Here is a 42,998-nt window from a genome sequence, read left to right as displayed (position 1 = left end):
ACATCATGCCCAAGCTGGTCAGGGCGGTCGGGTTCATCGCGTCGGCGTTGTTCGCGCTCGTGGCAATGGAAATCTTTGCCGGACGCCAACTCACGCCCTTGTCGGCACCGTTGCCGTTCTTCGCCTATCCATTCCTGGTCGCCACGCTGTTCGGCTGGGCGTGGTCACATCTCAAAGAGAGAACATGATTCCCGACGCACCGCCTCGCACCAATGCGTGCGGCTGAATCTTGCGTCCGGCACCTTGCGGGCCACTTCCAGTCATTCGCGACGGTCCGCTTTCAAGCACCTGAACTCCAACCCCCTTAAGCATCTATTGATTCGGGGGGCAAGGCACCGATCGCACCGGCTTTGGCGCTGATGCACACCAGCGCCGCCCAAGGTGCGGAGCGTTCAAATCGCCTCAGCGAACTCGCGCACTCCGGAGCGACGACGGTTGTCATCCGCGGCGGATACACATGACAATGGTCGCCGTCACCAGTTCGCCACTTTGCACACCACCGATGAAACAAGCCGGCCGGTCTTTTCTCCGCGACGGGATCACGGCGTTCTGTCGGATGGTGCGTTCCCTTGCGTCCAGCGGTGACCTATGACGCAACTCCCCTCGGGCACGGTCACCTTCCTGTTCACTGACATCGAGGGCAGTACCAGGCTATGGCAGCTCTTCCCCGATGCGATGGGGGCCGCCCTTTCGCGGCACCATGCGCTGCTGACGGCCAGCATCGAGCGGCATGGCGGCTATCTGTTTCAGGTGATCGGTGACGGTTGTTGCGCGGCGTTCGCGGTCGCATCGGACGGCTTGGCTGCTGCGCTGGAAGCCCAGCGCACGCTTCGCACGGAACGCTGGGATGGGGTCGACTGCCTGAGCGTTCGCATGGCCCTGCACACCGGTGCTGCCAAGGTACGAGAGGGTGAGTTCAAGTCGGGAGAATACGTCTCTGGGATCACGCTGAGCCGCGTTTCGCGCATCCTGTCGGCTGGCCACGGCGGCCAGGTGTTGCTGTCGTTGACGACGGTCGAGCTCGTGCGCGACAAGTTGCCCCGGGAGGTGTCTTTGCGTGACCTGGGCCAGCATCTGCTGAGGGATCTGGCACAACCGCAAAGAATCTTCCAGCTCGCGGCGCCCGGGCTGCGCAGCGAGTTTCCTGCCCTGAAGGCACTGCATGCGCCGCCACACAATCTTCCCATCCCGCTCAACAGCTTCATCGGCCGCGAAGTCGAACTTGCGACGATCCGCGACCAGCTGCGGTTGACCAGGCTGCTTACCCTGTCCGGCCCGGGAGGGTCTGGCAAGACCCGGCTGTCGATCCAGGCCGCTTCATCGGTGTTCGGCGAGTTCGCCGACGGTGCATGGCTCGTGGAACTCGCGCCGGTGGCCGACCCGACCTTTCTGCCCACCGCCGTAGCCTATACCTTCGGCCTGCGTGAGGAGGGCTTGCGCAAGCCCGAGGACGTGCTGATCGATTTCCTGAAGGACAAGCAGGTGCTGCTGGTCATCGACAACTGCGAACACATGGTCGAGGCGGTGGCGCGCCTCGCACAGCGGCTGCTGGCTTGTTGTCCTGCAATCACGATTCTCGCCACGACCCGCGAGGCGCTGGGCATTCCCGGCGAGCTCGTCTTTCCGGTACGACCCCTCACGATGCCCGAAGCTGGCGTCGGCCCACTCGCCGAGGCCGAAGGTCTGTCGCAATATGAGTCGGTGCGATTGTTTATCGATCGGGCGGTTGCGGCCCAGCCGTCCTTTGCGGTGGATCGACAGAACGCATCAGCGGTTGCGGAGATTTGCGTCCGGCTGGACGGCATACCGCTGGCGATCGAGTTGGCGGCAGCCCGCGCCAAGATGCTCAGCGCGCAACAGATTCAAGCGCGCTTGAACGATCGGTTCCGCTTGCTCACCGGAGGCAGCCGAACGGCAATGCCGCGCCAGCAGACGCTGCGTGCCGCGATCGACTGGAGCTTTGACCTTCTTTCAACTCCCGAACGTGCACTGTTGAGGCGGCTCTCCGTGTTCGCGGGCGGCTGTACGCTGGCCGCCGCGGAGGCGGTTGCGTCGGGTGGGGAGATCGACCTTGCCGACGTGCTGGAACTGCTGAGCCATCTGGTCAACAAGTCGCTGGTCGGCGCACGGGAAGGAAAGGAGACGGTGCGCTATCAGCTGCTCGAATCGGTGCGCCAGTACGCCGCGGAGAAGCTGGTCGAGGCAGGCGAACTCGATGTCCTTCGCGATCGCCATCTCGACCATTTCCTTGGACTCGTCGAAGGTGCCGAACCGCACTTGTGTGGCGCGGGACAACTCGCTGCACTGCAGGCCATCGAGACGGAGAATAACAACGTGCGTGCGGCGATGGAATGGGCGGCCAGCGCGCACAGAACGCACCCTGGGCTGCGATTGGCGTCCCGCCTGGGACGCTACTGGTCCATACGCAGTGAATACAGCGAGGGTGTCCTCTGGCTGCGCCGCATGATGGCAGCGCCGAATGCCGTCGCGTACCCTGTCGAACATGCATGGGCCCTCTATTTCGTGGGCTACATGGCCTGGTTTCAAGGAGACAGGTCCGCCATGCACCGGGCGTTGAATCAGAGCTTTGAGATGGCCAGAGCCTGCGGCGACTGCCGCTGCGAGGCGTACGCGCTGGACTTCCTCGGCTTTTTTGCACTCGCGGAGGGAGACTTCGCGCTGGCCGACCAGCGCTTCGCGGACAGTCAGCTCGTCATGCGCGAGATCGATGACCGCTGGGGCGTGGCGTTCACGCTGTGGCACATGGGGATAAGCCGCAACGAACGACGCGAACACGAACACGCGCTGCGCCTGTGGGACCAAGCGCTCGCGATCTTTCGAACTGCGGGCGACAGTCTTCGGGCGGGCGTTCTGCTGCGCGTCATCGGGCTGGAACGCATGCGCAGCGGCGATGCCGATGGAGGTCTGGACTTGTTGCGGCAGTCACTGCGGATTGCCGTCGAGCGGCGAGCGAAATTCGAGATCGCGAACGCTCTTTGGGCCTTCGGTGAAGCTGCCGAGCACGACACGCAGTTGCACCCTACGCAACCGTTGCTGTTAGCCGCTCTGGGCGTCTATGACGCGATCGGCTCCCTTCGGTCGACGGGCGTCAATCTGCTTGAACTCGGCCGGGCAAGGCTCTGGTTCGATCGCCATAAGGAACAAGTCGACGCTGCCTTCGCGGCGGGGCAGATACCGGACATCGACGAGGCCATCGAACTGGCCATGGCATTCCGGCCGAAGCTCACGCAGCCGGCGGCGCCGGCTTGATATTGACGTTGAGGCGGAAGACGTTCCCCGGGTCGTATTCGGCCTTGATGCCCGCAAGGCGCTGGTACTTGGCCTCGCCGTAGGAAGCGCGCACGCGGTCCTCATCGGCTTCCACCATGAAGTTCACGTAGCCGCCCGACCCGGTTGCATGCGGGCGCATCGCTTCCCAGAAGTTGCGCACCCAGCTTCGATCGGCTTCGTACATCTCGCGATCGAGGGCGGCGGCTCCGATGTTGAACACGAAGTTTGCAGCTCGGCTTCCGCCGAAGGCCGTGTCGGCGTCGCCAGGGGTGCGGTAGGCACCGGACAGGACAAAGGTCGGGCAGAACGATAGCGGCGAGCTTTTCTTCGGTACGTGTTCGCCGATGACCGCAATCGCCGCGTCCGACAACTCGTCGAGGTAGAGCGCCTTCTCGTAGCCGAGCGTTCCCCAGGTCGCGCTGTCGTTGAACATCTGCTGGAGCGCAACGTAGGGAATCGGTGTGACCAACTCGAAGAGAGGCGTCACAGCCTCGCGAATCGGGGCGACGACGGCCTGGTGTTCCTCGGCCGATCCGAAGCCTGCGACCAGCAGCGCATGCCCGGGCAGGAACCGGTACTGCTCAGGAACAAACGGCGCAGGCGGCGCGCTCAAGCCGATCGCGAGGAAGGCCGTCGTGTTGGCGGGCAAGGTGTTGACGTACTCGCGGGCGAACTGCAGGGCCTTGGAGCCGTTGTCGAGGCCGAAGAAGAACAGCCCGAGGTTGACCAGAGGGCCCACGGGGTGAAGCGCAAACTCGAATGACGTGACGACACCGAAGTTGCCACCGCCGCCGCGCAGCGCCCAGAACAGGTCGGGGTTCTCTTCCGCTGACGCGCGGACCACGCGCGAGTCGGCGGTCACCACTTCGGCGGCGACGAGGTTGTCGCACGAGAGTCCGGCGGTCTTGGTGAGCCAGCCGATTCCTCCTCCGAGGGTGAGTCCTGCAATCCCGGTGTGGCTGATGAAGCCACCAGGGGTCGCCAGCCCGTGCGCCTGCGTCGCCGCATCGATGTCCGCCCAGGTCGCGCCGCCGCCGCACACGGCCCGCCGGGCCGAAGGATCGACGACGACGCCATTCATTGCGCCGAGATGGATCATCAAGCCACCATCGCACACCGAATTCCCGGCGTAGCTGTGACCGCCCCCGCGGACCGCGAGTTGGAACTCATGCTCGCGCGCGAAGCGGATGGCGTCTGCGACCTGATTGGCCGTGGTGCAGCACGCAATCAACGCAGGCTTGCGGTCGATGGCGCCATTCCAGATTGCGCGCGATTTGTCGTATTCAGGATCGCCGGGCGTCAACGTCTGCCCGCTGAAGGCCGTACGGAATGCTTCGATGCTGTCATTCATCTGATGCGTCATGGGGCCTCCTGAAGTCCTGCGAGCGGTGCACTCTACTCCGGCGTCGACGGCGACACAATTCGCTGGGGAGAAGAACTTCACGACGGTCTGCTAGTCGCCGTTCGCTCGACCTCGCTTCACCCTCTCATCTGCGGACGCTCCCGCCGTGCGCAGTCTTGTTGCTCAGATGGAGAGTCCAAGGCATTGAGCGGCTGCTTTCAAGCGCTGAATTCCTGCGTTCGTAGTTCCGCTTCGGCCTGGCATCCACGTAGCGCGGCGTCACCGTGTAGGTGTAGGTCCATCCCCCGCCTTGATGACGATGCGCAGGGCGGGGCAACGGGCGCTGGCCGCGCCGTGGAGCCGTGGCGGAATTCGATCCGGCTACAAGATGCCGGAAATCATCATCCCCAGCCCCGCGATGCTCACCACCCAGATCGCCGTGCGCAGATAGGTGATGCCGGCGCAGTAGACCGGGACGTACAGCACCCGGGCCCAGAAGAAGATCTGCGCGCCCGTGGCGATCTTCGGGCTGGTCGCGCCCGCTGCATGCGCCACCAGCGCGATCGCGGCGAACAGCACGAAGTTCTCGAGCGTGTTGCGGGCGGCGCGCTCGGCGCGCCCTGCGAAGAGCGTGGCCTCGGGCAGCTTGTCGCGGTTGCTCAGCGCCATCATGGTGCCGGACGGCGTCCAGCCCTTGACCCGGATGAGGCTCGCGACGAGCACGGTGAGCCAGGTCAGGATGGCCATGTAGATCACGAGCGTGAGGGTGCTGGTCATGTCGAGGTCCTTGAGGCTCTGGGCGTATCGGCTCAGCGGTTGAGGAAGTGGATGTCCGGCTTGTCGACCACCCCGACGGCCTGCATCGTCTCGCGCAGATCCGCGGATTCGGCGAACGCCTTGGCCCGGGCGATGTCCTGCGCCTCGAACAGCATCACGACCTCGTTGGCGTCATCGACGCCGCGCAGCAGGTATTGCTCGGTGAGTCCGGCCTCGTCGCGCTTGGGCGCGTGGGCGTCATAGCCCGCCTTCCAGACGGTGAAGTCCTTGACCTTGTGCCTGACCAGCATGAAACCGTTCATGACGATGCTCCTCGATCGGGTGGCGTCAGCGGGAATGAACCGGTCGCGGCAGCGCTGACCCGGCCGCGTTCGGTCGCTGTGGTACAGCGGCCATCCTCTCGCCCTTGGCAGATTCGGCGTGGGAGAACGATAGGCGCCCTGAGCGTTGGCGTCTTGCCTGGGTTTGTACCTAGCACCTGGCGGTTGGCATGAAGCCTTGCGCTGGCCGCCCAGGCGTCTATGTGGCGCCCTGTTGACCTCGTCCTGCTTGCCTCAGGCCGATGGCCGATGCAAACAGCAGCATGACGGACAACCCGGCTGCAGCCACGAACGACGACGCCCGCGTCTGGCTCGTGGTGAGCCAGGCCCCAATGCTGGGCCCGGCGACGACGGCAAGCATCTGGAGGCTGCGGGTGGAACTGCTGACTCGACCCAGGAGATCCCTTGGACAAAGGTTCTGCATGCTCACGCCCAGGCCGATGAGAAACAGCTCATACCCCATGCCGTTCACAGCCCAAAGGGCGACGTAGACCGAAACTCCCTGGCCCTTGGACGAAATCGCGGCAACGGCAATTCCCGTAGTCGAGATGGCGAACACCACGATTCCACTGCGAATGAGTTGCGCAGGAGTCCATCGAGTCAGCCCGAGTCGAACCAGCAGTGCACCCATCACCGCACCACCCGCCGTTCCCGCCACGACCAACGAAAAAGCCTGCGCGTCGAAGCCCGAATGCTTGAGGAAGCTCGCCACGTGAGGGTCATAGAGGGCCAGGGTCAGCGACATTCCAACTGCCAAGGCAATGGTGGCGATCAAGCGCCGATCGAGAGCGGCCATGGCACGAAATCCGGAGAGCAATTCACTTCTGATTTCGCGAACAATCCTGCGCGGACGCCGCTCGATGTCGAGATTCGAAAAAAGGCCGGGAAGAAGGCTGGAGCCGACGAACGTCAACGCGGCCGACGCCAGGAATGTGAGCTGTGATCCGGCGATGAGTCCTAGAACGCCCGCCACGAGCGGCGTTGCGATCTTCGAGACCTGATCGCAAACGCTGAGGCTGCTGAAGTACCGCGTCCTTTCGTCTTCGCCGACCACGTGATTCGTGAGGATGAAGGTGGAAGGCCAGTAGCACTGGTTCGCGAGCCCTTTCAGGAAGACCAAGGCGCAGAAGGCGCCATACCCTGGTGCAAACGCGATCAGGGCGGAAAGGATCGAGCGCGCATGGATGCCGAGCGCCATCGCCTTCCGAGGATCGGAGTGGTCGAGGAATGCGCCGATAAAGGGGCCAAGCACCAGGCTGGGTACGCCGAAGCACGCGGCAAGGAAGGCGATCTCCGAAGGGCTCGACCTCCAAAGAAATGCGGGGACCGAGAAGATGAGGAAGATATCGATCCATTGCGCCAGCCCCGCCAGGGCCTGCAAGCACAGAAGCCTGGATGTCGCGCATCTTTGGGCCTGGATGTGTGCGTCGCGCATGGTGCTTCTGAACATCCGTGTTTCGATCGAACGTTCAATGTATCGAGCCTCTTTCCGCCGATGCTGCACTCAACGCGCTGAAAGATCTGATCCCGGTCGGGAACCTTCCGGAACTCCCGCTCTGCGCCTCCCTACACTCACCCCCATGGCCAAGGAAAAAACCCTCTACGTCTGCAGCGAATGCGGCGGCACCAGCCCCAAGTGGCTCGGCAAATGTCCGAGCTGCGGCGCCTGGAACACTTTGATCGAGCAGGTTGCCGGCCCCGCGGGCGGCGCTGCCAACAATCGCTTCGGCACCCAGTTCTCGTCGCTGGCCGGCTCGGCCGAGCTCGCGACGCTGTCGGAAATCGAAGCCACCGACATCGCGCGCGCGCCGACCGGCATCGACGAGCTCGACCGCGTGCTGGGCGGCGGCATCGTCGACGGCGGCGTGACCTTGATCGGCGGCGACCCGGGCATCGGCAAGTCGACCTTGCTGCTGCAGGCGGTCGATGCGCTGCAGCACGCCGGCCGCAACGCGCTCTACGTCACGGGCGAAGAGAGCGGCGCCCAGGTGGCCTTGCGCTCGCGCCGGCTCGGCCTGGACCATTCGCAGGTGCAGGTGCTGGCCGAGATCCAGCTGGAGAAGATCATCGCCACGCTGGACGCGCACCGCCCGGCGATCGCGGTCATCGACTCGATCCAGACCGTGTACTCCGACCAGCTCACCTCGGCCCCGGGCTCGGTGGCCCAGGTGCGCGAGTGCGCCGCGCACCTGACGCGCTTCGCCAAGGCCAGCGGCACCGCCATCGTGCTGGTCGGCCACGTCACCAAGGAGGGCGCGCTGGCCGGACCGCGCGTGCTGGAGCACATGGTCGACACGGTGCTGTACTTCGAGGGCGACACGCATTCGAGCTTCCGCCTGGTGCGGGCCATCAAGAACCGCTTCGGCGCGGTCAACGAGATCGGCGTCTTCGCCATGACCGAGCGCGGCCTGAAGGGCGTGACCAACCCGAGCGCCATCTTCCTGAGCCAGCACGCCGAGCCGGTGCCCGGCAGCGTGGTGCTGGTCACGCTCGAAGGCACGCGGCCGATGCTGGTCGAGATCCAGGCGCTGGTCGACAACGGCGGGCCCAGCCCGCGGCGGCTGTCGGTGGGCCTGGACCGCGACCGCCTGGCGATGCTGCTGGCGGTGCTGCACCGGCATGCGGGCGTGGCCTGCATGGACCAGGACGTGTTCGTCAACGCGGTGGGCGGGGTGCGCATCAGCGAGCCCGCGGCCGACCTGGCGGTGATGCTCGCGATCACGTCGAGCCTGCGCGGCAAGCCGCTGCCCAAGGGCTTCATCGCCTTCGGCGAAGTGGGGCTGGCCGGCGAGGTGCGGCCGGCGCCGCGCGGGCAGGAGCGGCTGCGCGAGGCGGCCAAGCTGGGCTTCAGCGTGGCGGTGGTGCCCAAGGCCAACGCGCCGCGCAAGGGCACGAAGGAGATCGAGGGGCTGACGATCCACGCGGTGGAGCGGATCGAGGAGGCGCTCGATATCGTGCGGCAGATGCACTAGGCCCCCGGGCTTTCCCTGTCCTCGTTCGGCCTGATCGCGATGCTTATGCAACGGCCGCGTCGCCGTCGGGTGGTCTGCGACGCCACTTCGAAACGCTACAGCCGAAGCGGCTCCCGAACCATCGGGAGAACGCGCTCGAGGACGAGAAACCCAGCAGCGTCGCGACTTCGGACAGCGGGCGATCGCGGCTTTCCACATAGCGCGTCACGAGCTCCGAGCGCACCGCATCGAGGATCGACGAATAGCTCTCTCCGCCTTGCGCGAGATGGCGTTGCACGGTCCTGGGCTCCACGCCCAGGTGTTGCGCCACCCGCTCCACCGAGCACGCGCCTGATGGAAGCAGCGCCAGGATCAGTTCACTGACCTTTTCGGACATGCTGGCATTGGACTGTGCCAGCATCGCATCGAGGTACTGGCGCGTCTGATGCGCCATGACCGGGTCATAGGACGGCATCGCGGTGTCCAGGTCCGAGGCCAGGCACACGATACCGTCGAAGTCCTGGTTGAATGCAATCGCCGGGCCGAAGACCCGCGTGTGGACTGCAAGGCTGGCCGGCGCGTTGTGCGTGAAGCAGATCCTGCGCGGCCTCCAGGCTGCGCCGGCAATGATCCTCAGCATCCGGTGCAGAACGCCGAGCATGAGTTGCGTCGCCTGGCGCACCGAGCCGGGAAAGCCACCCAGCATGTCTTCGCGAATGATGGCCAGGCCCTCCGTCTCCTCGACCCTCAGGAAGACCGCCTCGTTCTGCAGCCGAAGGTAGTGCGCGATCGATTCGAGCGTCTTGCGCAGCGTCGGTTCTTCTCGCGCCACGAAGCCGAGCGGCCCCAGGTTGGAGAGTTCGCGGGTCTCGGCCATGCGCAGGCCGAAATCATCGATGCCCGCCGCCTGCGCCGAAGCTTCCAGCAGACGCCCCACCGCCTCGGCCGGAATCTTGATGTCCGGATCCAGCAGCACCGCCCGGTTGATGCCGGCGGCACTCAACTGTCGGTAGGGGTCGAGGCCGACCGATCGCGCCACTTCGACGTAATTGGTCAGGCTCGCGCTGCGAAGCAAGTAGGCCATCCGAGCTCCTGCGGTGTCGCGATATGCAAAACCATTGTCGCGTTTTGTCAAACCGAAATGTATGGAATCTCGATACTTCCCTGGCCCGCACAGCAACCATGCGCCGAGCAGATTCATTCTGAACCGACAACCCCCGAGGACGACAAACCATGCATTTCCTAGACGACTCCCTGCTGCCTGAAAACCAGGAAAAACTCGTGATCCAGGTCGCGCCCTACGGCCCGCAATGGGCGCCGGGCGACTCGGACGATATTCCGGTCACGATGGACCAGCAGGTCCAGAAGGCCGTCGATTGCTACAACGCCGGCGCCACCGTGCTCCATGTCCATGTGCGCGAAGACGACGGCAAGGGAAGCAAGCGCCTGTCCAAGTTCAACGAGATGCTCGCCCGCCTGCGCGAAGCGGTGCCGAAGATGGTGCTGCAGGTCGGCGGCTCGATCTCCTTCGCGCCGGAGAGCGAGGGCGCAGCCGCCAAGTGGATGAACGATGACACGCGCCACATGCTGGCCGAACTGAATCCGCGGCCCGACCAGGTCACTGTCGCGATCAACACCAGCCAGATGAACATCATGGAGCTGACGACCGAAGCCGACATGGCCGGCACCTCGCTCGCACATCCGGCAGTGCAGGCTGCCTACCGCGACATGATCGTGCCGTCCAATCCGTCCTGGCACGTCGAACACCTCCGGCGCCTGGTCGCCAACGGCATCCAGCCGCATTTCATGCTGGGCAACCTCACCCAACTGGAAACGGTCGAACGCCTGATCCGGCGCGGCGCCTACACCGGCCCGCTGATCCTCAACTACGTGGCCATCGGCGGCGGCGCGGCCGGGCTGAATCCGGCCGACATGATCGAGTTCGCCCGCCGCACGCCCGACGGTGCCGTGCTCACGCTGGAAACCCTGAATCGCAACGTGGTGCCGATGAACACCATGGCCATCGCGCTGGGCCTGCATGTGCGCGTCGGTATCGAGGACACGCTCTTCGGACCCGACGGTGAACGCGCGACCTCGGTGCAGCAGATCGAGAAGATGGTGCGCATTGCCCGCGAACTCAACCGGGACATCGCGACGGGCGAAGACGCGCACCGCATCTACCAGATCGGCACTCGGTGGGCATCCGCCGACGAGACCCTCGAGCGTCTGGGCATGCCGCCCAACCGGGCGCCGGCACAGCGCAGCACGCAGCTGCGCAGGGTCGCCTGAGTCAACACGCAGGAGTCGCCGCGGCAGCGTATCGCGGCCGTCCCTGCGGCAGTCGGAATCCACCGCCAAGGAGACACATGATGTTCTGGAAGAAAAGCCCCAACGCGGTACTTGCATCGCTGCTGGTCATTCACGTGCTCGCCCACATCGACCGCAACATGCTGTTGGGCTTTTCGCCGCAGGTCATCAAGGATCTGGCACTCAACAATGCGCAGTACGGATTTCTGGTCGGCTCGGTCTGGGTGCTCAGCTTCGGTTTCATGGCCATGTTCATGGGCACGCTGGCCGATCGTTTCAGCCGGACGCGGGTCATCGCGGCCGGCGTGCTGATCTGGAGCGCCTGCACCTGGGCTTCCGGACATGCCCAGAGCTTCGAACAGATGGCCGTTGCGCGCTTCTTCGTCGCCAGCGGCGAAGCGGCCCTCGTTCCAGCCGCGGTGGCCCTGCTGGCCGAACTGTTCTCCGAGAAACGGCGGGGCACGGCGATGGGCGTCTTCTTCGTGGGCATTCCCCTGGGCATCGGATTGAGCTTCCTGCTGGCCGGCACGGTGGGGGCGAGCCTCGGCTGGCGTTCGACCTTCACGGTGCTCGGCATCGTCGGGGCGGCGATCGCCGTTCCGTTGGCCTTCCTGCGCGAGGAGCGTGGACAAGGGCGTGAAAGGAATTCCGTCCCGCAACGGGGCCAGCCCTTTGTTGCCCAGGTACGCGCAGTGCTTGGCGTGGTCGGGCACAACCGCGCCTTGCAATTCGCCATCGTCGGCTTCGTGCTGGTGCACATGGTGTTCGCGGGTTTCTCATTCGCCCAACTGTGGATGGTGCGCGAGCGCGGCTTCGATGCGGCCGGCATCGCGAAGACCATCGGCGCGTTGCAGATCGTGTTCGGCGTCCTCGGTGCGGTGGTCGGCGGTGTGCTGAGCGACCGCTTCGCCAAGCGCCTCCCGGGCGGCCATGCAAGCTTCATGGCGCTGCTGATCGTGCTGTGCGCACCGTTGATGATCGCCTACCGCTTCGCGCCGGCCGGCTCGGCGCTGTTCTATGCGGGCATGTGCGCAGGCTTCTTCCTGCCGCTGGCGCTCTACGGGCCGGCCAACACCATGATCCAGGGCTTGACGCCGGCGCGGATGCGCTCGACCGTCGCGGGCGTCACGATGCTGCTGATCAATGTGTTCGCCCTCGCGATCGGGACGGTGGCGGTCGGCATGGTGAGCGACCACCTGGTCGAGGCCGGCAGCGCCCATGCATTGACCTCGGTGCTGCTCGGGACCGACATCCTGGCCATCGGCGCCGGGCTGTTCTTCTGGCTCGCCGCGCGCCAGGTGCGCCTGGGCCGTGCGCAGCTCGACCTGTCGGCGCGCCCGACGCTGGCGCACTGAATGCGCCGCCCCCACTGAACGATTCGACGATTCGACAACATGAAGGAAACGAAGAAATGAGCAACGAGACAAACCGCAGCACCACACCGATCTGCGACCAATTGCGTGCGAGCGGGAACTGGAATCCGGCCTGGGATGCCTTCGCGGAACTCGACCCGGCATGGGCCGAGAAATTCATGGCAATGGGCATGCACACGATCATTTCGGGCGTGCTCGAGCCGAAGGTGCTGGAGTTCATCGCCATCGCCGTCGACGCGTCGTGCACCCACATGTACGCGCCGGGCACACGCCGTCACATCCGCAAGGCGCTCGAACTGGGCGCCACCCCGCAAGAGATCAATGCCGTGCTGCAGGCGGTGAGCGTGCTCGGCATCCATACCAGCAGCCTGGGCGCACCGATCCTCCTGGAGGAACTGGCAGCCATCGAACAGGCCAGGGCAAGCAGCGCTCAGGCAACCCATGCGCGGTAGTCGCCGTGCCCGTCGCACGAGAAAATTTCCGCCATGAGCGATGGCTTCGCATGGGTTGCTTTCGCGGGTTCCACGTACGTGGAGATACGTGGCGCCCGGGATATGCCGGCCATGCTGTCGGATCAAGAATAAGGGGTGCTCGCGTGCTGGTAGGTCGAATGACCGATGCGAACTCGCGCAGGTGCTGGTCTTGACTCAACACTGCCCACTATCGGTGCGGCGGATCTGGAGGTGGAGAATGAAGCGTAGCCATTTTGCGTCCCTTGCCGCGACTGCAGTTGCTCTAACGATGCTCGCGTCATGCGGGAGTCAGCAGGAAGCGAAATTGGCCCAGACGGCCGATAAAGGCGCGAGTGCGCTGGAAGCGCCGTTCAAGGAGAGGGAAGCGCGGGAGACGGCGATCGACGCCTACATGTACGCCTATCCGCTGGTCACGATGGAACTGACGCGGCGCGTGAGCACCAACGTCACCAAGGACGAAGGACATCGCGGTGCGCCGATGGGGCAGTTCGCGAGGTTGCGCACGTATCCCGATCCGTCGTTCACGTCGGTCACGGCGCCCAATGCCGACACCCTCTACACGGTTGCGTGGTTGGATGTTTCCAGGGAGCCGTGGATCGTGAGCGTCCCGGACATGAAGGGCCGCTATTTCCTGTTCCCGATGCTCGATGGCTGGACCAATGTCTTTCAGGATCCCGGCAAGCGCACGACGGGAACGGGGCCGCAGAAGTACGCGATCACCGGCCCCGGCTGGAAGGGCACGCTTCCGCCCGGCGTGACCGAGTACAAGTCGTCCACAGGCTTGGTCTGGATCCTCGGCCGCATCTACTGCACCGGCACGCCGGAGGACTACAGGCTGGTCCACGCGGCGCAGGACAAGGTCTCGGCTGTGCCGTTGAGCTCGTACGGCAAGCCGTACACGCCGACTGCGGGTGTCGTCGATCCGAGCATCGACACCAAGACGCCCGTGCGCGAGCAGGTCAATGCCATGGACGCGATGGCCTTCTTCAAGCTCTTCGCGCAACTCCTGAAGACCAACCCTCCCACAGCCGAGGACGCGCCCATGGTCGCGAAGCTCGCCACCATCGGCATCGTCCCCGGCCAGGATTTCGATCCTTCCAAGCTCGATCCGGCTGTCGTCAAGGGCATGGCGGCCTCGCCCAAGCCGGCGCAGGACAAGATCATTGCCTGGCAGAAGGAGGGGCTGCTTGCCGGCGATGCCAAGCTCGAGGATGGCTGGTTCTTTTCGACCAAGACGGGCTTGTATGGCACCCAGTACAGGCAACGGGCGCTGGTCACCTGGATCGGCCTGGGCGCAAACCGTCCGCAGGATGCGATCTATCCGTTCTCCGAAGGCCCGGACATCCTGAAGAAATTCAGCGGCGACAAGAAGTACGTCATGCGCTTCAACAAGGGAGAGTTGCCCCCCGTCAAAGGCTTCTGGTCGCTGACGATGTACAACGAGAACTACTTTTTCGTCGTGAATCCGCTCAATCGGTACACAGTGAGCCAGCGCAGCAAGTTCAAGACCAACCCCGATGGGTCCATCGATCTCTACATCCAGAACGAATCCCCGGGAAAGGACAAAGAATCGAACTGGCTGCCCGCACCCAAGGACAAGTTCATCCTGATGATGCGCATGTACTGGCCGAACGAGCAGCGGCCGTCCATCATTGACGGCAGTTGGAAGGTTCCGAGGGTGGCAGAGGTGTCGTAGCGCCAAGAATCAAAGTAGGCGAGCATCTCCGCGCACCCTCTTGCCGGTCATCTCGATGCCCGCGCTGGGCCCACCGCTCTTGCTCAAGAGAGACCCCCCGGGCCTGCGATCCACGCGATCCGGAGGCCCGCGAAGTTTCAAATTTCTCGGCTGAATTGCTGCAGGGGGAAAGCAGCAGATTGCAACATCTGCTTGCCGCGCGCCCTCTCCCTGGCACCTTTGAGTGAATAATTGTTCACCAGAATCCCGGGAAGCACTAAGATCGCCCCGTGAAACCCAAGGACGAAGAAAAGCTCCGCGCCATCGCCGAGGCCACCTTCACGCTGGTCGAGCAGACCGGCCTGAGCGGCCTGACCATGGCGGCCATCGCGCGCGAGGCGGGGCTGGCCACGGGCACGCTGTACGTCTACTTCAAGTCGAAGGAAGAACTCATGGTCGCGCTCTACGAGCAGGCCAAGACGGCGACCACCGCCAGCCTCCTGCAGGGCGACGACCCGAAGGCGCCGTTTCGCAGCCGCTTCCAGCACATGTGGATGAACTGGCTCGAGCACCGCCTCACGCACTATGCGCAGGTCGTGTTCATCGAGCAGTACTACAACTCCCCCTGGTTCAGTGAAGAGAGCCGCAACCTCTCGGCCCGGCTCATCAAGGGCTGGATCGACCTGATCGAGAGCGCCAAGGCGCAGCAGATATTGAAGGACGTGCCGACCGTGCTGCTGATCAACAGCTTCGGCGGCTCGGTGCGCGAGACCGCCAACCTGCTGCGCTCCGGCGCCCTGAAGCGCACCGACGCCAACCTGGTGATGGCCTTCGGGCTTTGCTGGGACGGCATCAAAGCCTGAGCAACTTGACCTGCGCGGTGCACAGGTCTATTGTTTAGCCGAACTATTATTCATCGAAGAGAGAGCCCCACCATGACCACCACCCTCCACATCAACGGCAAGGACCGGCAGGTCGACGCCGACCCCTCCACCCCCATCCTCTGGGCCCTGCGCGACACGCTCGGCATGACGGGCACCAAGTTCGGCTGCGGCGCGGCGCTGTGCGGCGCCTGCACGGTGCATCTCAACGGCCAGCCGATCCGCTCGTGCGTGACGCCGATCTCGGCCGCGGCGGGCCAGAAGATCACCACCATCGAAGCCGTCACCGACGGCGGCGACAAGGTCGGCAAGGCGGTGAGCGAGGCCTGGGTCAAGCACGACGTGGCGCAGTGCGGCTACTGCCAGAGCGGCCAGATCATGTCGGCCACCGCCTTCCTGAAGTCGATGCCGGCCGGCAAGCAGCCCAGCGCTGCCGACATCGATTCGGCCATGGCCGGCAACATCTGCCGCTGCGGCACCTACGCGCGCATCCGTGCCGCGGTCGCCGACGCCGCCAAGACGCTGGCTTGAAGAAAAGGGAGACCACCATGAACTTCGACTCAACCACCTTCGAGCTGCCCGCCAACCTTCGCGCGCTGATGGCGCGCGACGACGTCGCCAACACCGAACCCCAAGGCCTCCCGCGCCGCAGCTTCCTCAAGCTCACGGCGGCGGGCGGCTTCGCGCTCGGCGTGTTCCCGGCGCCCGTGCTGGCGCAGGACAAGAGCGCAGGGGCTGCACAAGGCGCACCCGCCAAGCCCGCAGGCCTGAAGCCGCTGCAGCAGCCGTCGGCCTTCGTGCGCATCGACCGCGACGGCACCACCACCATCACCATCAACCGGCTCGATTTCGGGCAGGGCGTGCAGACCGGGCTGCCGATGATCCTGGCCGAAGAACTGGACGCCGACTGGTCCAAGGTCAAGAGCGTTCACGGCAGCAACGACCCGGCCTACGTCGACCCCGCCTTCGGCATGCACATCACGGGCGGCTCGGGCTCGATCAAGAACTCGTACACGCAGTACCGCGAACTCGGCGCCCGCACGCGCGCCATGCTGGTCGGCGCGGCGGCGGCCAAGTGGAAGGTCGATGCCGCCACGCTGCAAACGCGCGACGGCGTCGTCATCGGCCCCGGCGGCAAGAAGCTGGCCTACGGCGAACTGGCCGAAGCGGCGATGAAGCTGCCGGTGCCCGACGCGGTCAAGCTCAAGGACCCGAAGGACTTTCGCCTCATCGGCAAGCCCACCGGCCGGCTCGACGCGCAGGCCAAGTCCAGCGGCCACCAGAGCTACGGCATCGACATGGCGCTGCCCGGCATGCTGACCGCCGTGGTGTCGCATCCGCCGGTGTTCGGCGCCAAGATCAAGTCGGTGGACGACAGCGCCGCCAAGGCGATCAAGGGCGTGAAGGCCGTGCTGCGCGTGCCGCTCGATCGCGGCGCCGAGGGCGTGGCCGTGATCGCCACCGGCTACTGGCCCGCCAAGCAGGGCCGCGATGCGCTCAAGATCGAATGGGACAGCAGCGCCGTCGAGAAGGTCGACAGCGACAAGCAGTTGGTGCAATACCGCGAGCTCGCGACCAAGCCCGGTGCGCGCAAGTACGACGCCGACGTCTCGAAGATCGCCGCCGCGCCGCACAAGATCGATGCCGAGTTCGTCTTCCCCTACCTCGCGCACGCGCCGATGGAGCCGCTCAACTGCACCGTGAGCCTGGCCGGCGGCAAGGCCGAGGTGTGGACCGGCACGCAGATGCCGGGCATCGACGGCATGGCGGCCGCGAAGATGCTGGGCGTGCCGCCCGAAAACGTCAAGGTCAATGTGCAGATGGCGGGCGGCGGCTTCGGCCGTCGCGGCTTGCTGACCAGCGATTTCGTGGTCGAGGCCTGCAGCGTCGTCAAGGCCGCGCAGGCGGCGGGCATCAAGGCGCCGATCCGCACGCTGTGGAGCCGCGAGGACGACATCAAGGGCGGCTACTACCGTCCAATGCATCTGCACACCGCGAAGATCGGCTTCGATGCGCAAGGCAAGGTCACGGGCTGGGACCACGTGATCGTCGGCCAGTCGCTGCTGATGGGCAGCATGTTCGAGCCGATGATGGTCAAGGACGGCATCGACGGCACCGCCGTCGAGGGCATGAAGGAGCCGTACGAGCTGCCGATGCGGCTCACGGTGCATCACCCCAAGCTCAACGTGCCGGTGCTGTGGTGGCGCAGCGTGGGCTCGACCCACACAGCCTTCGTCATGGAAACGCTGCTCGACGAGATCGCCCGCACCACCAAGCAAGACCCGGTGGCCTACCGCATGAAGCTCATCGGCGACAAGCACCCGCGCCACAAGGCGGCGTTGCAACTGGCGGTGGACAAGTCCGGCTACGGCAAGAAGAAGCTCGAAGCGGGCCGCGCCTGGGGCGTGGCGGTGCACGAATCCTTCGACTCGGTGGTGGCCTATGTGGTCGAAGCCTCGGTGAAGGACGGCACGCCCACATTGCACCAGGTGACCGCGGGCGTGCACTGCAACCTGGTGGTCAACCCGAAGAGCGTGGAAGCGCAGGTGCAGGGTGCGGCGGTGATGGGCTTGTCGATGTGCCTGCCGGGTGCGGCGATCACGCTGAAGGACGGGGTGGTGCAGCAGAGCAACTTCGGGGACTTCGTGGTGCCGCGGATCACGGACATGCCGCAGATCGCGGTGTTCACGGTGCCCAGCGCCGACGCGCCGACCGGCATGGGCGAGCCGGGGCTGCCGCCGCTGGCGCCGGCGTTTGCGAATGCGGTGGCGGCGATCACGGGCAAGCCGGTGCGGGAGCTGCCTTTCAAGCTGGCTTGAGGGGATGGCGGGGGGCGGCGCGATCAAAGAACCTATGATCCACGCCCCCCAACCCGATACGAACAAGAGCTTCTGCCGTGAGTACCCTAGCGCCCTGTCCCCAATGCAATTCTGAATACACCTACGAGGACGGCCTGAACCTGGTCTGCCCCGAATGCGGCCACGAATGGCCCGCGGCGGCCGCTGCCGCCGAGGGCACGGCCGATGAGAGCAAAAAGGTGATCAAGGACTCGGTCGGCAATGTGCTGAACGACGGCGACACCATCACCGTCATCAAGGACCTCAAGGTCAAGGGCTCGTCGCTGGTGGTGAAGGTCGGCACCAAGGTGAAGAACATCCGCCTGATCGATGGCGACCACGACATCGATTGCAAGATCGACGGGATTGGCGCGATGAAGCTGAAGTCGGAGTTCGTGCGCAAGGCGTGAGGGCCTGCTCGGCGATATCGCCAAGCCACCCAAGGACGCAGCGTCAATCAGCGGAAATGCAATCTCAGGGCGAGGAGGAGGAAGACAAGGCCGAGCACGGCGATCAACGCGATCCGCCCCCATGGCATCTCGGGTGGTAGCGGTGGCGTGCGGGGGCGCCGGCGTTCAAGAGGAGTGAGCGTGCTGCTGATGCTGGGACGCTCGCTCATCTGCCAATCATGGAAGTCGTCTCGATCGGTTTTCATGTAGGCCATTCTGATTACATTCCGATACAGGCGCCTGGGGGAGCCGACGTCACGACTTCGGGTTTCGTGAAATTGTTAACGAAAGTCGTCTATCTAAGCCCTCACCCTCACCAGACGGCGGCGCTGGCCAGGCGCACCTTCAGGACCCGGTCGAGTCGAGGCGAAAGGCCTGCGTGTCGATGGAGCCGATGTAATGACGTTGACATTACATTTTGGTATGCTGCTCAGAACTGCAGGAAGCAAGCACATGCCCATATCGTCCAAAGCGCCCACCAAGCGAGAAACACTCAACGTCCGCATCAAGCCCGAGGAGCGTGATCTGATCGACCGGGCGGCCAGGGCACGCGGCAAGAATCGCACCGACTTCATGCTGGACGCCGCCCGTGCAGCGGCGGAGGAAACCTTGCTCGACCAGGTTCTCGTCGCGGCCAGTCCGCAAGCCTATGCCGCGTTCCTGTCGCGGTTGGACATGCCGCCCCAGTCGAATGAGCGGCTGCGCAAGACGATGCGAACGAAGGCGCCCTGGGACCCGACATGACGGTTGGCGCACCCGAGCGATTGGATGCCAGCCACGACACTGATTCGTTCGCCTCGGGGGTGGAGGGTCTGGACCATTGGCTGAAGCGCCGCGCCCTGAAGAACCAGGCAACCGGCGCGTCCCGCACATTTGTCGCCTGCGAAGATCGCCGAGTGCTGGCGTACTACGCTCTGGCGTCGAGTGCGGTCGCCGTCGTGTCGGCGCCAGGCCGATTTCGTCGAAACATGCCGGACCCGATCCCCGTGGTCGTGCTCGCGCGGCTTGCCGTGGACCGGTCCCGGCAAGGCGGCGGATGGGGCCGGGCGCTCGTGCGTGACGCAGGCCTGCGTGTGATCCAGGCCGCAGATGCCATCGGCATTCGAGGCATGATCGTCCATGCGCTCACGTTGGAGGCAAGGGCCTTCTACGAGCGGATCGGATTCGAGCCGTCGCCGATCGATCCGATGCTGCTCATGGTCACTTTGACCGACCTCGAAGCCAGCCTTTAGGGAGTAGCAGTGAACGGGCCCATGCGGAGATCCCTGGCGACCCTCTGCGCGGTGGCGCTGGCCACGCTGTGCGCCATCGCCATGCCGGCCGGCGCGCCACGCGCCGAGCCGGCCCGCGTCGACCCCGTCGCCGCGGGCTGGAACGCCGCCGTGCTGGACGAACTGACCCGCTATGTCGCGAGCCAGAAGTCGACCGGCCTGGTCATCCTCCAGGGCGACAAGCTCATTGCCGAGACAACCTGGCCGCTGCCCGCCGACGCCAGGGCCTTCCGCGCCGCCTTCGTTCACGGCACGGCCCCGGACGGCGCGCTGCTCGAAGACGTCGCCTCGCAGCAGAAGAGCTTCGTCGCAATCCTCGCCGGCATCGCGGTCGACAAGGGCCTGCTGGAGCTCTCGCAACCCGTGTCGTCCTACATCGGCCCGGCCTGGTCCAAGGCCACGCCGCAGCAGGAGGCGGCGATCACCGTGCGCCACCTGATGGAGATGAACTCGGGCCTGAAGGAAGACCTGAGCTTCGACGCGGCACCGGACACGAAATTCTTCTACAACACGCCGGCCTACGCGGTGATGAAGGCGGTCCTCCAAGCTTCTGCGAAGCAGCCGCTCGCCGAGATCACCCAGGCCTGGCTGGCGCGCCCCGCCGCCATGCACGACACGGCCTGGCTCGACCGCCCAGCATTGATGGCGAGCGCCGGCAACCCGACCGGCCTGGTCACGACCCCGCGCGACATTGCCCGCCTGGGGCAGTTCGTGCTGAACGGCGGCGTCACCGACACGGGGGTGCGCGTCATCTCCAAGGCGCAGCTCGACGCGCTGTTCGTGCCCACGAAGACCAACCCCTCCTACGGCCGGCTCTGGTGGCTCAACGGCGGCGCTGAAACCGTGGGCGTCGGCGCCAACGCGCCGCGCCGCCCTGGCCCCCTCATCGGGGCCGCCCCCGCCGACATGGTCGCCGCGATGGGCGCGCTGGACCGCAAGCTCTTCGTCGTTCCCAGCCGCAGGCTGGTCGTCGTGCGCACGGGGCAGTCGGCGCCGGACCGGGGCTTCGACGAACAGCTCTGGCGGCTTCTGGTTCGGGCGATGCCTGGGAGTTGATGGAGCGAAATCAATGCAGAGAGGGGACGGCGCATCCGGACGGTAGAAGAGGCGATTCACGCGGCGCGGAAGGTGTGAGGGTGGCGAACGGAGGTTCTGTGCACCAACCTTGCCGAACCCGGCGTACATTGCGAGTGGTGCCGCGACGTGCGGGTTGTCACGCTGGTGGCCCAGAGCCTCTGGAGGCGGACACATGGCTGTTCCCAATATCCGAGCGGAAAGCGACAGCGCCGCCGACGACGCTGCCACGCGACGTATCCACGGCTACTGTGCCCTTTGCCTCGCCCGTTGCGGAACCGTGGCGACGGTGGAGGCAGGACGGTTCATCCGGCTCGACCCCGACCCGTCGCACCCGACCGGACAGGCGATCTGCGCCAAGGGACGAGCGGCGCCGGAACTCACTGACCACCCGCAGCGACTCACCCACCCACTTCGTCGAACCCGTCCGAAGGGCGATCCGGACCCCGGCTGGGAGCGGATCGGCTGGGACGAGGCGCTTGACCTGACCGCCGCCGCGATGCGGCGGTCCGCACAGCGGCATGGCCCGCAGGCGGTGGCCTTTACTACGTCGTCGCCCTCGACGTCGGCGATCGGAGATTCCACCGGCTTCATCCGCCGGCTGGCCAACGCGTTCGGCACGCCCAACGCGAGCATCACGCTCGATCTCTGCGGCTGGGGACGCGGCTTCGCCACCCGCTACACCTACGGCGTCGGCAGCGTCGGCCTCAGTGCCGGCGGTGCGATGCCGGACATCGAGCGCAGCGGCGTGCTGCTCCTTTGGGGCTACAACCCCAGCTTCACCCGCCTCACCCACGCGACCGCCACCGTGGCGGCGCTCAAGCGCGGCATGAAGCTGATCGTGATCGACCCGCGCCGCGTGGGCCTTGCCGGCAAGGCCGATCTGTGGCTGCGGCTGCGGCCCGGTACCGACGGCGCACTGGCGCTCGGTATTGCCCACGTGATGATCGAGCGCGGTTGGTACGACCGCGACTTCATCCTACGATTCAGCAATGGTCCGCACCTGGTGCGCGCCGACACGGGCCGCCTGCTGACCGAGCGCGACCTCGAGCCGAGCGGCGAGCCGGGCCGCCTGCTGGCCTGGGACGCCGCCGCGTCGCGACTGGTGCGCTACGACACGACCACGGGCGCCTACGACAGCGACTGCGCCGGCCTCGCCCTGCATGGCGAGGTCCGTGTCGGCACGCTGCAGGGCGATGTGGTGTGCCACCCGGCCTTCGAGCTCTACGCGCGGCTGTGTGGTCGCTACCCGCCGGCGGTGGTCGAGACAACCTGCTGGATCCCGAAGGCTCAGGTCGAGCAAGCCGCGCGGCTCATCTGGCACGCACGCCCGGCGTCGTACTACGCGTACAGCGGCCACGAGCAGCACGCCAACGTCACGCAGACGGCGCGCGCGATGTCGCTGCTCTATGCCCTCACGGGCTCGTTCGACCAGCCCGGCGGCAATGTGCTGTTCGAGGCGCCGCCCGCCGCATCGATCACCGGCGAAGACCTGCCGTCGGCACGAGGACTCGCGCACGCGGTGGGCCGCGACGAGCGCCCGCTCGGGCCGGCGCGCTGGGGCTACGTCGGTGCTCGCGATCTCTACCGCGCGATCCTCGAGGGCGTGCCATACCCCGTCCGCACCATGCTCGGGTTCGGCGCCAACATGCTGCTGGCGCATGCCGACGGCCGCTATGGTCGCGAGGCGCTCAAGGCGCTGGACTTCTATGCGCATGCCGACCTGTTCATGAATCCCACAGCCGAGCTGGCCGATGTGGTGTTGCCGGTCGCCTCGGCCTTCGAGCGCGAAGGGCTGAAGATCGGCTTCGAGGTGAACCAGGACGCGCAATCGCTGATCCAGCTTCGTTCGGCGGTTGTGGCGCCGCCCGGCGAGGCGCGCTCGGATACCGAGATCGTGTTCGGCCTCGCCACGCGCCTCGGTCTCGGCGCCCAGTTCTGGAACGGTGACGTCGCGGCTGCCTACCGCCACCAGCTGGCGCCGACCGGCGTCACGCTGGAGCAGTTGCGCGCCGCGCCGGGCGGCGTGCGCGTGCCGCTGCAGACCCGCCACGCCAAACATGCCGAGGAAGACGCGAACGGCGTGCCGCGCGGCTTCGCGACGCCTTCGCGTCGGGTCGAGGTGTATTCGCAGGTCTTCCTCGACCACGGCTATGCGCCGTTGCCCGAATTCGTCGAGCCGCCGATCGGCCCCGTCGCGCGGCCCGACCTGGCGGCGCGATTTCCGCTGGTCCTGACGAGCGCGAAGTCGTCGGTGTTCTGCGAGAGCCAGCACCGCGGGCTGCGCAGCCTGCGCAAGCACGCGCCGCATCCCGAGCTGACGCTGCATCCCACGGCGGCGCAGGCCCGCGGGATCGCAGAAGGCGACTGGGTGGCGATCGAGACGCCCGAGGGCAGCGTGCGCGCCCGCGCGCGGTTCAACGAGAACCTCGATCCCCGTGTGGTGGTGGGCGAGCACGGCTGGTGGCAGGGCTGTGCCGAGCTCGGCTTGCCCGGCTACGACCCCTTCGCGTCGACGGGCGCCAACTTCAACCTGCTGATCGGCACCGCGGCACGCGACCCGGTCAGCGGGACCGCGGCCCACAAGTCCTACCTGTGTGAGATTCGGCTTGCTGCGCAAGACCAGGCGTGATGGCGCAACTTCCGATCAGATTGACAGCGCCGTGTCGGCCTACACCATCGATGCCGGCTCGGGCGCGCTGAACGCGTGGGTGACGGTGGCTACCGGGGGCGAGCCCCGGGCATTTGCGTTTTCGAGGTAGGCGGTCGAGGTTGACCCGCGATTCAAGTTGGCTTGATGAGCGGGCGCAGACGATTCCGGAGTTGATTCGGATCGCACCGGCACCCCGCTTCGTGCGCCAGATGGAATAGGCGCTGGCATACTGTGCGAGTCGCGTCGGCAACGGCGTGATCGGGTTTGGAAGCCCGAGTTGAACTTTTTACGGCGGAAGCCGCAGTCGCCTATTGGCCCTGCGGCTTCCTCGTTCGTGCTCCAGTTTTGGCGGCTCGGACGGGAGGGCGAAAGTCCTGCCGGCTTTTTCGTAAGAAGTTCCCCGGTCTTCCAACCCGTTCGAGCTGCCGCCCCCGTTTGGAAGCGGGTGCGACGGTTTTCGCAAACCGGAACTTCAGGGAGCCCAAAAATGGCTAAGACCGTTCGCACGGCGGAGACGACATCCGCCAAGTCAAAAACCACCAAGCGCAAGGTCGCTGGTGAAGCACCGGCAGCAAAGTCCGAAACCAAGAAACAGGCAAAGAAGAAGGCAGTCAGCTCGGCTGCGTTGCTCGTCGAGGACGAGTTCAACAACTTGCGCTGGGCGCAACGCGCCTACGGCTGCGTACATGACTTCCTGAAGCCACTCAACATGCTGAACGTCGAGGAGTATCTCGGCGAGCCCCGGGGGCTGACGGCCATGATGGAGTTGATCAATGCCGAGATGGGACGGCGCATCCAGACGTTGGAAAAGGCGATTCACGCGGCGCGGAAGGTGATGCACTGACGCGTGGTGGGGGCTTGGGCGCTTCTTGCGTCTCTCGGCCGCATCAAGTCGTCCAGCCCGTTCGAGCCGCCGCCTCCGTTTCATCGCGTATGCGGCGGGTGAGGCAAGTTGCATTCACTGGGAGGCCGAAAAAATGGCTAAGTCTGCTCGCGCGCTCGCGCATTCCTCAAGCGTCTCGAAGTCCGTCAAGCCCCAAACGGTGTCTGCGAAGCGGCGTCGTACGCCAGTCGCCAAGAAGGCGGCGCCAACGGCGCCAGCGTCTTCAGATCCGAATGAGTCGGCACTCGCGCATTTCTCGGAGGTCGAGGATGCGTTCTTCAATCTGGCTGATTCGCACCGCGCGTACGAGTGCCTGCAGAGCTTTCTGTCGCCTCGCTATCCTCCGTTGGAGGGGGGCGATCATCGGGGTGCGGGAGAGGATGAAGTCGGCGCGATAGGTTGGGTGTAAGGTGGGTGGGGCCGCGGGGAGGGCGGGTCCGATGGTCTGCTGAAGACTGTCTGCTGTCCTTCGAATTCGGCTGCCGAATGACAGCGGTCGCCGAGACTAGACCTTGGCACTTTTCTTGACGAGCGGCCGGTCTACTTTGGAACTTGACCGTCGCCGATGTCGCCAGCTCACATCGCGGGCGGCAACTGACGACCAGGACGAAGTCGCGCGTGAGCGACTGCTTCCGAATGTCGCGAACTGGCGTTCTGGGCCCTAAGCAGAAGTTCAAGGCGCTCCGAAGCGGCCCTTCCTGCACCCGCCAAGGTGCTCAGGTTTGCTCTCGGAACAGTCCAGTACGCTGACGCTTGCTCAACGATGGGCACGATTCCTCAAGGTATTGCGAAAAGCGACTCGATCTCCTGCGAGGCCGCCTGGATCGCGGCCTGCACCTTGTGCAGGTGGACTGGCGACGAGTACCGGGTACATGTGCCCGATAGGGAAAGGGCCCCGAGCAACCTGTTTCGCGAATCGAAGACCGGCGTTGCGACGGCCGCGAGTTCGGGATCTCGCTCCCCCATGCTCGTCTGCAGCAAACTCGAAGCCTCCGGCGGCCTACCTCCTGCGAACTCGCGCACGACGCGGCCGCTCGCTCCTCGGTCAATTGGCAGCGTATCGCCGACCCGCAGGACGTGGCTAACGGCCTGATGTCCGGCCGCGACTGCCACGCATAGACGTAGCCCGCCGTGAGGCACGAAAAAGCTGGCAGTTTCCCCCGTGTCGGCCGCTAGGCGCTCCAAGGTCGGCTGCACCGCGGCGGCGATACCCTGCGTCGCGTTGCCGGTGCGCTCCAGCACAGCGATCGCGGGCCCTAGGCGGTAGCGATCGCTTCCGTCTTTCTGCACGAACGAGTACTGGGCAAGGGATCGCAGCAGCCTGGACGCGGTGGCTTTGTCGAGGCCGGTCGCACGCGCCACATCACTCAACTTCAGGCCCTCGTCATAGCGCAGCGCCATCAGCAAGCGAAGCCCGCGTTCGAGCGCATTAACCCGCAGCCCAGACTCCCCTATCGGCGTGTCAGCTTTTGACATATCGATCCTCTTCGAGTAAATTTCGTTTCATACAACGATCATATAGGATCATCAGATGAAACACAATCCCTCTTCGACGAGCACGAAATTCCCGCTTGCGGGCGTCAAGGTTCTGGACTTTGGACACACGGTGATGGCGCCTACATGTGGCTTGATCCTCGCGGACCTCGGCGCAGAGGTCGTGCGCATCGAACGAGTGGAAGGAGACCCCACGCGCAACCTCAAGGGATTTGGATCGGGCTTCTTCGGTTATCTGAACCGCAACAAGCAAAGCGTTGCGATCGATCTGAAAAATCCCCTGTCCCGTCCCGTGCTAGAGCGCGCATTCAAATGGGCCGACGTGGTCATCGAGAACTTCGGTCCCGAAGTGATGGATCGGCTCGGGTATGGCTATGCCGAAGCGACCCGCCTCAATTCCCGAGTCATCTATTGCTCACTCAAGGGCTTTCTGCCGGGGCCCTATCAGGCGCGCCCAGCCCTCGACGAAGTCGTGCAGATGATGGGTGGACTGGCGTACATGACGGGACCCGTGGGCCAGCCGATTCGAGCGGGCGCGTCCATCGTCGACATGACGGGCGGCATGTTCGGCGTCATCGGCATCACCGCCGCTCTTCGTGCTCGCGAAGCAACCGGTCAAGGTTCGCATGTGACCAGCGCCCTGTACGAGACCACCGCCTTCCTGGTGGGTCAACATATGGCCATGGCGCAGTTCGGCGATACGCCCGTCGTGCCGATGCCGGCGAGGACGCAAGCGTGGTGCCTCTATGACCTTTGCCAATGCTCGGATGGCCAGATGTTCATTGGCATCACCAGCGACGCTCAGTGGAACAGGTTCTGTGTGGCCTTCGGCCTGCAGGAGCTCCTGGACGACCCACGCTTGGCGACCAATTCCAGCAGAACCATGGAACGGCCTTGGCTCATCCCTCGTTTGAACGAGAAGTTCGCAACGCTCTCGATGGCCACTCTCGAGTCGCTTTGCAAGAAGGCTGAGATTCCGTTCGGGCCTGTTCGCACTCCGTTGGATCTTCTGGACGACGAACATCTGCGCGCCAACGGCTCGCTGCTGGAGGTGAAGGTCGGCGACCAGCGCGCCAGCTTGCCGGCCATGCCATTCCGAATCGACGACCACTTGCCGAGCGTTCGCCTGCAGCCCCAAGGCATCGGCGCGCAGACCGCTGAGTACCTGAGCACTTGGGGATTGTCGGACGCGCAGTCACGGCACTTGTTCAATTGCAGTGCCGTCGCCGGGCCCCAGGCGCAATCCCCGAACTGACCATTCCCAAGAAAGACCACAGGAGACAACCCCATGACCGGATTCAATCGTCGGCAGATCCTTGCCGCTTCCTCACTCTTGTGCATTCCGCACCTGGTCTTCGCGACTGAGCCCTATCCGAGCAAGTCCATTCGGCTCACCACCCCGAACTCCGCCGGTTCAGGCGCTGACGGCATGGCACGCCGCCTCGCGGACCACATGACCAAGGCGCTGAAACAGCCCGTGTTCGTCGAGAACCTTCCCGGCGCAGGCGGTGTATTGGGTGGCGAGAACCTGCTGCGCTCACCGCCGGACGGCTACACCATTGGCCTGATCAGTTCGAACTACGTTGTCTTCCCGCACTTGTATAAGAAGTTCGCGTTCGACGCGCTGAAGGACATGACGCCCATCGCAGGGGTGGCATCGACGCCCATGGTTCTGGTCGCGCGAGCAGACTTGCCCGTGAGCAACGTCGGCGAACTTAAGACCCTGGCGCTGAAGAACCCCGGAAAGCTCACTATGGGTTCTTCGGGCAACGGCACCATCCTGCATCTCATGGGGATGTACATGCAGGAGCAGGGAAAGTTCACGCTCACCCATGTGCCCTACAAGGGGGCTGGACCCGTCGTCCCGGACCTGGTCAGTGGAACCATCGATGTGGCCTTTTTCTCGTATGCCAGCGTCGAGGGACTTGTCAAGCAAGGCAGGCTCAAGGTGCTGGGGGTCTCCAGCGCAAAACGCCTGCCAAACCTACCCGACGTGCCGGCGATCACGGAGACCTTTCCTGGGTGTGTCCTCGAGGCGTGGTACGCCGTGATCGGACCGAAGGGGATGCCGAACGAAATCGTCCAGAAGCTCAACGAGACCATCACGACCATCGTGCAATCGGATTCCTTTAAGGGTCAGATTGCAGCCGAAGGCGCAGTGCCTGCTGCGATGGCGCCCGATGCGCTCATGGCGTTCATGCGGACGGAGTTCACGAAGCACGGCTCGCTGGTCTCTCGATCCGGCGCAGTCATCCAATAGAGGCCGCAGCATGACCGCCTGCACGCTCTTCGAAAAACTTTGGGATCAGCATCGCATCGCCGACCTGGACGGCGGAGAGACATTGGTCCACATCGATCGCCATCTGTTGTACGAGATCACGAGCCCTCAGGCCTTCGATGGCCTGCAGCAGGCTGGGCGGCGCGTGCGCAACCCAGAGCTCACTTTTGGAACGACCGACCATCTGGTGTCGACGCGACGCAACCGGGATGACGAAACGGTCGAGGGCGGAGCCACATTGATACGGGCGTTTCGCAACAGTACCCGTGCCCACGGGATACGGCATTTCGATGTGCAAGATGCACAGCAGGGCATCGTCCATGTCATCGCTCCCGAACTGGGCATTGCGTTGCCAGGCGTGACATTGGTCTGCGGTGACAGCCATACCGGCACGGTGGGCGCGCTGGGTTCATGGGCCTGGGGCATCGGAACCTCGTCGGTGGAGCAGGTGCTCGCGACCCAGACACTTGCGGTGCGCAAACCAAAGACGATGCGGATTCTGGTCGACGGCCGACTGGGCACCGGCGTGACGCCAAAAGACCTCATCCTGTACCTGATCGGAAAGATCGGAACAGCTGGCGCGACAGGCTATGCACTGGAGCTTGCAGGACAGGCGATCACCGATATGCCCATGGAGGGACGCTTTACCCTGTGCAATATGGGCGTGGAGGCCGGGGCACGTACTACGATGATCGCTCCAGACGACACGACGTTCAGCTATCTCCGCGGGCGCGAGTTTGGGCCCAAGGATTCCCGCTTCGACCGTGCGGTGCTGGAGTGGCGGCAATTGGCCTCTGACCCCGGAGCGGTGTTTGACAGGGAACTTCGGTTCGACGCGAGCGCTGTGGCGCCGCAGATCACCTGGGGCACGAGTCCGGAACAGGTGATGCCAATCGACGCCATGGTGCCGGTTCCGGCGCTCTTGGACAGCGAGGAGCAACGGGGCGCCGCAGAGCGTGCCATCGCGTACATGGGACTGCAGCCCGGAGCTTCCCTGCTCGGCCTCAAGGTCGACGCCGTTTTCATCGGCTCGTGCACGAACAGCAGGCTGTCAGATCTTTCGGCCGCGGCCGAGATCGTTCGCGGTCACAAGGTTGCGAGCCACGTTAGAGCCTTGGTGGTCCCGGGCTCGATGACCGTCAAGCGCGAGGCCGAAGCGCTCGGCCTGCATCGCGTCTTCCTGGACGCTGGCTTCGAGTGGCGTGAGCCAGGATGTTCGATGTGCGCTGCGGTGAACGACGACGTTGTTCCGCCTGGTGCGCGTTGCGTCTCCACGTCCAATCGCAATTTCGAAGGCCGGCAAGGGCCTCGTGCCCGTACCCACCTCGCCAGCCCCGCGATGGCCGCGGCCGCAGCCATCACCGGTGTCGTCACTGACGCTCGACGTCTCGGAGACTGATCATGCAGCCTTTCACTCAATGGCAAGGCATCGCCGCACCGATGCCAAAAGCGAACGTGGACACGGACGCGATCATCGCCGTCCAGCACGTCTACACCCTTAAGAAATCGGGGCTGGGCAACTACCTGTTTCATCGATGGCGGTACGCGCCGGGCGGAGCGGAGATCGACGACTTCGTGTTGAACCGAGCGCCGTTTCGACAGGCGTCCGTTCTGGTGGCGCAATCCAACTTCGGCTGTGGGAGCTCACGCGAACATGCGGTCTGGGCGCTCGCGGATTTCGGCATTCGATGCGTTATCGCGCCAAGCTTCGCTTCGATCTTCCACGAAAACTGCGTCAAGAACGGCATCCTTCCCTTGACCTTGAATGAGCAGGAAGTCGAAGACCTTCTGGCCATGCTGGAGAGCGAGAAATCCAAGCTGGTGGACATCGACCTGCAAGCATGCCGAGTCACCTTCCCGGACGGATCGGTGCATTCATTCACGCTGGACGGGGCCCACCGCGAGTCCTTGCTCCAAGGGCTCGATCCCATCACCCTCGCTGAGCGACACGAGGACGAAATTGCTGCGTTTCAGCAAAGAGACCGTCAGGTGCGCCCCTGGATCTGGCAAACGGGCAGCTAATTTCTGAGTTGAGAACCTATGCAAATCAAAATCATCGAAGTCGGCCCGCGAGATGGTCTTCAGAGCGAAATGAGCTTCATCCCCACTGCTCGAAAAGTCCAGCTCATCGACTCGCTCTTCGGCGCGGGCATACGCTCTGTGGAGGCGACTTCCTTCGTATCGCCCACGGCAGTCCCGCAGATGGCGGATTCTGCCGATGTCCTGCACCAGATCAGCAGGCCCGAGGGCTCCGTCGTGAGTGTGCTTGCACCCAATGTCCGGGGCGCACGCGATGCCATCCGGGCCGGAGCTGACGAACTGGTCGCATTCGTGTCAGCGAGCACAACGCATAACAAGAAAAACCTCAACCGCAGCGTCGCCGACTCACTGATCAACATCGAGGCGGTAGCCGAGCTGGCGTCCCAGAATGGAACGCCCTTGCGCGCCGCGATCTCGACTGTCTTCGGATGCCCCTTCGAGGGCGATGTGGATGTTCGTTCAGTCGTCAATATCGTTCAGGCGCTCGGGCGCATCGGAATTCGTCAGGTCACTCTGGCCGATACGACGGGGATGGCGACGCCTGCTGTGGTTCGCGCCGTATGCACAAGCGTCCGGAACGCGGTCCCTGAGGCAAAGCTCTCCCTCCACTTCCACAACACGCGCGGCCTGGGTCTCGTGAATGTGGCCGCCGGACTCGAGCTTGAGATCGACGCGTACGAATCCTCCATCGGAGGTGTTGGAGGCTGTCCCTTCGCACCGGGCGCGACAGGCAACGTGTGCACCGAGGATCTCGTGCACTACCTCCATGAGGAAGGGCACAGCACCGGAATCGACCTCGATTCGCTCGTGCGGTCAGCATGGCTGTTGGAAGAGACGCTGGGACGTCCTTTGCCTGGTCAAGTCATGCGCGCAGGAAAGCGCCTGCGGCTCTATGACGCCGGCGCGGCACCTGCCGCCACGGCACGGTGAGCGGTGCCGTCAAGAGTCCCGGCATCTGGATCGCCTTCATGTAGTCAGACCTGAACGCATGCGCTGGCGGTGGCCGCTGCGTTCACCGAAGACGGTTCCGAGCGTCGTGCCGCCGCTGCAGCTTGATTGCCTCGGTGAGCAGCTTGCATCGCTGCAGCTACGCAATGCGCGCAGCGGACACAGCTTTTCAGAAAGTGGACGTTGCGGCACCGAGGAAGGGCCGGCCTTTCGTTCAGGCATTCAGGCGCTGGCGCGGCCGCCGATGGTTCAGCGGCGTCTGGCGCCCTCGTTTCAGACAAAGCCACCGGACCCAAGCGATGTGAGCGCGCTTCGAATGCCGGCTGCGAGTGAATTGGAAGACGACATTGAAGGTCCGGTTGTGGCCGCATTCTGCCGGTCGCGCTACTCGTCTGCTTGACGGGCTTCGGCCTGCCGGCTCCATGGAGCTCCGCCATGCTCGCGCCATGCCATCCAGCCTGGTTGCACGTCGGCAAGTTGGACCAATGTCGGGTCTCGGTCGACCATGCTTTTCAGCGAGACCAGCATCTCTTCTGCCGCGTCGAAGGCGTCGCCGGTGAGGAACTGCCAAGAGCCATCCTTCGCGTCCCGCGAAGCCATGAGGACGGGTTTCACGCCATCGACAATCGACCGGACCGTCAGGCACTCTACGTTGGGCGGGCTGTCGAATGGCCAATCACGCGGCTCGGAAGGCATTGCTGGGTCCTTGAATCGGAGGTCTGGTGTTGGCCGCAACCGGCGGCTGCGGCGCCGCCTCGCTTGTGACGATGAACCCCGCGTGCTCAAGCTGACGCGACAACAGCGCTCGCGCGTGCTCAGCCACCACGCCCAGCTCAAACGGCCGACCTCCGGCCATCAATGCGGACAGGTCGCCGAGGCCGATGCCCTTTGCCAAGGGAGACGCATCTCGCAGGGCCTTCAGGGCACACGGAGCAACGTCTCCTTCCAACCACCGAACACTTACCCGGGTGACGGGTGAAGGAGGCAGCCCTTCGATGGTCGGCGAGTACGTGCCGGAGCTCTCCCAGCCGCAGGCCGCGCACCGGTCCGAGAACAACCCTCCGTGCATCGAGCGCTCAACCTGAGACGACGAGCAAGCAGGACAAACAGCTGGGTCGGTCATCTTCGATGTGGTTACAACTGAGGTTGGCTGATGAAGGTCGGATATTGGCCGGCTGGCGTCGGCCGCGTCGCTGTGCTCCAGCTGGATAGCGGACGGCGAGAGTGAACTTGAGGCGGGGCGAGAAGCGCCGCAACGAGGACGCTGCGGCGCTCACGGGTCAGCACTCAACTGCTCAATGACTCACCTGCCAGCCATGCTTTGCCGCGCGCATAGAGTTTCTCAACCTCCGGTCCAGTCAGCTGCGGCATGTCGCGCTTCACGGTGTAGCCAATCCCGGTCTGGATGTACGCGAGGTGCCTGTAGCCTTTGGGAAACTCCGAAAGCTTCGCCGGGTCAATCTCGAGTTTGGCGCTAGGGTCAACCGGGTCGACACGGTCTTTTTCATAGATGGGTTGACGCAGGACGACCCCCCATCGGCCATCTCGCTTCTCGACGAAGTCATAGAAGCGCCCCGTGCAAACAACGTCGCACAAGACGCCCTGGACGTCACCGCGCTGAGAGATGGTCATCTTGGTTTGGACGATGGCGCGGTCACTAGCCAAGTCGATGGATGTACCCCCCAAGAAGTGAAGAATGCTCACACCCTTCTTCCAACCTTCTTGCGTTACCCGAATGAACTCCTTTGCGGGGCCTTGGAACCAGGTCGCCATCATCACGCCGTCGTCGTGCCACACGGTCGCAAACCGTTCCCAGTCTCCGGCATCGCGCCAGATGGCCCAGTTTTCGATAAGGTCTCGGATAGCAAGGCGGTCAATAAGCTCGTTGTTCATGACAGGTCCCTCCAGTTGGTTGGTTTTCATCGTTTGAGCATCTTCAAGCTCTTTGCGCATCTCGGGGTAACATAACTTGAATCATGAAGGTCTCGTATAGGTCTTCTTTTGGCCGATGGTAGACCGACCTCGCCGAGCCGAGCCGAGCCGAGCGCGACCGAGCACCGCTTCAACTTCATCTGACAGGGTACTCGAGTACCTCATCATTTAGGGCGTCGATGACTCCTGTGGGAATCCATCCGAGATGTCGGTAGAAGCCATGAGAGCGAGCTCTCGGGTCGGTCGAGCACCCGAGGAAGAGCCGCGTCATGCCCGCTCTTCTGAACTCATCCACCACCAGACCGAGCAGGGCCTTGCCGATGCCGAGGCTTTCGTATTCTGGTAGCAGTGCCAGCACACCGATTTCGCCGGTTCCTCGAATTCCGAAGCAGTAGCCGATGACCTCTTGGTCGACGAGGCCAACGAATCCAAACAAGAGGTCCCCACGGATGTCCGCCTCCCAGCTTTGAGGTGTCACACCGATTGCGCTCAACTGTTCCGGAGAAAAGGCGTTTTCCCGTGTCAAACCTCTCAAAGTAAAGCAGGCAGGCGTGTCCTCGGGAACAGCTCTCCTATAGACGAGGTTCATGGCCGCATTCTCCCTGTCGGTCTCAAGCAAGACGGCGTCAATCGTCGACGTTTTGGTATTGCTCGATTTGGCACGCATAGGTACCCGGCTACGTGGAATACACCGAATAGTCGCGAGGCGAGGTGCTTGCGCAGCTGGCCAGGACGGACAGAAGAATCGCACTCGTCAGCTTTTCCACGAACCCTCCATTCAACGGTCTGACGGCCCGGGTAGAGCGTATTCTGACCAACGAGGACGCCTTCCGAGCTACTGCCAGCATAGCCAACTGGCGGGTCGTCGGGAAGGTCCGCTTGTGGCCGTGACTGCCTGTTCGCCAAACTCGCCGATAGCCGCCCTTGGCCAACAGCGTGACCACGCCGAAGGTCAGCTACCAAGCGCGGCCGCGAACTGGTGCTCGCGGCCATGAGCTGCCAGTCGCAGAATCGCTGGCTACGTCTGCTTCAGCTGATTGCGGGAGTTCGCGGCGGGATGTCGACTTGGCAGTCCTATGGCCGTCTTGGGATCGTCAACGCGATCACGACGAGTTCGTGCGCTACTCATGCACTGCCTGCCGGGCAACGGAGCGCCTTGCCCTGATCAGCGCCTTCGCGTATCGCTGCACCCCAAAGTTGAACGTACCCCGGAAATTGATGTGCTCGAAATGCACCGGTCCAAGGCGGCGCAGCCAGGCATCCTCGACGTCCATGCCTTCCTTTCGCCAACGGTCGACCACCGCCTGCATGCGCGCCGTGTTCCATGCGATCACGATATGGGTGAGCAGGGCGTGCACACCGGAGATAGCGTTGCGTTCGTCTCGACGCCGACCTCGCTCGGGCGAAATCCGTCCAAAATAGATGGCCCGCTGCAGCCTGGTGTACCGACTCGCCACGGTTGAACAGTGCATGCAGTTCTCGCCGGAAGCCCCGGGGTGGTGAAGTAGTCGCACAGGAACATCGTTCTGAGCAGCCGTCCAAGCTCTTCGGCACCCCGACGTCCCTGACCGGCCACCCCTGGCGGCGCTTCCCTACAGACGCAGCCCGGGCCGCGCTGGGGCGATGGGCGAATCGATTCGGCTGGTCAAGGCACTCAACGTCGGTCTTCACATGACGATTGTCACGGCGGTGCCGGCGTGGCCGGCGCCGCGTATGGCGTCGTCGCGGTGTAGGTCACGCGGCCCTTGTTGGTCGAGGTAACGTAGGGTCAAGCCGCCCCGTCAACCAGTGGAGCAAACCGGCCAGACTTGCTTTTAGGCTAGCCCGCCAACTTCAATACGACTGACTACCTCAAGCACGAGCCGCGCAAAGGTTTGCGCATCGTCCTCCTGCATGAAGTGGCCACCGCGCAGCGTGGTGTGGGGTTTGCAGCGCGTGCCTGGCACGCGCTGCAACCACGGGGCGTCCCAGCCGCGCGTGATCGGATCGCCGTCGCTGAAGCAGCATACGAAGGGCTTGTCCCAGCGTTCGAAGACCTGCCATGCCTGGCGATTGGCCTCGCTCGCTGGATTGTCCGGCCTCACCGGCACGAGCGAGGGATAGACACGCGCCCCAGCCTTGAAGTCCGCCGATGGGAACGGCGCGTCATAGGCCGCGCGTTCGGCTGCCGACAGTTTTCTCTTGGTGCCATATTGAACGATGCGGCCGATCGGGAACCAGGGGCTGTGGTTCGCGAAGGTACGCCACAGCATGAATGCGCGTGAAATCCCGGTGTCACCGGTGGGCAGCCCGCCGTTGCCCATGAGCACGGCCGCAAAGCGCTCAGGCATTTCGGCGGCCAGACGCAGGCCAATCAGCGAGCCCCAGTCCTGGCACACCAGCGTGATGCCGCGCAGGTCGAGCGTCTCGACCCAGTGGCGCAGCCACGCCACCTGGCCTGCGTAGCTGTAGTCGTCGGATTCGACCGGCTTGTCCGACTTGCCGAAACCGATTAGGTCGGGCGCGAGCACGCGAAGACCCGCTGCCGCAACCGGCGGGATCATGTGCCGGTACAGGAAGGACCAGGTGGGTTCACCGTGCAGCATCAGCACCGGCGGTGCGTCGCGTGCGCCTTCGTCGACATAGTGGAGGCGAAGTTCGGGCGTCACATGGTGATAGTGGGGAACGAACGGGTAGTCGGGCAAGCCCGAAAAGCGCTCGTCCGGTGTGCGCAGTGCTTTCATGTGTGCTTCTTGACCGCACAGGCGGCAGTGATGGGAAGCCTGAATCATCGACCAGCGGCCATCGGCGCACGATGTCGTTTGGTGACACCTGCCTGTCCATTCCAGACAAGTGCAGGCCCGAGAACATGCTCCGACCGATCCACCCGGATAGCCTGGCGATTGGGGCGGTGCCGCCAGTGGCAGCCTCACCGCTAGCGTGGCGTCTTCGGACAAGCAGGTGTCGGCAATTGACATATCCCGATTCGGCCCCGCCAAGCACTATTCGTCTGTGGTCGCTGCGCATGGCCGAGAAGGCTCAAGAAGGAAGCGCAGCCGCCACCAAGGTACGCAGCCCTGGCGGTCCGTCCAATGGACTTCGGGCCTCGGTCAACAACTGCAATTTTCAACCCCAAGGAACTCATCATGCCCATGCAATACGAAAACATCGACACTGCCGTGATCGACACCGAGTCGCTGCCCTGGATCCCCTTTCTGCCGTACGCAGAGAACGTCTTCCTCAAGCTGTTGAAGGTCGATGCGGTGCGCGGCGAGTGGATCACGCTGCTGAAGGTGCCCGAGGACATGCAGCTGCCCAAACATCACCATTCAGGCACGGTGATGGTCTACACCATCAGCGGAAAGTGGCGCTACCTGGAGCACGACTGGACGGCGGGCCCGGGCAGCTTCGTGTTCGAGACGGCCGGAACGCAGCACACGCCGGTCGGCTGCGGCGAGGGCGAAATCGTCACCCTGAACATCGTGCAAGGCGACTGGAACCTGATGGGTCCGGAAGGCCAGGTGCTGGCGATCGAGAATTGGAAGACGATGGTCCAGCGCTACCTGGACTACTGCAAGCGGACTGACACCCAACCGGTCGACGTCACCAGTTTCGCCGTATGACGGCCCTATGCACCGCAGGCCGCGCCGGGAGCACCGGGCCCGGCCTGCATTGACATTCCAGGGTTGGATAGCCGGCAGGGGGCCATCTTCGTGCCCGCCGGCTATCCGCTCCAGTCGAGGGTTGTCCTTGTCGACAATACAAGGTCCCATGGCTAGTATTCGTGCGTGTCAACAGATCGACGCGTCGACATGGCCGACTGCCCAGGAACCAGCGGAGTGCCGCCTTGGCGGCCGTAGGCAAGCGCTTCCCGACGCGCTACCTGGTGCCGCTGCTTGACCAGCTACGCCGCCAGGGTGTGGAGGTCGCGCAGCTGCTTCACATGGCCGGGTTGGACGTGGGGCGCTTCGAGGCGCGCGATGCCAGGCTGCACAGCGCCGAGTTCGAATCCTTCGTCACCTCCGCGCAGCGCCTCACCGGCCGCGGCGATCTTGGCTTCGAAGCCGGACGGCTGATCCAGCAGACCATGCACGAGTTGCTCGGCTTCGGCATGCTGGGCTGCCGCAACGTCGATGAGGTGCTGCGGCTGGTGGTGCGGCACCATCACCTGATGATCGAGACCTTCGTGTTTCGCTATCGTCGCATTGGCACAGGAGTGGGCGAGGTCAGCTACACGCCGGCGCTCAACATGTCGCAGCTACTGCTGAACTTCCATCTGGAAATGCTGGCGATGGCCTTCCACAACCAGGTGCGGCTTTTTCTTGGCGGCGATGTGCCCGCATACGACGTCTATCTGTCGATGCCCGAGCCGTCGCATGCCAAGCGCTATGACGCCTTCGCCCCAGTGCGCTTCCACTTCGATCCCGCGGCGCTGCCGGGAATACGTTTCGTGATGGGGGCTGACCTGCTGGACCGAGCGCTACCGCTGGCCAACCCACGCATGGTCGAGGACATCGATGAGCGTTGCGCGGCGATGGGCCAGCGCCCGGCCAGCAGCGCCGAGGGCTGGGGCGACTTCGTCGGCATGATGCTGCGACAGGCGCATGGCGACCTGACGACGCTCGACGACCTGGCTCTCCACGTCGGCGTCTCGGCACGCACCATCGACCGCCATTTGAAGAAAGAAGGCCTACAGTTCCGCCATCTCGCGCAGCAGGTGCGTTTCGAGCGCGCCTGCGAACTGATGAGTGCACGGACAGCCACGGTCGCCCAAGTTGCGGCCGAACTCGGCTTCAGCGATGCCGCCAATTTCAGCCGTGCCTTCCGGAGGGTGGTGGGCATGACGCCTGGCGAGTTCCGGCGGCGGAGAGGCCCGGTCAACGCTGCGCAATAGGCGTACAGTAAATGACTTCGCTTGCCGGTCCCATCGAATGCTCGCATTGCTAGTCAGCCCGGCAACGGAGTGACTTCACCAATTCGACAGCTCCTGGATCAGCCTTGCCTAGATGTCGATATTGGCGAAGCTCGCAACGATCGAGTTGCGCGCCAGCGCCCGAAGGAAGCCGTTTTAGAAGGTTTTTGTCGTGCGACACGGTAGCTGCGCCGCCGGTGCGACACTATTTGTCCGCCGTTTCCCGCATCGTGAGATTGCAGGTGTCCGACCCGTCGGGCTGGGGGCCGCGGGATCCTCGACAAGTCGTTGCGGCCCGCTGTCATCGACGGCCGGTCGCCTACTGGATCAGGCGGAGGATGTGGGGAGCAGGGCCGAGCAGCGAAAGGGCACGGCGGGCAGAATGCGGCGGACAGCCGGATTTGTTTAGGGTTGTGAGATACCTGCCCGGAGACTGGCGCAGAGCGATGCACGACGACGACCGGAGGGCAGGTGTCGCACAAGCCTCGAGGGAGGAAACCGCGGAGCAAGCCACAGCGGGTGTTCAGGGCACCGACGCTATGGGGATTTGGGCGGGCGCAGGGTGGTCTGTGATGGCGCGTGACCGATGCGCGCATACCCAGCCTGGCTGGGACGGACCCCTCGCAGCGCAGCGCCGCGCATGCTGCGGCGCGCGAGACTGGCTGCATTCAGTGGATGGCCGCTGCAGGCACGCGCCGATCCTGCCGCTAAGCACACACCGCTCATCGGCACCGATCGCAGGTGGGATGCACAGCCAATCATGACAGTGGAGGTGCGCGGATCGCCGCACCGTGAACGAAGGTCTGCACGATGGCCATGGCATGGCCGCAGTGCCGACAGATGAATGTGGAGCGTACGGCGTGAGGGTCGGTGCTGATGGTTTCGGCACTCCCTGCCGCAGCCGTTGGCACTGGCACCGCGAGCAAGAGCTCGCGCGCCGCAGCCAGACTCGCCTTGCGCGAGCCATTGGCCAGCAGCCCGTAGTGGCGAATGCGATGGAAGCCGCCGGGCAGCACGTGAAGCAGGAACCGGCGCATGAACTCCTGGGGCGACAGCGTCATGGCCTTGTAGCGCGTCTTGCCCTTGGCSCGGTAGATGCTATGTGGGACTACCCGAGCGAGACCCGTTTAGCTAAAACGGGATTTCCTTAACTTCTTGGCAAAGGAGATGGAAATGTCAACAACCCAGACAGCCCCACAAGTCAAGGATACGGCGATCCTGAGCGAGATGTACATGAGCTTCGAACTTGGCGACAAGTCCTGGAAGGTGACGGCGAGCGATGGCCACCGCGGGCCGAGCCGGTACAACGTGGACCCGGGCGACACGGCCGCAGTTGCGCACTGCATCGACCAGGCCCGGGAGCGCTGCAAGCTCGAGCCGCAGGCCAAGGTGCACTCCTGCTACGAAGCCGGCCGCGACGGCTGGTGGCTGCATCGCTGGCTGATAGAGCAAGGTGTTGACAACATCGTGGTCGACTCTTCCAGCATCGAGGTGAACCGACACGCCAGGCGGGCCAAGACCGATCGGCTCGATGGCGACAAGCTGTTGGCGATGCTGTTGCGCCATCATCGTGGCGAGCGTGTGTGGTCGGTGGTGCATGCGCCTACGCCCACGGACGAAGACGCGCGTCGCACGCATCGCGAGCTCGTCCGTCTGACTCAGGAGAGGACCTCACACATGAATCGCATCGGCGCGCTGCTGGTGCTGCACAACTTGCGCCCGCACGTCGTCATCGGCGGACGCGACTGGCCTGCCTGGTGGGCGCGCCATGGCGAGCAGGTTCCGCCTGTCTTGCGCGCCGAGATCGAGCGCGAGAGCGCGCGGTTGGGGCTCGTCAAGCAGCAGGTCAAGGCGATGGAGGCCGAGCGGCGCCAGGAACTGGCCGACGGCAAGCAGCCGCTGGTGGCGCAACTGGCGCAACTTCGCGCCATCGGGCCCAAGGGTGCCTGGGTGCTGGTCAAGGAGCTGTTCGGCTGGCGTCACTTCGCCAACCGGCGCGAGTTGGCCGGCTGTCTCGGGCTGACGCCCACACCCTACGACAGCGGTGGCAGCCAGGTGGAGCAAGGCATCAGCAAAGCCGGCAACAAGCGAGCCCGAACGTTGCTGATAGAGCTCGCCTGGAACTGGTTGCGCCTTCAGCCCGATAGCGCACTGACCCAGTGGTTCAACCGACGCTTCGCAGGCGGTGGCAAGCGGATGCGCAGAGTGGGCATCGTCGCCTTGGCGAGAAGACTTGCGATCGCGCTCTGGCGCTATCTGCAGAACGGCGAGATTCCGGTTGGGGCCACGCTCAAGCCAGCCACCGCTTGAGGCCCTGTCAGCCCTCGCCCTGAAGCACGACTTGCCAAGGAACGCATCATCATGATCAAAGGTCGACGCGCCCGATGGAAGGACGGGTCACTGCTCACAAGTGACCGTTCGAATAGAAGGGGTGCCTCGGTAACCGGGGTTTGCCAGTGCGCTTTGCGCGCATGCAGCATGAGGTGCTGGGTGTTCACGCCCAGCACGGATAGAAGTTCGTCCGAGCCACTGGCTCGAACGCTCGCCACACCCCGACCTCGGATCGGCATGCATCGCCAACGCTCCGTGCAGCTGTCTCATCCGCTCAGCTATACCGAGGGACTGCCATGAAATACCGTTGATCAAAAAGGCTTGACGAACGAGTCCCCATAGAAGTCCTTCCAACGGAAGGTGACGCCGCGATCGTCAAGAGAGATCAGCCGGCTGTTGGAGATTGCGACCCTGTGCGTGTAGTGCGAGAGATAGGCCAGCACCGCCTCGGGGCCGGCGAACGGGCGCTTGGCGTAGACCACCCATTCGCACTTGCGCAGCGGTGCGAGCCACTCGGCGAACGCCTTCGCGTTGGCCAGTGCGGCGTACTCGCCGAAGAATTGCAGCCGACCGGCTCGATGTGCGTCCTGGAGTTCTTCAAGGAAGCGCCGCCGGAACAGGCGCGACAGCACACGCACCGGCAAGAAGAACCCCGGCCGACAGGCGATCCAGCGTTCGCCGTCGGGCGCTACTCCGCCGCCCGGAACAATCCCATGCACATGCGGGTGATGCGTCAGCGCCGATCCCCAGGTGTGCAGGACCAGGGTAGCGCCGATGCTTGCGCCAAGATGCTTCGAGTCAGCCGCGATGGTCGCCAAGGTCTCGGCGGCCATGTCGAACAGCAAGGAATAGATCGTGGCCTTGTTGTAGTAGGCGATGGCGCTGATCGGCGCCGGCAAGGTGAAGACGACGTGGTAGTACTCCACCGGCAGCAGATCGGCCTGCCGGGCATCCAGCCAGCGTCTTGCCGCGCCGGCCTGGCACTTCGGGCAATGCCGGTTGCGGCAGGAGTTGTAGGCGATCTGGTCGTATCCGCAATCCTCGCAATGCAGCACATGGCCTCCCAGCGCCGCGCTGCGGCACTGTTCGATGGCCGACATGACCTTGAGCTGGCCCAGGCTCAGATGACCGTGCTGCGCCTTGCGCCAGTCGGGACCATGGGTTCGGAAGATGTCGGCAACCTCCGGGGCGCGATGCGCCATGAAGGCGCAGCTATGCGGGCTGGCTCTCCAGTGGGCTGACGACAGCACGCAGCACCCTGGTGCCCACGTGGGTGTAAATGGATGTGGTCTCCAGCTTCTTGTGCCCAAGCATCACCTGGATCACGCGAATGTCCACCTTCTGCTCCAGCAGGTGGGTGGCGAAGCTATGGCGCAACGTGTGCATCGATACACGCTTGTCGATTCGGGCTGCTGCGGCGGCAGCGACAACGGCGCGATTGAGTTGGCGCGCAGTCAACGGGTTCAGTGGGTCCATGCCTGGGAACAGCCAGCCATGGGGCAGCATCTTGCCCTGAGAGTGAGCCAGGCGCCACCAGGCGCGCAGCCGCTCCAGCAGCACGGGCGAGAGCATCGCATAGCGATCCTTCTGGCCCTTGCCCTGATCGACGCGCAGGGTCATGCGTTGGCTGTCGATGTCGTCGACCTTCAGCGCGACGATCTCGCCCACGCGCAGGCCGGTGCCATAGGCGATGGACAAGGCAGTGCGGTACTTGAGATTGGACGCTGCCGCGATCAGGCGTACGGCCTCGTCGTGGCTGAGCACCACCGGCAGCTTCTGCGGAACACGCACATAGCTCATCCTGGCCATCACGTCATCGCGCCCGAGCGTGACCTCGAAGAAGAACCGCAAGGCGGTGATGGTCGCGTTGATCGTGATGGCGGAGACGCCGCGATCGACCAGGTGCAACTGGAACCGCCGGAGATCCTCTGCGGTGGCGGTGTCCGGGGAGCGCTGGAGGAAGGCAGCGAGGTACCGCACGGCACGGATGTAGCCGGTCTGGGTCCTGGGTCGAAGCTTGCGCAGGCGCATGTCGTCCAGCATGCGCTGGCGCAAGGGCGAGATGGCTTGGGTGGATGCGGTCATGGTCGTGCTCCTGTCGAGGGACGAGGCCGATTGCCTCGCACCCAACATAGACAGGGACGCGATGACTGAAGACGCCGTGGTCTTGGCGGCGGGCTACCGCGGCAGCGGTTTAGTCCTTGGGCGGAGCTGTCAGGATTTTTGTGTTCGAGGCGGTTGGTGAATTTGCGCTCGACTGATTTCTCTGATGTCTTCAGGCCCCTGCCAGGCCGCCGGAGGCGCCCCGGTTGAGCGATGTACTCATGCTCAACCTCCTGATTTTGCGTTGCCTTGGGCCGCATGCGTGAAACGCTCTTCGTAGAGGATCGCGAATTGATTCATCGCCTCCTTCCAGTTGTGCGCTGCGCGTCCCCAGTCGGCCGTGATGTTGCGCAGCGCCAGCCAGATCAGCTTGGAAGCCGCATCGTCACTGGGGAAGTGCCCGCGCGACTTGATGATCTTGCGC

38 protein-coding genes and 4 pseudogenes are annotated in these 42,998 nt (G+C 64.4%); 25 read left to right on the top strand and 17 right to left on the bottom strand.

Annotated elements, in window-relative coordinates:
- Both AC1DYD_RS33625 and AC1DYD_RS33620 read left to right on the top strand, forming a co-directional pair.
- Positions 1-188, top strand: a 188-nt coding sequence (locus tag AC1DYD_RS33625) for a hypothetical protein (protein WP_478177068.1), incomplete at its 5' end; no start/stop codon positions are given.
- Positions 189-588: 400 nt separating this feature from the next.
- Entirely contained in the window at positions 589-3,270 is a 2,682-nt protein-coding gene (locus AC1DYD_RS33620; RefSeq protein WP_478177067.1) for an ATP-binding protein, read from the top strand.
- On the opposite strand, the gene AC1DYD_RS33615 is transcribed toward AC1DYD_RS33620, so the two are convergent.
- The 4 genes from AC1DYD_RS33615 to AC1DYD_RS33600 form a co-directional block, all read right to left on the bottom strand.
- A complete protein-coding gene (locus tag AC1DYD_RS33615; protein ID WP_478177066.1) occupies positions 3,245-4,735 on the bottom strand; it encodes an FAD-binding oxidoreductase in 1,491 nt (496 codons plus the stop codon). The genes AC1DYD_RS33620 and AC1DYD_RS33615 overlap by 26 nt on opposite strands.
- Positions 4,736-5,014: 279 nt before the next feature.
- Positions 5,015-5,410, bottom strand: a complete 396-nt coding sequence (locus AC1DYD_RS33610; RefSeq protein ID WP_478177065.1) for an MAPEG family protein — start codon at positions 5,408-5,410, stop codon at positions 5,015-5,017.
- Positions 5,411-5,442: 32 nt separating this feature from the next.
- Positions 5,443-5,712: a hypothetical protein gene (locus AC1DYD_RS33605; RefSeq protein WP_478177064.1), complete on the bottom strand. Its 270-nt coding sequence runs from the start codon at positions 5,710-5,712 to the stop codon at positions 5,443-5,445.
- A 217-nt stretch (positions 5,713-5,929) separates the two neighbouring features.
- The gene (locus AC1DYD_RS33600; protein ID WP_478177063.1) at positions 5,930-7,165 is read right to left on the bottom strand and encodes an MFS transporter; all 1,236 of its coding nucleotides are present in this window, start codon (positions 7,163-7,165) and stop codon (positions 5,930-5,932) included.
- A 145-nt stretch (positions 7,166-7,310) separates the two neighbouring features.
- Here AC1DYD_RS33600 and radA point away from each other — a divergent pair, with 145 nt between their 5' ends.
- Positions 7,311-8,702, top strand: coding sequence for a DNA repair protein RadA (radA, locus tag AC1DYD_RS33595; RefSeq protein ID WP_478177062.1), 1,392 nt, complete (start codon positions 7,311-7,313; stop codon positions 8,700-8,702).
- Between the two features lie 43 nt (positions 8,703-8,745).
- Here the strand turns inward: radA and AC1DYD_RS33590 are convergent, their stop codons facing one another.
- Positions 8,746-9,765 carry an AraC family transcriptional regulator gene (locus AC1DYD_RS33590; RefSeq protein WP_478177071.1) on the bottom strand — a complete coding sequence of 340 codons (1,020 nt, stop codon included), beginning with the start codon at positions 9,763-9,765 and terminating at the stop codon, positions 8,746-8,748.
- A gap of 149 nt (positions 9,766-9,914) precedes the next feature.
- On the opposite strand from AC1DYD_RS33590, the gene AC1DYD_RS33585 reads away from it, so the two are divergent.
- From AC1DYD_RS33585 to AC1DYD_RS33550, 8 genes are all read left to right on the top strand, one after another.
- Positions 9,915-10,970: a beta-keto acid cleavage family enzyme gene (locus AC1DYD_RS33585; protein ID WP_478177061.1), complete on the top strand. Its 1,056-nt coding sequence runs from the start codon at positions 9,915-9,917 to the stop codon at positions 10,968-10,970.
- 80 nt (positions 10,971-11,050) lie between these two features.
- On the top strand, positions 11,051-12,343 hold the full coding sequence (locus AC1DYD_RS33580) for an MFS transporter (protein ID WP_478177060.1): 1,293 nt from the start codon (positions 11,051-11,053) through the stop codon (positions 12,341-12,343).
- Positions 12,344-12,399: 56 nt separating this feature from the next.
- Positions 12,400-12,813, top strand: coding sequence for a carboxymuconolactone decarboxylase family protein (locus tag AC1DYD_RS33575; RefSeq protein WP_478177059.1), 414 nt, complete (start codon positions 12,400-12,402; stop codon positions 12,811-12,813).
- A 181-nt stretch (positions 12,814-12,994) separates the two neighbouring features.
- Complete coding sequence (locus tag AC1DYD_RS33570; RefSeq protein ID WP_478177058.1) at positions 12,995-14,530, top strand: DUF1254 domain-containing protein; 1,536 nt, start codon at positions 12,995-12,997, stop codon at positions 14,528-14,530.
- A gap of 269 nt (positions 14,531-14,799) precedes the next feature.
- Entirely contained in the window at positions 14,800-15,372 is a 573-nt protein-coding gene (locus AC1DYD_RS33565) for a TetR/AcrR family transcriptional regulator (protein WP_478177057.1), read from the top strand.
- Between the two features lie 72 nt (positions 15,373-15,444).
- Complete coding sequence (locus AC1DYD_RS33560) at positions 15,445-15,921, top strand: (2Fe-2S)-binding protein (RefSeq protein WP_478177056.1); 477 nt, start codon at positions 15,445-15,447, stop codon at positions 15,919-15,921.
- A gap of 17 nt (positions 15,922-15,938) precedes the next feature.
- Positions 15,939-18,209, top strand: coding sequence for a xanthine dehydrogenase family protein molybdopterin-binding subunit (locus AC1DYD_RS33555; RefSeq protein WP_478177055.1), 2,271 nt, complete (start codon positions 15,939-15,941; stop codon positions 18,207-18,209).
- Positions 18,210-18,286: 77 nt separating this feature from the next.
- On the top strand, positions 18,287-18,637 hold the full coding sequence (locus AC1DYD_RS33550; protein ID WP_478177054.1) for a zinc ribbon domain-containing protein YjdM: 351 nt from the start codon (positions 18,287-18,289) through the stop codon (positions 18,635-18,637).
- A 47-nt stretch (positions 18,638-18,684) separates the two neighbouring features.
- On the opposite strand, the gene AC1DYD_RS33545 is transcribed toward AC1DYD_RS33550, so the two are convergent.
- Entirely contained in the window at positions 18,685-18,882 is a 198-nt protein-coding gene (locus AC1DYD_RS33545) for a hypothetical protein (RefSeq protein WP_478177053.1), read from the bottom strand.
- Between the two features lie 247 nt (positions 18,883-19,129).
- On the opposite strand from AC1DYD_RS33545, the gene AC1DYD_RS33540 reads away from it, so the two are divergent.
- From AC1DYD_RS33540 to AC1DYD_RS33520, 5 genes are all read left to right on the top strand, one after another.
- On the top strand, positions 19,130-19,420 hold the full coding sequence (locus AC1DYD_RS33540; protein WP_478177070.1) for a type II toxin-antitoxin system TacA family antitoxin: 291 nt from the start codon (positions 19,130-19,132) through the stop codon (positions 19,418-19,420).
- Positions 19,417-19,908, top strand: a complete 492-nt coding sequence (locus AC1DYD_RS33535) for a GNAT family N-acetyltransferase (RefSeq protein WP_478177052.1) — start codon at positions 19,417-19,419, stop codon at positions 19,906-19,908. Before AC1DYD_RS33540 ends, AC1DYD_RS33535 begins: the two co-directional genes overlap by 4 nt.
- A 21-nt stretch (positions 19,909-19,929) precedes the next feature.
- Positions 19,930-21,003 (top strand): serine hydrolase domain-containing protein, encoded by a 1,074-nt coding sequence (locus AC1DYD_RS33530; protein ID WP_478177051.1) that lies wholly within the window; start codon positions 19,930-19,932, stop codon positions 21,001-21,003.
- Positions 21,004-21,196: 193 nt separating this feature from the next.
- The gene (locus AC1DYD_RS33525) at positions 21,197-23,653 is read left to right on the top strand and encodes a molybdopterin-containing oxidoreductase family protein (protein WP_478177050.1); all 2,457 of its coding nucleotides are present in this window, start codon (positions 21,197-21,199) and stop codon (positions 23,651-23,653) included.
- Between the two features lie 508 nt (positions 23,654-24,161).
- Positions 24,162-24,518 carry a hypothetical protein gene (locus AC1DYD_RS33520; protein ID WP_478177049.1) on the top strand — a complete coding sequence of 119 codons (357 nt, stop codon included), beginning with the start codon at positions 24,162-24,164 and terminating at the stop codon, positions 24,516-24,518.
- An 816-nt stretch (positions 24,519-25,334) separates the two neighbouring features.
- On the opposite strand, the gene AC1DYD_RS33515 is transcribed toward AC1DYD_RS33520, so the two are convergent.
- The gene (locus AC1DYD_RS33515) at positions 25,335-26,033 is read right to left on the bottom strand and encodes an IclR family transcriptional regulator (RefSeq protein ID WP_478177048.1); all 699 of its coding nucleotides are present in this window, start codon (positions 26,031-26,033) and stop codon (positions 25,335-25,337) included.
- 55 nt (positions 26,034-26,088) lie between these two features.
- Here AC1DYD_RS33515 and AC1DYD_RS33510 point away from each other — a divergent pair, with 55 nt between their 5' ends.
- From AC1DYD_RS33510 to AC1DYD_RS33485, 6 genes are read left to right on the top strand one after another with little or no spacing between them, the layout of a single operon-like run.
- A complete protein-coding gene (locus AC1DYD_RS33510; protein WP_478177047.1) occupies positions 26,089-27,306 on the top strand; it encodes a CaiB/BaiF CoA transferase family protein in 1,218 nt (405 codons plus the stop codon).
- Positions 27,307-27,339: 33 nt separating this feature from the next.
- Positions 27,340-28,311 carry a Bug family tripartite tricarboxylate transporter substrate binding protein gene (locus AC1DYD_RS33505; protein ID WP_478177046.1) on the top strand — a complete coding sequence of 324 codons (972 nt, stop codon included), beginning with the start codon at positions 27,340-27,342 and terminating at the stop codon, positions 28,309-28,311.
- Positions 28,312-28,321: 10 nt separating this feature from the next.
- On the top strand, positions 28,322-29,728 hold the full coding sequence (gene leuC / locus AC1DYD_RS33500; protein WP_478177045.1) for a 3-isopropylmalate dehydratase large subunit: 1,407 nt from the start codon (positions 28,322-28,324) through the stop codon (positions 29,726-29,728).
- A 2-nt stretch (positions 29,729-29,730) separates the two neighbouring features.
- Complete coding sequence (gene leuD / locus AC1DYD_RS33495) at positions 29,731-30,351, top strand: 3-isopropylmalate dehydratase small subunit (protein WP_478177044.1); 621 nt, start codon at positions 29,731-29,733, stop codon at positions 30,349-30,351.
- An 18-nt stretch (positions 30,352-30,369) separates the two neighbouring features.
- Positions 30,370-31,299 (top strand): hydroxymethylglutaryl-CoA lyase, encoded by a 930-nt coding sequence (locus tag AC1DYD_RS33490; RefSeq protein WP_478177043.1) that lies wholly within the window; start codon positions 30,370-30,372, stop codon positions 31,297-31,299.
- Positions 31,300-31,357: 58 nt separating this feature from the next.
- On the top strand, positions 31,358-31,717 hold the full coding sequence (locus tag AC1DYD_RS33485; RefSeq protein WP_478177042.1) for a hypothetical protein: 360 nt from the start codon (positions 31,358-31,360) through the stop codon (positions 31,715-31,717).
- Here the strand turns inward: AC1DYD_RS33485 and AC1DYD_RS33480 are convergent.
- The 6 genes and pseudogenes from AC1DYD_RS33480 to AC1DYD_RS33455 form a co-directional block, all read right to left on the bottom strand.
- Positions 31,702-32,013 carry a hypothetical protein gene (locus tag AC1DYD_RS33480; RefSeq protein WP_478177041.1) on the bottom strand — a complete coding sequence of 104 codons (312 nt, stop codon included), beginning with the start codon at positions 32,011-32,013 and terminating at the stop codon, positions 31,702-31,704. The two genes, AC1DYD_RS33485 and AC1DYD_RS33480, sit on opposite strands and share 16 nt — an antisense overlap.
- On the bottom strand, positions 31,994-32,212 hold the full coding sequence (locus tag AC1DYD_RS33475; protein ID WP_478177040.1) for a hypothetical protein: 219 nt from the start codon (positions 32,210-32,212) through the stop codon (positions 31,994-31,996). The genes AC1DYD_RS33480 and AC1DYD_RS33475 overlap by 20 nt, the downstream gene beginning before the upstream one ends.
- Positions 32,213-32,604: 392 nt before the next feature.
- Positions 32,605-33,240: a nuclear transport factor 2 family protein gene (locus AC1DYD_RS33470; protein ID WP_478177039.1), complete on the bottom strand. Its 636-nt coding sequence runs from the start codon at positions 33,238-33,240 to the stop codon at positions 32,605-32,607.
- A 145-nt stretch (positions 33,241-33,385) separates the two neighbouring features.
- Positions 33,386-33,838 (bottom strand): N-acetyltransferase family protein, encoded by a 453-nt coding sequence (locus AC1DYD_RS33465; protein WP_478177038.1) that lies wholly within the window; start codon positions 33,836-33,838, stop codon positions 33,386-33,388.
- A gap of 532 nt (positions 33,839-34,370) precedes the next feature.
- Positions 34,371-34,816, bottom strand: a pseudogene (locus AC1DYD_RS33460) (Tn3 family transposase); the annotation flags it as partial.
- A 247-nt stretch (positions 34,817-35,063) separates the two neighbouring features.
- Entirely contained in the window at positions 35,064-35,972 is a 909-nt protein-coding gene (locus AC1DYD_RS33455; RefSeq protein ID WP_478177037.1) for a haloalkane dehalogenase, read from the bottom strand.
- A 408-nt stretch (positions 35,973-36,380) separates the two neighbouring features.
- On the opposite strand from AC1DYD_RS33455, the gene AC1DYD_RS33450 reads away from it, so the two are divergent.
- Together AC1DYD_RS33450 and AC1DYD_RS33445 are read left to right on the top strand one after the other, a co-directional pair.
- A complete protein-coding gene (locus tag AC1DYD_RS33450; protein WP_478177069.1) occupies positions 36,381-36,851 on the top strand; it encodes a 2,4'-dihydroxyacetophenone dioxygenase family protein in 471 nt (156 codons plus the stop codon).
- A gap of 224 nt (positions 36,852-37,075) precedes the next feature.
- Positions 37,076-38,122: a helix-turn-helix domain-containing protein gene (locus AC1DYD_RS33445; RefSeq protein WP_478177036.1), complete on the top strand. Its 1,047-nt coding sequence runs from the start codon at positions 37,076-37,078 to the stop codon at positions 38,120-38,122.
- A gap of 776 nt (positions 38,123-38,898) precedes the next feature.
- Here AC1DYD_RS33445 and AC1DYD_RS33440 read toward each other — a convergent pair.
- Positions 38,899-39,234: pseudogene (locus tag AC1DYD_RS33440) on the bottom strand (transposase); the annotation flags it as partial.
- A gap of 79 nt (positions 39,235-39,313) precedes the next feature.
- Here AC1DYD_RS33440 and AC1DYD_RS33435 point away from each other — a divergent pair.
- A complete protein-coding gene (locus AC1DYD_RS33435; protein ID WP_478177035.1) occupies positions 39,314-40,450 on the top strand; it encodes an IS110 family RNA-guided transposase in 1,137 nt (378 codons plus the stop codon).
- A gap of 362 nt (positions 40,451-40,812) precedes the next feature.
- Here AC1DYD_RS33435 and AC1DYD_RS33430 read toward each other — a convergent pair.
- The 3 genes and pseudogenes from AC1DYD_RS33430 to AC1DYD_RS33420 form a co-directional block, all read right to left on the bottom strand.
- Positions 40,813-41,673 (bottom strand): annotated as a pseudogene (locus AC1DYD_RS33430) (IS91 family transposase); the annotation flags it as partial.
- A 10-nt stretch (positions 41,674-41,683) separates the two neighbouring features.
- On the bottom strand, positions 41,684-42,556 hold the full coding sequence (locus AC1DYD_RS33425; RefSeq protein ID WP_478177034.1) for a tyrosine-type recombinase/integrase: 873 nt from the start codon (positions 42,554-42,556) through the stop codon (positions 41,684-41,686).
- A gap of 243 nt (positions 42,557-42,799) precedes the next feature.
- Positions 42,800-42,998, bottom strand: a pseudogene (locus tag AC1DYD_RS33420) (hypothetical protein); the annotation flags it as partial.

The sequence above is a fragment of the Variovorax sp. P4_B11 genome, assembly GCF_056402355.1.
This window is presented reverse-complemented; position numbering and strand designations above follow the sequence as displayed.

Excerpts from the sequence above, each read along its gene's own strand:
- AC1DYD_RS33545 (WP_478177053.1), bottom strand. The coding sequence starts at position 18,882 with ATGAAAACCGATCGAGACGACTTCCATGATTGGCAGATGAGCGAGCGT.
- AC1DYD_RS33585 (WP_478177061.1), top strand. The coding sequence starts at position 9,915 with ATGCATTTCCTAGACGACTCCCTGCTGCCTGAAAACCAGGAAAAACTC.
- AC1DYD_RS33515 (WP_478177048.1), bottom strand. The coding sequence starts at position 26,033 with ATGTCAAAAGCTGACACGCCGATAGGGGAGTCTGGGCTGCGGGTTAAT.
- AC1DYD_RS33590 (WP_478177071.1), bottom strand. The coding sequence starts at position 9,765 with ATGGCCTACTTGCTTCGCAGCGCGAGCCTGACCAATTACGTCGAAGTG.
- AC1DYD_RS33600 (WP_478177063.1), bottom strand. The coding sequence starts at position 7,165 with ATGCGCGACGCACACATCCAGGCCCAAAGATGCGCGACATCCAGGCTT.
- AC1DYD_RS33610 (WP_478177065.1), bottom strand. The coding sequence starts at position 5,410 with ATGACCAGCACCCTCACGCTCGTGATCTACATGGCCATCCTGACCTGG.
- AC1DYD_RS33560 (WP_478177056.1), top strand. The coding sequence starts at position 15,445 with ATGACCACCACCCTCCACATCAACGGCAAGGACCGGCAGGTCGACGCC.
- AC1DYD_RS33530 (WP_478177051.1), top strand. The coding sequence starts at position 19,930 with ATGCGGAGATCCCTGGCGACCCTCTGCGCGGTGGCGCTGGCCACGCTG.
- AC1DYD_RS33540 (WP_478177070.1), top strand. The coding sequence starts at position 19,130 with ATGCCCATATCGTCCAAAGCGCCCACCAAGCGAGAAACACTCAACGTC.
- AC1DYD_RS33605 (WP_478177064.1), bottom strand. The coding sequence starts at position 5,712 with ATGAACGGTTTCATGCTGGTCAGGCACAAGGTCAAGGACTTCACCGTC.
- AC1DYD_RS33485 (WP_478177042.1), top strand. The coding sequence starts at position 31,358 with ATGCGCTGGCGGTGGCCGCTGCGTTCACCGAAGACGGTTCCGAGCGTC.
- leuC (WP_478177045.1), top strand. The coding sequence starts at position 28,322 with ATGACCGCCTGCACGCTCTTCGAAAAACTTTGGGATCAGCATCGCATC.
- AC1DYD_RS33470 (WP_478177039.1), bottom strand. The coding sequence starts at position 33,240 with ATGAAAACCAACCAACTGGAGGGACCTGTCATGAACAACGAGCTTATT.
- AC1DYD_RS33465 (WP_478177038.1), bottom strand. The coding sequence starts at position 33,838 with ATGAACCTCGTCTATAGGAGAGCTGTTCCCGAGGACACGCCTGCCTGC.
- AC1DYD_RS33580 (WP_478177060.1), top strand. The coding sequence starts at position 11,051 with ATGTTCTGGAAGAAAAGCCCCAACGCGGTACTTGCATCGCTGCTGGTC.
- AC1DYD_RS33575 (WP_478177059.1), top strand. The coding sequence starts at position 12,400 with ATGAGCAACGAGACAAACCGCAGCACCACACCGATCTGCGACCAATTG.
- AC1DYD_RS33490 (WP_478177043.1), top strand. The coding sequence starts at position 30,370 with ATGCAAATCAAAATCATCGAAGTCGGCCCGCGAGATGGTCTTCAGAGC.
- AC1DYD_RS33620 (WP_478177067.1), top strand. The coding sequence starts at position 589 with ATGACGCAACTCCCCTCGGGCACGGTCACCTTCCTGTTCACTGACATC.
- AC1DYD_RS33520 (WP_478177049.1), top strand. The coding sequence starts at position 24,162 with ATGGCTAAGACCGTTCGCACGGCGGAGACGACATCCGCCAAGTCAAAA.
- AC1DYD_RS33525 (WP_478177050.1), top strand. The coding sequence starts at position 21,197 with ATGGCTGTTCCCAATATCCGAGCGGAAAGCGACAGCGCCGCCGACGAC.
- AC1DYD_RS33535 (WP_478177052.1), top strand. The coding sequence starts at position 19,417 with ATGACGGTTGGCGCACCCGAGCGATTGGATGCCAGCCACGACACTGAT.
- AC1DYD_RS33425 (WP_478177034.1), bottom strand. The coding sequence starts at position 42,556 with ATGACCGCATCCACCCAAGCCATCTCGCCCTTGCGCCAGCGCATGCTG.
- AC1DYD_RS33455 (WP_478177037.1), bottom strand. The coding sequence starts at position 35,972 with ATGAAAGCACTGCGCACACCGGACGAGCGCTTTTCGGGCTTGCCCGAC.
- AC1DYD_RS33480 (WP_478177041.1), bottom strand. The coding sequence starts at position 32,013 with ATGCCTTCCGAGCCGCGTGATTGGCCATTCGACAGCCCGCCCAACGTA.
- AC1DYD_RS33505 (WP_478177046.1), top strand. The coding sequence starts at position 27,340 with ATGACCGGATTCAATCGTCGGCAGATCCTTGCCGCTTCCTCACTCTTG.
- AC1DYD_RS33450 (WP_478177069.1), top strand. The coding sequence starts at position 36,381 with ATGCAATACGAAAACATCGACACTGCCGTGATCGACACCGAGTCGCTG.
- AC1DYD_RS33435 (WP_478177035.1), top strand. The coding sequence starts at position 39,314 with ATGTCAACAACCCAGACAGCCCCACAAGTCAAGGATACGGCGATCCTG.
- leuD (WP_478177044.1), top strand. The coding sequence starts at position 29,731 with ATGCAGCCTTTCACTCAATGGCAAGGCATCGCCGCACCGATGCCAAAA.
- AC1DYD_RS33510 (WP_478177047.1), top strand. The coding sequence starts at position 26,089 with ATGAAACACAATCCCTCTTCGACGAGCACGAAATTCCCGCTTGCGGGC.
- AC1DYD_RS33555 (WP_478177055.1), top strand. The coding sequence starts at position 15,939 with ATGAACTTCGACTCAACCACCTTCGAGCTGCCCGCCAACCTTCGCGCG.
- radA (WP_478177062.1), top strand. The coding sequence starts at position 7,311 with ATGGCCAAGGAAAAAACCCTCTACGTCTGCAGCGAATGCGGCGGCACC.